This window comes from Arthrobacter sp. UYP6, assembly GCF_040547315.1.
GTDB lineage: Bacteria > Actinomycetota > Actinomycetes > Actinomycetales > Micrococcaceae > Arthrobacter_B.
In genome coordinates this window covers 55,513-113,183 of sequence record NZ_JBEPPM010000003.1, presented here as the reverse complement: position 1 = coordinate 113,183, position 57,671 = coordinate 55,513, and the positions used below count along the sequence as shown (strand labels likewise).

Sequence of the window (57,671 nt, the reverse complement as noted above, 5' to 3'; positions counted from 1 at the left end):
CGAACCTGCTTTGGAGGGCCCCAAGGGCATCACCAGCAAGGCCGCCGAACTGTACTACCTGGCTGCGGCCCGGCTGCCCGAGCCACTGGGCATGGCTCTGCTGCAGCACCCGGTGATTGTCCGCGGGATGAGCATCTTCATGGCCAAGACCCGGGATCCCGGACTTCGTCGCTGGATCCACGGACAGCATGACGCGTATTTCAGCGCCTTCGCCAACCGAGACGTGGTGCTGGACGCCTTCCGAGCCTCGATTTCCGCCACGGTCCGGGACACCGCTGAGCAGCTGGAGATGCCCGTCTTGCTGATTGCTGCGGAACGAGATGACCTCGGGTCTGTGGCCGGGCAGCGGCGGCTGGCTGCGCTGATGCCCGATGCGGAACTGCATATCCTTCCGGGAGTTGGCCACCTGGTCCATTACGAGGCACCTACACAGGCGGCGGAACTAATCTCCGATTTCCTGCGGCGGAGGCACCCATGACACTGCGCATCGCGGTGGACGCCCGGTTCACGCGAACAGATCACCATGACGGGATCAGCCGGTATGGGGCTTCGCTCATTGAGGCCGTATCCAAACACGCCTCTGTGCTGATGCTGATCTCCGACGAACGCCAGCTCGCGCTGCTGCCGGACCTGCCATGGGTGAAGATCAACAGCCCGCTCTCGCCCGCTGAACTCCTGGTGGCCCTTCGCTTGAACCGGCTCGGCGCGGACGTCGTCGTTTCCCCCATGCAGACCATGGGCAGCTGGGGGCGGAGGTACCCGCTGATCCTGACCCTGCATGACCTGATCTACTATTCCAACCCGACGCCGCCGGGCTTCCTGCCGCCGCCCGTGCGGGCTCTGTGGCGGCTGTACCACCTCGCGTACTGGCCGCAGCGGCTTCTGCTGAACCGGGCCGACGTCGTCGCCACCATCAGCGAAACCACACAGTCCCTAATGGCCCGGCACCGGCTCACGCGGCGGCCTGTCCGCATTGTCGGCAATGCGCCGCAGCCGGGGACGACGCGCCGGAATCCCGCTGCGGCACCGGAGAAGAGCCTCATCTACATGGGCTCCTTCATGCCGTATAAGAACGTGGAAACGGTCCTGCGCGGGATGGAGCATCTGCCCGGGTACACCCTGCATCTGCTGAGCCGGGTGCCCCCGGCGCGGCGCAGTGAACTTGAGGCGCTGGTACCCGAGGGCTCCGCCGTCGTATTCCATAACGGCGTCACCGACGACGAATACGAGGAGCTGCTGCGCACGGCCACTGCCCTGGTGACGCTCTCCCGGGCCGAAGGCTACGGGCTGCCCATGATTGAGGCGATGGCCGCGGGCACTCCGGTGGTGGCCAGCGACATTCCAATTTTCCGCGAAGTCTCCGGCGGCGCTGCCCTGCTGGCGGATCCGGACAGCGCGGAGGCGTTTGCGGACGCGGTGCGCACCCTGGATGACCCGCAGCGCTGGCGGAGCGTAGCGGAGGCCGGGCTGCGGCGGGCGGCAGAGTATTCCTGGGAGACCTCAGCCCTGGAACTGATTGATGCGGCTGAAGAGGCCGTACGCAGGTTCAAGAAACGCTGAGGTTCAAGGAACGCTGACCGGCGGGCGGCAGCACAAAGCGGCCCCGGGGACTGATCCCCGGGACCGCTGGGTGTGTGTTTCAGCGGAGATTTGCCGAATTAGGCCTGCAGAGTCACGATCATCTTGCCCTTGTTGGCGCCCTTCATCAGGTCAATGAACGCCTGCGGGGCGTTCTGAAGCCCGTCAACGAAGGTCTCGTCGTAGTTGACTGAACCGTCCCGCAGCCAGCCGGACATCAGGGAGGCGAACTCATCAGCGTACTGGTTGTAACTGCCCACGATGAACCCGCGCAGGGTGATTTCCTTGCCGATGGCCAGTGCGAGATTACGCGGCCCGGTGGGGGCATCGGTGGTGTTGTACTGCGAGATGGCGCCGCACATGGCGATCCGGCCGAACTTGTTCATGGCCGAGATGGCGGCTTCGAGGTGCTCGCCGCCCACGTTGTCGAAGTACACGTCAATGCCGTCCTCGCCGGCGGCCTGCTTCAACTGCTCCTTGACGGGACCGTCGTGGTAGTTGAAGGCCTCATCGAAGCCGAGGTCCAACAGGTGCTGGACCTTCTCGGCGGAACCGGCACTGCCGATGACCTTCTTGGCACCCATGGCCTTGGCGATCTGGCCAACCAGGGAGCCGACGGCGCCGGCGGCACCGGAGACAAAGACGACGTCGCCTTCCTTGAACTGCGCAACCTTGGTCAGGCCGGCGTAAGCCGTGAGGCCGGTCATGCCCAGCACACCCAGGTATGCGGTGGCCGGTGCCACGTCCGTGTCGATGACGCGGGCGCGCTTGCCGTCCAGGACGGCGTAGTCGCGCCAGCCGAGGCCGTGCAGGACCTTGTCTCCGGGCTTGTGCTCCTCGGACCGGGACTCGACAACTTCGCCGATCGCTCCGCCGTCGAGCGGCGCGTCGATCTGGAAGGGAGGCACGTAGGACTTGACGTCATTCATGCGGCCGCGCATGTACGGATCCACTGACATGTACAGGTTGCGGACCAGGACCTGGCCCTGGGCCAGCTCGGGGAGCGCAACCTCGGCCAGGCGGAAGTTTTCCTGTGTGGGCCAGCCCTCGGGGCGGGAAGCGAGCTGGATTTCGCGGCTGGTCTTCGGGGTGTTCGTCATGGACGGTACCTTCCTTTGGGGGGCCTCGCGGCCCGTTCGGGGGTGATCAATCTTGGGGTGAAGTTGTGTCAGCGGTAGGGGGCAAACCGGCGCTGGTACAACAGGTGCTGGTTTCAGAGGTGGCGTCAGCCGGCCGCCGAGCGCAGGGCCCGGGTGACCTTGGCCAGCGTCTCCTGCAGCGTGTGCAGCTCCTGGGGCTCCAGGCCCGCCGCCTCCGCGACGCGCTGCGGCAGGGGCAGCGCCTTTTCCTGCAGGGCACGGCCGTCCTCAGTCAGGTGGACCTCCACGCGGCGCTCGTCCGCGGCGGAGCGGGTACGGCGCAGGAGCCCGGCGCTTTCCAGCCGTTTGAGCAGGGGTGAGAGGGTTCCGGAATCCAGTTCCAGGGCCCGGCCCAGGTCCCGGACGCTGCTGCCGTCCTGCTCCCACAGAACCATCAGCACCAGGTATTGCGGATACGTCAGGCCCAATTCTTCGAGCAGCGGCCGGTACACGGCAGTGGCGGCACGGGAAGCCGAGTACAGCGAAAAGCAGACCTGGCGATGAAGGGCGTCATTCATAGACTCGACACTAGTCCACAATTTAGTTGTGCACAACCAACTTGTAATGACGGGTCTCTGGGTGATTTTTTCTGTTCACCGGGAGCCGATTTAAACTGCAGATAATCCAGCTTCCATCCAGACGGCGTGCAGGAAGGAGTTTGAGGCGCATGGCATTCGGATTCGATCCTCTCCCGGGAACGGACGGATCCGGGCGGCACCACCCAGGGCCCTGGCCCGCCGGGGACACCGGCCCGCCGGGGACACTGGCTTCCCCGGCACCGTTTCACGGCAGGTCCTGCTGGACGGCAGGATCAACACCGCTGGTATCAGCATGCAGTACAACTGCGGAGTGCTCAGCCTTGATCTTCCGGTGGATCCGGAGCACCGCACACGGAAGATTCCGGTCCGGACGCGCTGAGCATACCTTGCTGCCCCGCGCCGGACAGCTACAGAACGTCCATTCCATCCACCCGAATATAGACGGGATCCCCGGTCCGTTTGGCGGACACCGCAGCTTTGGCGGCCCGCATGGCGGCGGTCACCGCCGGAGCGCAGGCGTAGGGGAAGAATAGGAGCGTACGGTAGCGTCCCCCGGAGCCGCCGAGCTGCCCGTCGCGGTGAACGGGTGCGGGGCCGGGCGGGTCTTCCAGGGGCGCCGGTCCCACCACGCGGGTTTCGGACGGCAGATCCAGACGGGGAACAAACGCGGTGAGTGCTTCCCGGGAGCCGGTGAGCTCGGCATAGCGCACGGCCGGGGGCAGGCCCAGCTCCCGGCGCAGTTCCAGTTCTCGTTCCGCGGCACCGGCAGGATCCCAGCGCAGCAGATGGCCCACCATTGAGGCGTCGTCTGCGGTGACCACCACCAACCCCTTTTCTGAGGCGGGCCGGACCAGGGCTGCAGCGCTGAACCAGCGGCGCAGTGTCTCCTCCCCCGCCCGCAGCGACTCGCGCGACAGCATGGCGTTGCCGTCCAGCAGGACCGCCGCCGCATAGCCGCCTGCAGCCACCGGTTCGGCCCCCGGCGTCGCCACCACCAAAGCCGGAGCATCAGGCACCTGCGCCCGCACATGGTCCCCGGCGGAGGAAATAACCGTTACGGAAGGAAAGGCCCGGCCGAGCTCCTCCGCGGTGCGGCCGGCACCGGCGGTCGACCCGCGCAGCTGCGTCCCGCCGCAGTTGCCGCAGCTGAACATCGGTTCGGGGCGGCCGCACCAGCGGCAGGCCGGAATGCCGTTGCGGCTGGCCAGACCCAGCGGCCCGGCGCAGGCCCGGCAGCGTGCCGGTTCCCGGCACTCTTGGCAGGACAGGGCCGGTGAGAAACCGCTGCGGGCCACCTGCACCAGCACCGGGCCGCGGGTCAGCCCGTCCTGGGCCGCCTTCCACGCCGTGTGGGGAATACGTGCGCGGGCCGCCAACGGATCACGTTCCATGGTGAAGGAGTCCGCTGTGCTGACCACGCGCGGGGCCAGCTGGCGCACGGTGCTGCGTTCGGCGGTGATGCTCGCGGCCCAGCCGCTGGCCACCAGCCGCTGGGCCTCGGTGCTGCGCGAGTGTGAGGCCAGCAGCAGCGCAGTGCCTTCGGCCGCGGCGCGCAGCAGCAGGACATCGCGCACATGCTGGTAGGGTGCCCGCTGCTCGGCGTGGAGGTCATCGGCATCATCCCAGAGCACGGCCAGCCCCAGATGGCGCACCGGCGCATAGGCAGCGGAGCGGGTGCCGATCACTACCTGTACGTCGCCGTGCACGACCTGCAGGAAAGCGCGGTACCGGGGGGTCGCGCCGTCGTCGGCGGTCAGGCGTACAAACTTATCCGCACCGATGCGCGCGGTGAGTGCCTCCTGAACCCGGGCCAGATCCTTGGCATCGGGCACTACGACGACGGCGCCGCGTCCGGAGAGCAGCGTTGACTGCACTGCGGCGGCAATTTCTTCCGGCCAGGCTCCCGGGCCATAGCCGCCGAGGGAGGACAGTACGGCGCGCGGGCTGTGTCCGGCGGCCAGATGCGTCAGGAACCGCGGGCCGTGCGGATACCGCGCCCACGGGTTGGGACCGGATCCTTCGGGCCCGACGGGCGTATCTGCGTCGTCGGCGGCCTCGGTCCGGGCCTGCGGGGTGAATTCCTTGTCCACCCGGGCGGCGCGCGGCGGAACCGCCACGCGCAGCACATCATGGACAGTGCCGGAGTAGCGCGCTGCTACGGCCTCGGCGAGCCGCAGGATCTGGGGTGCCAGGACCGGCTGCGGCGACACCACTTTGCCCAGCGGAACCAGGCGGGCCGAGGTGTCCGCTTCCGCCGTGCGTTCAGTGATGAAGCCGGGCAGTTCCTGCCCGCCGAAACGGACCTTGACCCGGGCGCCGGGGACGGCGTCGCGGTCCAGGTCCGCCGGCACCAGATAGTCGAAGGGCCGGTCCAGATGCGGCAGGGGTGAGTCCAGCAGCACCCGCGCTATGGGCAGCTCAGGCGCCGCCGGCTGCGTTCCCAGACTCCGGGCCGGGCCAACGAAGCCGTGCAGCAGCGACAGCTGCCCGTTGTCCCCCGCCGGATCCTGGCGCATTGTGCCTCCGGTTAGGCGTTGAAGTAGCTGCGGAGGTCCTCGACCTTATCCTTGCGCTCCCAGGTGAACTCGGCATCCTCGCGGCCAAAGTGGCCGTTGGCTGCAGTCTTCTGGTAGATCGGGCGCTTCAGATCAAGTGCGTTGATGATGCCCAGCGGGCGCAGGTCAAAGACGTCCTCAATGGCCTCGGCAATGCGGGCCGGGTCCACCGTCTCGGTGCCGAACGTCTCCACATAGATGCCTACGGGGTGCGCCATGCCGATCGCGTAGGCAATCTGGATTTCCGCACGCCGGGCCAGGCCGGCTGCCACCACGTTCTTGGCGACCCAGCGCATGGCGTAGGCAGCGGAGCGGTCCACCTTGGACGGGTCCTTGCCGCTGAAGGCGCCGCCGCCGTGGCGGGCAAAGCCGCCGTAGGTGTCCACGATGATCTTCCGGCCGGTCAGGCCGGCGTCACCCACGGGGCCGCCGATGACGAACGGACCTCCGGGATTCAGGATGTGCTTGACACTGGAGGTGTCCAGTTCGGTCCCGGCCAGCACAGGCTCGATGACATGGAGGGCCAGGTCTGCACGCAGCTGCTCCAGCTCGACGTCGGCGGCGTGCTGGGAGGAAATGACCACGGAGTCCACGGAGACCGGGCGGTCGCCGTCGTATCCGATGGTGACCTGGGTCTTGCCGTCCGGGCGGAGGTAGCCCAGCGTGCCGTCCTTCCGGACAGCGGTGAGGCGCTCGGAGAGCCGGTGTGCCAGCCAAATGGGCGTGGGCATAAAGACCGAGGTTTCATCGGAGGCATAACCGAACATGATGCCCTGGTCACCGGCGCCCTGCGCGTCCAGGGGATCACCGGTTCCGGCACGGTTTTCCACCGAGTTGAAGACCCGGGACGCAATCTCCGGCGACTGCTGGCCGATGGAGACCGAAACGCCGCAGCGCGCGCCGTCAAAGCCGTTGGCCGAGGAATCGTAGCCGATGCCCAGGATGGTGTCACGGACCAGCTGCGGGATCTCCACGTAGCCTTCGGTGGTGACCTCGCCGGCCACGTGCACCAGCCCGGTGGTGACCAGTGTTTCCACTGCCACGCGGGATTCGGGGTCGACCTTGAGCAGGCCGTCCAGGATCGCGTCACTGATCTGGTCACAGATTTTGTCCGGATGACCCTCAGTGACGGATTCCGAGGTGAAGAGGCGCAGCCCGTCGCGGGCAGCCGAAAGTGCTGAAGTATCTGGGAGAGTCACGAGAATTACTCTACTGGTTCCGGGCCGGGTCCCCGAATGGAGATCTGCGGCTGTGGGTCTGTTGCCAAGGTGGCGGGGAAGTCAGCGGACGGAGAGTGCTGCTTCGAACTCCTGCTCGACGCGGGCGATGATCCGCTGCGCAACCTCGGTTTTGGTGCCCGCATAGGTGGGCGGCGGAGCAGACTCTGAATCCTGCGGTGAAAGCAATCTCACTTCAGTGCTGTCCTGGCCGAACACCAGGGAGGTGCCAACCCGGTTCAGCACCAGCAGGTCACAGCCCTTGCGTGCAAGTTTTTGCCGGCCGTATTCCAGGACGTCAGCGCTGCCGTCACCGGTTTCAGCGGCGAAGCCCACAATGAGGGCGGGCCGGGCAGCTTCTCCGCCGGCGGTGCGGTGCTGCACGGCTTCGGCCAGAATATCCGGATTGCGGATCAGGGTGATGACGGGATCTGCGCCGTCATCGCGCTTCTTGATCTTGGTGTCCGAGGTGGTATCCGGACGGAAGTCCGCCACCGCGGCGGCCATGATCAGCACGTCGGAATCGGGAGCGGAAGCGTGCACCGCTTCGCGCAGCTCCAGAGCCGTTTCCACCCGGACAAGTTCAACGCCGTCAGGGGCGGGAATATCCATGTGGGCGGCGATGAAGCGGACGCGCGCACCGGCATCCAGGGCTGCGCGGGCCAGCGCTGCCCCCTGTTTGCCCGAGGACCGGTTGCCCAGGAACCGGACGGGGTCCAGCGGCTCCCGGGTGCCTCCGGCGGTGACCGTAACGGTCCTGCCGGCCAGCGGCCCGGGCAGGGTCTCAGGTTCCTCGGGGCGAATATCCACCGCAGCCATGGCGGCCGCAAAGATGTCTTCCGGATCCGGCAGCCGTCCGGCCCCGGAATCCGTGCCGGTGAGGCGGCCCACTCCGGGTTCCAGCACCAGGATGCCGCGGCTGCGCAGCGTCTGGACGTTGGCACGGGTGGCCGGATGCGCCCACATTTCAGTGTGCATGGCAGGAGCAAAAAGAACAGGCCCGCGTGCCATCAGCAGAGTATTGGTCAGCAGGTCATTGGCCTGTCCTGCAGCCGCACGTGCCAGCAGGTCGGCGGTGGCCGGAGCCACCACAATGAGGTCCGCCTCGTGGCCGAGCCGGACGTGGTTGACCTTTTGAACTTCGTCAAAAACCGAGCTGGAGACCGTATTGCCGGACAGTGCCTCCCAGGTGGCCACCCCGACAAAGCGGAGGGAAGCCTCAGTGGGAATGACCGACACGTTGTTTCCGGCTTCAGTGAAAAGACGCAGCAGCGACGCGGACTTGTAGGCGGCGATACCGCCGCCTACACCTAAAACTATGCGCACCGCTGCTGCTCCTGACCCTGACCGGCTGGCCAGCTGTTACTAGAGGGAACTAGTGAACTACTCGGCGGATTCCACGGGGCGGCTGACCAGCATGCCCTCGTTGATTTCGCGCAGGGCGATGGACAGCGGCTTCTCGTTCAGCTTGGTTTCCACCAGCGGGCCAACATACTCGAACAGGCCCTCGTGCAGCTGCGAGTAGTAGGCGTTGATCTGGCGGGCGCGCTTGGCGCCGTAGATGACCAGCGCGTACTTCGAGTCGGCTACGTTCAGCAGGTCGTCGATCGGCGGGTTGATGATGCCTTCAGACACAGTAGACACAGATTCTCCAAAATTCTTGATACGGGATGTAGCGGTACGTCAGCGCGGGCGCGGACTGATTCCCATGAGTGATACAAGCTCAGCTGCTGCCCGCTGTACGTCATCATTTACCACGGTGTGATCGAACTCGGGCTCGGCAGCAAGCTCCAGTTTAGCTGTTTCCAGCCGTTGCTGCTGCTCTTCGGGTGTTTCGGTGCCGCGTCCTACCAGCCGGCGGACCATTTCATCCCACGACGGCGGGGCCAGGAACACGAAATTTGCCTCCGGCATGGACTTTTTGACCTGCCGTGCACCCTGCAGATCAATCTCCAGGAGCACCGACCGGCCGTCGGCCATGGCTGACTCTACCGTGCTGCGCAGCGTGCCGTAACGGTTGCGGCCGTGGACCACGGCCCACTCCAGCATTTCGCCCTTCTCCACCAGGGAATCGAACTCTTCGGCGGAGACGAAAAAGTAATGCACACCATTCTCTTCGCCCGGTCGCGGCGGGCGCGTGGTGGCCGATACGGACAGCCACACCTCCGGATAGTTGTCCCGGATGAAGGTGGACACCGTGCCCTTGCCAACTGCGGTTGGACCTGCAAGAACTGTCAGCCGCGGTTGCGACACTGAGGACCTCATTTACTCTCGATGTGATTCGGCCCCGACGCTGCGGCCGCAGCGAAAGCGGCCTAGTCGGATTCCAAAAGTTCTATCAGCGCCTTGCGCTGGTGGACGCCCAAACCGCGCACTCGACGGGTCGGGGCAATACCTACGGTAGCCATTATTCCAGCTGCGCGGCGCTCTCCGACGCCAGGCAGCGCCCGGAGGAGGTCAGCCACCTTCAGCCGGCCCACGGCTTCCTCGGAAGACCGGGACAAAATGACCTCTTCCACGGACATCTCCCCGGTCTTGATCTTGGCCTTTATGTCGGCTCGAACGGACCGGGCGGCCGTGGCCTTCTCCCGGGCCCTGGTGCGTTCGTCTTCTGTCAGTGGCTTGAGGTTCAAAAGACCCTCCCGGGCAAGGACTGGCCCGGCACTGCAGCACGTAAACAGCTGCGGTGCTGGGGCGGTGCTGGTGTATGGGGGTACGGACTGAACCTATCCGCAACCTCACCGCAATTGCAACGTGCCGCGCTACCCGACCCGCCAGTCGGGAACCCGACCGGCGGAGCGGGCAGCGGACCCTGACCAACAACACTGCGTTTAGCCTGCCAGCCCCGCCAGGGTTCGGCCGGCGGCCTCACGCAGCGCTGCCGGTGCCGGGCCGGCCTTCAGGATGTCCCGGCTGGAGGTCGCCAGCACAGTGGGAAATGCGGCACCGAAGGTGGCCCGCAGGTCCGCTCCCGTGGCGCCCTGGGCACCGAGGCCCGGGGCCAGGATCGGCGTGTGGGCAGCAGCCAGATGAATGCCCAGCTCGCTGAGCGCGGTCCCCACTGTTGCACCAATCACCAGCCCGGTGGAACCCAGCCGCAGGTTACCGGCGGGCTGCCCGGAAGTCCCGCCTGCACCGGTTCCGGCTGCGGCCGCCCGCCCCAGTTCGCGGCTGTTTTCAGCCGCAGCAGCGTCAACAATCCGTGCCGCCACGGACTGATCCCCGCCCACGTGCTGCACGGAGGCACCTTCCGGATTGGACGTCAGCCCCAGGACGAAGACTCCGCGCCCGGAGGCCTGCGCCAGATCAAGGGCAGGACGCAGCGACTCGAACCCCAGGTAGGGGCTGACTGTGAGGGAATCAGCGGCCAGGGCCGAGCCGTCCCGCAGCCAGGCATCGGCATAGGCCGCCATCGTGGAGCCGATATCCCCGCGCTTGGCGTCGGCAATGCTGAGCACCCCAGCCTCGGCACAGGCGGCCAGCACCCGTTCCAGCGCAGCCAGGCCGGCGGATCCGTGCCGTTCAAAGAGGGCCACCTGCGGCTTCACAGCCGCAGCGCACTCCCCCACCGCTTCCAGGACGGTGAGGGAGAACCGCTCGGCGCCGGCGGCGTCGTCGTTCAGTCCCCAGGCGGCCAGCAGCGCCGGATGCGGATCGATGCCCACGCACAGCTGGCCGCGGGCGTCCATGGCCTGCTGCAGGCGCGCTCCGAAGGAGGGGCGCGCCTGCTCGGCCGTCAGCTCAGATAACGGATCAGGCGCGTGCTCAGACACCCGTGGAGGCCTTGAGCTTGGCGGCATGCTCCTGCAGCGAGGTGACATCCCACTCGTAGGAGCGCATCGCCTCGATGGCTTGTACGGCGGCACCGAACTCGGAGACGGTGGTCACCACCGGACAGCCGATGGAGGTGGCGGCGGCACGGATTTCGTAGCCGTCGCCGCGGGCCTGACCGCCGGACGGAGTGTTAACCACCAGGTTGATTTCCCCGGCGGTGATCAGGTCCGCAACCGTGCCCTCGCCGTTGGGTCCGGTGCCTTCTCCGACCTTGCGCACTGTGGTGGCGGTGATCCCGTTGCGGCGCAGAACCTCGGCCGTACCGCCGGTGGACAGGATCTCGAAGCCAAGATCCACCATCAGCTTCACCGGCATGATGATGGAGCGCTTGTCCCGGTTGGCCACCGAGACAAAGATCTTTCCCTGCGTGGGCAGCGCAGAGTTGGCGGCGGCCTGGGACTTGGCGAAGGCGGTGTCAAAGTACTTGTCGATGCCCATGACCTCACCGGTGGAGCGCATTTCCGGGCCCAGCAGTGAATCCACCACGGTGCCCTCCGGGGTGCGGAACCGGCTGAAGGGCAGCACGGCTTCCTTCACGGCCACCGGCGCTTCCGCCGGCAGCACCGAACCGTCGCCGACGGCGAACAGTTTGCCCGCCGCGCGCAGCTCCGCGATGGACTGCCCGGTGCCGATCAGCGCCGCGGCCTTGGCCAGCTGCACGCCGGTGGCCTTGGAAACGAAGGGCACGGTCCGCGACGCGCGCGGGTTGGCTTCAATCACGTAGAGCACGTCCGAGGCCAGGGCAAACTGAATGTTGATCAGTCCGCGCACTCCCACGCCCGCGGCAATAACCCGGGTGGCCTCCCGGACGCGGTCGACGACGTCGGTGCCCAGGGTGATGGGCGGCAGGACACACGCGGAGTCCCCGGAATGGATACCGGCTTCCTCGATGTGTTCCATGATGCCGCCCACATACAGGTCGGTGCCGTCAAAGAGGGCGTCGACATCGATCTCGATGGCGTCCTCCAGGAACCGGTCCACCAGGACCGGGTGGTCCGGGGTGATTTCCGTGGCGTTGGCGATGTAGCGAGAGAGGTTCGCCTCATCATAGACAATTTCCATGCCGCGGCCGCCCAGGACATAGGACGGACGCACCAGCACGGGGTAGCCGATCTCGTCGGCGATCTTCTTGGCCTCGTCGAAGGACACCGCGGTGCCGTTCTTGGGGGCGATCAGCCCGCCCTCGTCCAGCACGCGTTGGAAGGCGCCGCGGTGCTCGGCCAGGTCAATGGCTTCGGGCGAGGTGCCCAGGATCGGCACGCCGGAGTCGGCCAGCGCCTGCGCCAGCTTCAGCGGGGTCTGCCCGCCGAGCTGGACAAACACGCCCAGGACTCCCCCGGTGCGCTGCTCCGCGGCGATCACCTCCAGGACATCCTCGAGGGTCAGCGGCTCAAAGTAGAGGCGGTCGGAGATGTCGTAGTCGGTGGACACGGTCTCCGGGTTGCAGTTGATCATCACTGTCTCGTAACCCGCTTCGCGCAGGGCCATGGTGGCGTGCACGCAGGAATAGTCAAACTCGATGCCCTGCCCGATCCGGTTGGGACCGGAGCCCAGGATGATGATGGACGGCTTCGCGTGCTCCGCCACCTCGTCCTCCTCGTCGTAGGAGGAGTAGTGGTAGGGCGTGTAGGCGGCGAATTCCGCCGCGCAGGTATCCACCGTCTTGTAGACCGGGCGGATGTTCAGCGCGTGCCGGACCCCGCGGATGACGGCTTCGGGGGTGTTGGTCAGCCCACCGATCTGCTCGTCGGAGAACCCGTGCCGCTTGGCCAGGCGCAGGATTTCTTCGTTGACCGTGCCGGTCCCGCGGATTTCTTCGGCCACCTCGTTGATCAGCACCAGCTGGTCCAGGTACCAGGGGTCGATGCCGGTGGCGGTGTAGAGCTCCTCCACCGTGGCCCCGCCCAGCAGTGCCTGCTGGACCTGCTTGAGCCGGTCCGTGGTGGGCCGCTTGGCGGCTTCGACCAGTGCCGGAACATTGGCAGCGTCCACCGGAGCGAAGGACAGCGAGGCGCCCTTCTGTTCCAGGGACCGCAGGGCCTTCTGCAGGGCCTCGGTGAAGTTGCGGCCAATGGCCATGGCTTCGCCCACGGACTTCATGGTGGTGGTCAGCGTGGGATCCGCGGCCGGGAACTTCTCGAACGCGAAGCGCGGCACCTTCACCACTACGTAGTCCAGGGTGGGTTCGAACGACGCCGGGGTCTTCTGAGTGATGTCGTTCGGAATCTCGTCGAGTGTGTAGCCCAGTGCCAGCTTGGTGGCGATCTTGGCGATCGCGAAGCCGGTGGCCTTGGACGCCAGCGCTGAAGAGCGGGAGACGCGCGGGTTCATTTCGATGACAACCACGCGGCCGGTGTCCGGTTCAACGGCGAACTGGATGTTGCAGCCGCCGGTGTCCACGCCAACTTCGCGGATCACGGCAATCGAGATGTTGCGCAGGTTCTGGTATTCGCGGTCCGTCAGCGTCATGGCCGGGGCCACGGTGATGGAGTCGCCGGTGTGCACGCCCACCGGATCGAAGTTCTCGATGGAGCAGACCACCACCACGTTGTCGTTGCGGTCCCGCATCATTTCCAGTTCGTACTCTTTCCAGCCCAGGATGCTCTCTTCGAGCAGCACCTCGGACGTGGGGCTGTACTGGATGCCGGCGCCGGCGATGCGGCGCAGGTCCTTCTCGTTGTAGGCCAGGCCGGAGCCAAGGCCGCCCATGGTGAAGGAGGGGCGGACCACCATCGGATACCCCAGTACTTCGGCGGCGGCGAAGGCCTCATCCAGGCTGTGCACAATGATGGACTTGGCCGACTCGGCGCCGCAGCGCTCCACCACGCCCTTGAACTTTTCACGGTCCTCGCCGAGTTCAATGGCGGCAATGTTGGCGCCGATCAGCTCCACGTTGTACTTCTCCAGCACGCCGTTCTTGTCCAGCGCAATGGCCGTGTTCAGGGCCGTCTGACCGCCCATGGTGGGCAGGATCGCGTCGGGGCGTTCCTTGGCGATGATCTTTTCCACCACCTCGGGGGTGATGGGTTCCACGTAGGTGGCATCGGCGAACTCTGGGTCCGTCATGATGGTGGCCGGGTTGGAGTTCACCAGGATGACCCGCAGGCCCTCCTCCTTCAGCACGCGCAGCGCCTGGGTGCCGGAATAGTCGAATTCAGCGGCCTGGCCGATCACGATCGGACCGGAGCCGATGACCAGGACGGACTTGAGGTCGGTTCTGCGGGGCATTAGAGGGATTCCTTGATCTTGCTGGCGGTGTTCTTACTGGCGGCGCTCTTGCTGGCGTCCATGAGGTCCACGAAACGGTCGAACAGGTAGGCCGAGTCGTGCGGCCCGGCGGCGGCTTCGGGATGGTACTGAACCGAGAAGGCGGGGATGTCCAGGCAGGCCAGGCCCTCCACCACGTCGTCGTTCAGGGACACATGGCTGACCTCCACCCGGCCGAAGCGGGACTCGGGAGCGGTGACGGGCCCGTCCAGCGGCGCGTCGACGGCGAAGCCGTGGTTCTGGCTGGTGATTTCCACTTTGCCCGTGCGGCGGTCCAGGACGGGCTGGTTGATGCCGCGGTGGCCGTAGCGCAGTTTGTAGGTGCCAAAGCCCAGGGCGCGGCCCAGGATCTGGTTGCCGAAGCAGATGCCGAAGAACGGCAGGCCCGCATCCAGCACCTCGCGCAGCAGGTTCACCTGCACGTCGGCGGTGGCGGGGTCGCCGGGGCCGTTGGACATGAACACGCCGTCCGGGTTCAGGGCCGTGACGTCTTCAAGGGTGGAGGCGGCGGGCAGCACATGCACCCGGACGCCGCGCTCGGCGAAGCGGACCGGAGTCATGGACTTGATCCCCAGGTCCAGGGCTGCCACGGTGAACCGTGGCTCCCCCTCCCAGCCGTGGTCTGCCGGGTCGATGACGTAGGAGGAGTCCACACTGACCTCCTCAGCGAGACGTGCGCCGGCCATGGACTCCTGCGCCAGGACGTCGGCGAGCAGTTCGGCGTCCGGGCGGGCGGCGTCGGCGCCGGAGAAGATGCCGGCCTTCATAGCTCCGCGCTCGCGCAGGTGGCGGGTGATGGCGCGGGTATCCACGCCGGAGATGCCCACAACGCCCTGGGCGCGCAGTTCCTCGTCCAGGGTGGCCTCGGAGCGCCAGTTGGACGGGCGGCGGGCTGCGTCGCGCACAATATAACCGGCCACCCAGATACGCCGGGATTCGGCGTCGTCGGTGTTCACTCCGGTGTTGCCGATGTGCGGGGCAGTCTGCACCACCAGCTGGCGGGCGTACGAGGGATCAGTGATGGTTTCCTGATAGCCGGTCATGCCGGTGGCGAAGACCGCCTCGCCCAGGGCGGTTCCCTGTGCGCCGTAGCTGCGGCCGCGGAAGGTGCGGCCGTCTTCAAGCATCAGGACAGCTGCGGTGGATGCGGAGGTGTTCGGGACGGTCACAGTTGTTCCTCGCTTGTTTCTGCCGGCTCGGCCGGCAGGAGTTCGGTGATTGCTGATACCAGCGGTGTCTTCTCTTCGGGGGTGCGGTTGCGGAAGCCGGTGTCCACGGAGGTGGAGCCCAGCTTCCAGGTGATGATGACCAGACCTTCCTTTTCCACGAATTTTCCGGCCATGCCCCGCTCCAGGCGGACGCTTTCCAGGTCTTCGCGCGGAATCCAGACGTCCGGGGCACCGCTGCGGACCAGCAGCAGGCCTTCATCGAAGACGGCGGCGGTGGCGTTGGACTTCACGCCCAGGCCGTAGACGGCAATCCGGTCCAGCCAGTCACCGGCGGTGGTGGTGCAGACGTACTGGCCCAGCGCCTGGAAGCGGGGTTCTTCCAGTCCGTCGGGCATCGGCGCGGGGCGCGCCACGTTCTGCTGGCGCTGCTGGCGTCCGCGCCAGCTCCAGGCGAAAAGACCCAGGAGCACCAGGATCAGGGCAAGCGTGCCCAGGCCAAATATCACGCGATCCATGCGTACTCCTCTGCGGAAACGGGGTGAGGTGTGTTCAGGGCGGCGTCCAGAACCGTGGGATGGCCGGCGAAGAAGGTCGCCTGCACAATTCCGGGCAGTTCAAGCCCGGCAAACGGTGAGTTGCGCCCCTTTGAAGCCATCTTAGAAGGGTCCACCGTGCGGTGCGCAGACGGGTTCACCAATATGACGTTGGCCGGTTCTCCGGCTGCCAGCGGCCGGCCCTGCGTGCGGACACCGCCAATGGCCGCCGGAGTGATGGACGTCACCCGGGCAAAACCTTCCCAGTCCATCAGCCCGGTCTCGATCATGGCGTGCTGGACCACGGAGAGCGCGGTTTCCAGCCCGGTCATGCCCATGGCTGCCTGCGCCCACTCGCATTCCTTATGTTCGGAGGGGTGCGGGGCGTGGTCGGTGCCCACAATGTCGATGGTTCCGTCGGCCAGGCCGCGGCGCAGCGCCTCAACGTCGGCCGCGGTGCGCAGCGGCGGGTTCACTTTGTACACCGGGTCATAACTGCGGACCAGGTCGTCGGTGAGCAGCAGGTGGTGCGGGGTGGCTTCGGCGCTCACGTTGATGCCGCGTTCCTTGGCCCAGCGGATGATCTCCACCGAACCGGCAGTGGACACATGGCACACGTGCAGCCGGGATCCGGTGTGCCGGGCCAGCAGGACGTCGCGCGCAATGATGGATTCCTCCGCCACCGCGGGCCAGCCGGCCAGCCCCAGCACAGCGCTGACCTCGCCCTCGTTCATCTGGGCGCCCTCGGTCAGGCGCGGCTCCTGCGCGTGCTGGGCGATCACGCCGTCGAACGCCTTCACGTATTCCAGCGCCCGGCGCATCAACATTGGATCCGAAACGCACTTGCCGTCGTCGGAGAAAACGCGCACGCGGGCGCGGGAATCGGCCATGGCGCCGAGCTCGGCCAGGCGTTCGCCCTCCAGGCCAACGGTCACCGCACCCACCGGGCGCACGTCCACCCAGCCGGACCGGCGGCCCAGGCTCCAGACCTGCTCCACCACACCGGCGGTGTCCGCCACGGGGTTGGAGTTGGCCATGGCGTGGACGGAGGTGAATCCGCCCAGCGCGGCGGCGCGGGTACCGGTTTCCACGGTTTCGGCGTCTTCGCGGCCGGGTTCGCGCAGGTGGGTGTGCAGGTCCACCATGCCCGGCAGTGCGATCAGGCCTGCGGCCTCAATAACGACGGCGTCCTGCGGCGCCTGCAGCGCCGTTCCGACGGCGGTGATCAGGCCGCCGCTCATCAGGATGTCGGCGGTTTCCTTGCCGAGCAGGGAGGCGTTGCGGATCAGATAGGTTTTTACGGTGTGGCTGGGGGTGGGCGCCGCGGGGGCGGGGGCAGATCTCACTGTGCGTTCTCCAGGGTGGCGGTGGCAGCGGAGGTGTTCTCGCCGGCCAGCAGTAGGTAAAGGGCGGCCATGCGCACGGACACGCCGTTGCTGACCTGCTCCAGGATGGTGGACCGGGGGGAATCGGCCGCGCGGGAGGAAATCTCCAGGCCGCGGTTCATCGGACCGGGGTGGAGCAGGATGGTGTCGGTGAGGCCGAGGGTATCCAGCCGGCCGAGCCGGACGTCGTCAAAACCCCAGCGCCGTGAGTACTCGCGGACCGAGGGGAAGAACGCGGAGTTCATGCGTTCGCCCTGGACGCGCAGCATCATGACGGCGTCGGGCCGGGTTTCCAGGGCCGCGTCCAGGTCATAGCTGATCTCGCACGGCCAGGATTCGACGCCGAACGGCAGTAGCGTGGGCGGCGCCACCAGCGTCACGGTTGCCCCCAGGGTGCGCAGCAGCCACAGGTCCGAGCGTGCCACGCGGGAGTGGAGCACGTCTCCCACGATCACCACATGCATGCCGGTGAGGTCGGTGCCGGTGGAGGCCGTGCCGTGCAGCCGCGCCCAGTGCCGGCGCATGGTGAACGCGTCCAGCAGCGCCTGGGTGGGATGCTCATGCGTGCCGTCACCGGCATTGAGGACAGCGGCGTCGATCCAGCCTGAGCTCGCCAGCCGCGCGGGGGCGCCGGAGGACCCGTGCCGGATGACAACGGCGTCCGCGCCGATGGCAGCCAGGGTCTGCGCGGTGTCCTTCAGCGATTCGCCTTTGGAGACCGAGGATCCCTTGGCTGAAAAGTTGATCACATCGGCGGAGAGTCGCTTGGCGGCCGCTTCAAAGGAGATGCGGGTACGGGTGGAATCTTCGAAGAAGAGGTTCACCACGGTGCGGCCGCGTAGCACGGGCAGTTTCTTGACCTCGCGCTGGGAGACTGCCGCCATTTGTTCGGCGGTGTCCAGGATGGCCAGTGCATCGGTGCGGCTGAGGTCCCGGGTGGAGAGTAGATGCTTCACAGGGTGCCCTCGATAACCACTTCGTCCGCTGCCGACCCGTCGGTTTCATGCAGCCGGACGCGGACCTTTTCGGTGGAAGCGGTGGGTAGATTCTTACCCACATGGTCCGCACGGATGGGAAGTTCGCGGTGTCCGCGGTCCACCAGGACGGCAAGGCGGACAATCCGGGGGCGGCCCAGATCCGTCAGCGCGTCCAGTGCGGCGCGGATGGTCCTGCCGGAGTAGAGGACATCGTCAACGAGGACCACCACTTTGTCATCGATTCCCGACAGCGGCACTTCGGTGGCGTGCGGAGTGCGGGTAGGTTGCCGGGCCAGGTCGTCACGGAACATGGTGACGTCCAGCTGTCCCACGATGGCGGCGGGATCCACTGATGGATCTGCGGCGGCAATCTTGGCGGCAAGCCGGCGGGCGAGCGGGTAGCCCCGGCGCGGGATCCCCATTAAAACGAGGTCTGCGGAGCCTTTGTTGGCTTCCAGGATCTCATGTGCAATCCGGGTAAGCGCGCGGTCAATGTCAGCTGAAGCCAGAACGGTGCGTGCGGGTGCGGGTGCGCCCGGCGGGTTGGACAAGTCCATATTCTGCCTCCTCCTTCCCCGCCTCACAGGACGGAATTTAAAGGGTGAATGCCTGTTCAAACTACCACAGCAGGTGCGCCGCCTCACCAACTGTGACGTCGTCCCGGTACCGACCCGGCTATCCCCATCACGCCGATTTCCGGCACCGCAGCGCCTTTTCCTTTTAGGGTGGGCCAATGACAGGTGCAACTTTATGAGCGGGCACGGTCCCGGCCACCTTCCGGAGTCGGCCCGGGGTTCGTGGACTCAGTCTGCGGGCGGAGCTCAAGGATCCCGGGAGCCCACGCCTGCGCAGCCGCCGGGCCACGGCCCGGCACCGGTTCAGCCGCTCTGGTCCGCGCAGCCGCAGGGAGCAAAGGGAACGGCCCTTACCGTTCTGCTGATCATCGGGGCCGCGCTGGCACTGCTGCTGGTGGCCTGGTTCCTGTGGTCGCAGCTGGGTAGCGCAGCCTTTGCCCTCTGCGGGGTCCTGGCCCTGGTTCCGCTGGGCATCTGTCTGCTGGGGCTGAAGTGGGTGGACCGGTGGGAGCCGGAACCCCGGTCCGTGCTGTTTTTTGCGTTCCTCTGGGGTGCCGGCATATCGGTGGGCATCACCCTGCTCGCGGGCCCCTACGTGGCCCGGGCCTTCTACGCACTTCTTCCCGGTTTTGCGCCGGAGTTCATCGGCCCGGTCCTGGAGGCACCGATCGTGGAGGAAATTGCCAAGGGTTTGGGCGTGCTGATTCTGGTGTTTGTCCGCCGCAGCTCCTTTGACGGGCCGGTGGACGGTGTGGTGTATGCGGGGACGGTGGCGGCCGGATTCGCCTTCACCGAAAACATCCTGTACTTCGGCTCCGCACTCATTTCCAGCGGCGGTCTGGGCGCTCAGCTGGGCTTCGTCTTTGTGCTTCGGGGGATTTTCTCCCCCTTTGCGCATGTGCTTTTCACCTCAGCCATCGGCCTGGCCCTGGGGTTCGCGGTCCGGCGCGGCGGAACCGCCCGGATCATCGGAGCGTTCTTCCTCGGCCTGGCGGTGGCCATAGGAGGCCATATGTTCTGGAACGGCGGAACAGCGCTGGTCTCGGGCAGCTTCCTGATCTTCTATTTCCTGCTTCAGGTACCGCTGTTTGCGCTGGCCGTCACGGGAGTGATCCTGCTGCGTCGCGGGGAGCAGCGGCTCACCCGGAAGCGGTTGGACGAATATGCGGCCGCGGGCTGGTTCACGCCGCAGGAAGTGCTGATGCTCTCCACCCGCGCAGGCAGGCACCAGGCGCTGGCCTGGGCCTCAGCCTTCGGAGCACGCCGGACCATGAAGACCTTCATTGCGGACGCCACCCGGCTGGCCCTGACGCGCCAGCAAATCGCGGTCGGACGGAACCTGCCCACCAATCAGGCCACCGAACACGCGCTCCTGCAGGATCTCATCCGCACCCGCACGGTAATGCTGGCGCGCTCCTTGGGGCGGCCCTAGGCGGGCAGCAAAAAACCCGCCCGGCTCACCATGAGTGGCCGCGGCGGGTTTCAGTGCTGAAACCTGCGCTGCAAACAGGTCCCCAGCGCGCTGGTCAACCTGAGGACTCGCTTTTGCCCTAGGGTCAGGCCAGCAGGGAAGGCTTCAGCTGGTGAAGCCGGCCCAGCAATCCGTTAACGAAGGACGGCGACTCGTCCGTGGACAGGGTCTTGGCGAGTTCAACAGCTTCGCTGATGGCCACCTTGTCCGGGATGTCGTCGTTGTACAGCAGCTCCCAGGTGCCGATCCGCAGGATGATGCGGTCCACTGACGGCATCCGTTCCAGCGGCCAGCCCTGTGAATAGGTGCTCAGGAACTCGTCGATGGTTTCCTGCATGGAAACCACACCCTCCACCAGGTCCATGGTGTAGGGGTTGATCGTCTGATCGGTCTGTTCCCTGCGGGCCTTGATCATGTCAAAGGCTGATGCTGAACGCTGCTCAGCTTCAAACAGAACTTCCAGTGCCCGGGTCCGGGCCTTTGTGCGTGCACTCACTCGTTAACGCGTCCCAAATAATCGCCGTTGCGGGTATCTACCTTTACCTTGGTGCCCTGTTCGAGGAACAGCGGAACCTGGATTTCATAGCCGGTCTCCACGGTGGCGGGCTTGGTGCCGCCGGTGGAGCGGTCGCCCTGCAGGCCCGGCTCGGTATACGTGATTTCCAGTACCACCGACGGGGGCAGCTCGATGTACAGCGGGGAGCCCTCGTGGATGGCAATCGTCACCATCATGGATTCGAGCATGAAGTTGGCGTTCTCGCCCACGATCGTCCCCGGCACGGTCAGCTGGTCGTAGTCCGAGGTGTCCATGAAGACGTAGTCGTCGCCGTCCTGGTACAGGTACTGGTAATCGCGGCGGTCAACGCTGGCAGTTTCGATCTTGATGCCGGCATTGAAAGTCTTGTCGACCACCTTGCCCGAACGCACGTTGCGCATCTTGGTACGGACAAACGCACCACCCTTGCCCGGCTTCACGTGCTGGAACTCGATGATGCTCCAAAGGTTGCCTTCAAGCTTCAGCACGGTGCCGTTCTTGATGTCGTTGGTCGTCGCCACAGTTTCTCTTTCGTTGATTCGCCGAGTTTCGTTTTAAGTCCGTCGACCATTCTACCTGCTCCGGGAGCCTACAGGCTGAGGCGGATGCCGCCCTGCGGCTCGGAAGCGATCTCCTGGTAGGCCGCAAACAGCAGTGACGTGTCCGGAACCTCAAGGATGGAGGGCTTCGCCAAACCGTCCAGGACCACAAAGCGCAGCAGGTCGCCGCGGGATTTTTTATCCCGGCGCATCCCGTCCAGCAGGGCCGACCAGCGGTCCTTCCGGTAGCTGACGGGCAGTCCGAGGGACTCCAGGATCTCCTTGTGGCGGTCCGCGGTGGCGTCATCGAGCCGTCCCACCATGCGGCCCAGCTCAGCGGCGAAGACCAGTCCCACGGACACCGCGGCACCGTGGCGCCACTGGTACCGTTCGGCCAGTTCAATGGAGTGGCCCAGGGTGTGCCCGTAGTTCAGGAACTCGCGGCGCCCCGCTTCGCGCAGGTCTGCGGAAACAACCTCGGCTTTGACGGCAATGGAGCGTTCCACGAGTTCGCGCACCACGTCGGAAGCGCCGTCGCCCACTGCTGCCGGGTTGGATTCGATGAGGTCCAGGATGGCGGGATCGGCGATGAAGCCGCACTTGACCACCTCGGCCATGCCGCTGAGCAGTTCGTTCTTGGGCAGGGTTGCCAGGGCGTCCAGATCGGCAAGAACCCCGGCCGGCGGGTGGAAGGACCCCACCAGATTCTTGCCCTCGGCCGTGTTGATGGCCGTCTTGCCGCCCACGGCGGCGTCCACCATACCCAGCAGCGAGGTGGGAATATGCACCACCTTGATCCCGCGCAGCCACGTGGCGGCCACGAAGCCTGCCAGGTCGGTGACGGCCCCGCCGCCCACTGCCACAATGGCGTCGGAGCGGGTGAAGTCGTTCTGGCCCAGGACCTGCCAGCAGAACGAGGCCACCTGGATGTGCTTGCCTTCTTCGGCGTCGGGGATTTCCGCTGTCACCGCGGTAAGGCCGGCGGCTGCCAGTTCATCGCGGACCGTGTCACCGGTGGCGCGCAGGGCCCGGGGGTGGATCACCAGGACGCGGTGCACCCGCTCCCCCAGCATGGCCGGAAGGCGGTCCAGCAGCCCGTTGCCGATGACGACGTCGTAATTGCTTGCGGGGCTTTCGCCGGTCACCGGGATAACGGTGGGATCGGAGGCCATGGAATTATGCTCCTTCATTGAGGAAAGGTGTCAGCCGGTCGATGACGGCCGGGACGGTGAGTCCCCTGGTGTCGATGGTGATGTCTGCCAGGGATTCGTAGACGGGGCGGCGGGCTTTGGCCAGCTCTTCCCACCGGCGCGCGGGGTCGCCGGCGAGCATGGGGCGGTTTCCGGAACGGATGATGCGGGGCAGGACGGTCTCCAGGTCCGTGTCCAGGAAAACCACCGTGGCACGGCGCAGCAGCTGCTGAGTGCCGGTGTCCAGGACCGCGCCTCCGCCCAGCGAGATGACGCCGGGAACTTTTTCCGCCAGCGCGGAGGCCACGGTGCGGGCTTCGACCTCGCGGAACCCGCATTCTCCACGGGCCGCGAAAATTTCCGGAATCGGCCCGTGGTGCTGGGCCACCAGCTGGTCCGTGTCGGTGAACCTGAGCCGCCGCCGGGCAGCCAGTTCACGTCCAACCACCGATTTGCCGGCCGCCATGAAACCAATCAGGACAATATGGGCAGCGGGTCCCACGCGGCCGCCAAGATCACACCGGTCCGGACGCTCAGGGCTGCCGGACATTGGTGCCAGCCGACTCGAGGGCGGTGGGGATGTTCTCCAGGTAGGTGCGCAGGTTCCGTGCAGTTTCCGCCACCGAGTCCCCGCCGAACTTCTCCGTCACCGCTTCAGCCAGCACCAGGGCCACCATGGCTTCGGCCACCACGCCGGCGGCCGGAACGGCGCAGACGTCGGAACGCTGGTGGTGGGCCCGGGCGGGCTCGCCGGTGCTCACGTCAACGGTCTGCAGGGCATGCGGAACGGTGGCGATGGGCTTCATGGCGGCGCGGACGCGCAGCACCTCGCCGATGCTCATACCACCTTCAATGCCGCCGGCCCGGTTGCTGGAACGGACCACCCGGCCCTCGGCATCCTGCAGGATCTCATCATGGGCGGCGGACCCGCGGCGCGCTGCCGTGAGGAAGCCGTCACCGATTTCCACGCCCTTGATGGCCTGAATTCCCATCAGGGCCCCGGCAATCCGGGCGTCCAGCCGGCGGTCCCAGTGCACATAGCTGCCCAGCCCCGGCGGCAGGCCATACGCCACGACTTCCACCACACCGCCCAGGGTTTCGCCGTCCTTATGGGCGGCGTCCACCTCGGCCACCATGGCTGCAGATGTCTCGGGGTCGAAGCAGCGCAGCGGATCGGCGTCCAAGACTGCAACGTCAGCAGGGCCGGGCAGAGCGGAGCCCTCGGGGCTGCCCACACCCGCAATGCTCACGGTGTGCGAGAGAAGCTCAATGCCGAGGGACTTCAGGAAGGAGGAAGCCACAGCTCCCAGCGCCACCCGGGCAGCGGTTTCCCGGGCACTGGCTCGCTCCAGAACGGGGCGTGCTTCATCGAAACCGTACTTCTGCATGCCGGTGAAGTCAGCGTGGCCGGGGCGGGGCCGGGTCAGCGGCGCGTTGCGGGCCTGCTCAGCCAGAAGCGCAGGGTCCACGGGGTCAGGGGACATGACCTGCTGCCACTTGGGCCATTCAGTGTTGCCCACTTCAATGGCCACCGGCCCGCCCTGGGTCAGGCCGTGCCGGACTCCGCCCAGAATCCGCACCGCGTCCTGCTCAAATTTCATCCGGGCGCCGCGGCCGTAGCCCAGCCGGCGGCGTGCCAGCGCCTCCTGAATCAGGGAGGTGTTCACTTCGACGCCAGCAGGGACGCCCTCAACTATTCCTACCAGTGCAGGCCCATGGGACTCACCGGCGGTCAACCAACGCAACATGGTTTCAATACTGCCATGTCCGGTGTGCGGGTTCAGCGCCGCGGTGCTCCGAGTGCGTCACACATCACGTTTGTGACGGCCAGCTCGTCGCGGAACTTCTCCCCTGCGAAGAGACGGACCTGTTCCACCGCCTGATAAATCAGCATCTCCTGGCCCGGGACGATTCGCCCGCCGCGATCGGCCCAGACGCGGGCAATGCGGCTGGGCCAGGGATCGTAGGCGACATCCAGGAGGACGGTGCCGGAGAGGTCCGGCGCACCCGACGTCACGGTATCGGCGAGGGAATCGGCAGCGCGCGGCGGCAGGGTGGAGATGACGACGTCGGCGGCCTGGCATGCTGTCGCCGCTTCTTCCCAGGAGCGCAGCGATAGCGGTGTTTCCGTCCGACTGCCGGCTGCCTGCACGGCTATAGTGCCGTCTGCCGCTGCCGGAAACCGGCGGGCATAGACATCAACGGTGGCTGCGCCGAGCGCTCCCGCCGCAGCCACGGCTGCGCAGGCCGTTCCTCCGGATCCCAGGATGGCGATCCGTGGTGCCGGCCGCGACCCGGCGTGCCGGAGCGCGTTCACGATTCCTGCCACGTCGGTGTTGTGTCCGGTAAGGACCACGCCGTTATCCGTGTAGTCGAAGGTCACGGTGTTGAGCACCCGCAGCGCCGCGGCCATGGACGTCAGCCGGTCCATGGCAGGCAGCAGGGCCGCTTTCAGGGGCATCGTCACCGACAGGCCGGCCCAGCGCGGTTCCGCAGCATCGGGCTCCCGGAGAGTGGCCGCGAAGGCAGCGGCCCTGTCTTCGGGAACGTCCACCGCATCATACGTGCAGCGAAAGCCAAGGAACTCGTAGGCGGCGCGGTGCAGGAGCGGAGATTTGGAGTGGCCGATCGGATGCCCCAGGACGGCTGCCCGCCTGGCGAATTCCGTCAACTACCCGCACCTGCCCGGTTTCTGGGTGCCGCACCATTCCTGGTACTGGGCCACGTACTTGGCGTGCTCGGCAAGCGTAGACGAGAACTCGGTCTGGCCGGTGTCCAGGTTGACGGTCACCCAGTAGTAGAACGGCACGTCGGCCGGGTTGGCTGCAGCCTGGATGGCCTCTGTGCTCGGTGAACCGATCGGTCCCACCGGCAGCCCCGGATTGGCGTACGTGTTGTACGGGTTGGACTTGTCAGCCTTCTCTTCGGGCGTCAGATCGTAGCTCTTGCGGCCTAGGCCGTACGTGACCGTCGCGTCGGACTGGATCAGCCCCGAGGTTTCCACGTTGTCTGCGCGCAGCCGGTTCTGGATTGCTCCGGCAACCTTGGCGTAGTCGGCTTCCCCGGCCTCGGCCTGGATGATGCTGGCCTTGGTAAGGATCCGGTACTGCTCGGCGGGATCGGTGATGCCCGCTTCTTCCAGCGTCGCAAAGGAGCCGTCAACCATCTCCGTGAGGATCGAGTTTGCGTCCTGGTCCAGGGGGAAACGGTATTCGCCCGGGTGCAGGTATCCCTCCAGGGAAACGGCTGCCGCTGGCAGACCAAAGGCCTGCGGGTCTTTGGCGAGGGCATCAAACTCGGTGATGGGAATACCGGTGGAGGCGCTGAGGATCTCGAATACTTCGCCCTGACGCAGGTCACGGGCCACAGCGGCATAGTGCACGGCTGCCCCCTGCTCGCCCAGCAGCGCCTCAAGGGCCGATGAGGAGGACATCTGCTGTTTCATCTCGTAGGAGCCCGGCTGGATTTCCCGGCCGTCAGACTCCGTCTGGAAGGCGTTCACGAATTCCTTGGAGGTGGCAACAATATCCGCGGTTTCCAATTTGTTGCCGATCACCAGTGGGCCGTCGCCCTCAGCAACGGTGAAACTCACGCTGCCGGTACCGGCACCTTCATAGTCCTTGATGTCGTTCATGCCCAGCAGGTCCCGCAGGAACAGTGTCAGGCCGAAGACCACACCGGCAAAAAACACCAGGACAACCAGCATCACAATGGTGCGGCGCCGCCGTCGGCGCTGCTTTTCACGTGACGGGCGGCGGCTCCGGCGTGTCTCGGTTTCTTCAAACAAACCGGCCACGGGGGCGGCTGTCTCCGGCTCGTAGCCCGCATCATGGTGTGCGGTCGGTTCGTACTCCGGTTCCGTTCCCATGGCTGGATAGTCCGGATATCTGTGGCTCACAGCGCAGACCCGTTTCCGCGCTTGTTGTCCTGGGAAATAGTTGGCTCCTGTGTCGGGGCCGGCAGGGCGCCTGTCTGGCGCTGCTGCCGGCAAGTTGTGACCGGCTCCCCCACGTCGCGTCCAAGGGAACGCTGCATGTCAATAGCGTGCTGCAGAATTGCCACAGCCGCTGCCTGATCCACCACTCTACGGTGATCTTTGCTGTTCAAGCCAGCCTCATGAAGAGATCGATGTGCAGATACCGTGGTGAGGCGCTCATCCACCAGGGAAACGGGAATGCGATTTCCGCTGCGTTCCAGCTCGGACAGCAGCACGTCAGCGTAGTCCCGTGCCATCTGGGTGGAGGCAGTTTCCGTGCCCTTCATACTGCGGGGCAGACCGACAAAAACCTGCACGGCACCTCGGTCTGCCGCCTCGCGGACAAGAACCCGAATATCGCTGTTCTTTTTTGGGTCCCTTTTCAAGGTCTTCACGGGCATCGCCAGCATGCCGTCCGGGTCGCTGACGGCCAGCCCCACACGGACCTGGCCGACATCTACCCCCAGCTTAACCCCGCGGGGGTAGACCTGATGTTCCAATACTCAGCCCCGGTTGGCTACTGCGGCCGTCACGGCAGTAAGTGCTTCACCGAGTTTGGCGGCGTCCGAGCCGCCGCCCTGGGCCACGTCGTCCTTACCGCCGCCGCCGCCGCCGAGGACTCCGGCAGCAACCTTGACCAGTGCGCCGGCCTTTACTCCGGCGGCGCGGGCCTCCTCGTTGGTGGCAACAATCACCACGGGGCGGGAGTTGGCGACGCCCGCAACGGCAACAACCGCAGCGCCGCTGCCGAGGCGGGAACGAAGGTCCAGCGCCAGGGTGCGGAGGTCGTCCGCTCCGGCGCCGGTACCGGCGTTGTGCGCCAGGACCCGGACACCGTCCACGTCCACGGCCTTGGAGACCAGTGCGGCGGCGGAGGCAGCCAGCTGCTCCCGGCGCAGACGCTCAAGTTCCTTTTCGGTGGCCTTCAACTTGGCCAGGGTGGCTGCCAGGCGGTCGGGCAGCTGCACGGAGGGAACCTTGAGCATTTCGGAAAGCTCATTCACCAGGGCGCGTTCGGCAGCCAGGTGACGGAACGCATCCATGCCCACAAACGCCTCAACGCGGCGGTTGCCGGATCCCACGGACTGCTCGCCCAACAGGGTGAGGCTGCCGATGCGGGAGGTGGACTCCACATGCGTGCCGCCGCAGAGTTCACGGGACCAGTCACCGTTCATCTCCACCACGCGCACGGTATCCCCGTAGGCTTCGCCGAACAGGGCCATGGCACCCAGGGCCTTGGCATCGGCCAGGGACATGATCTTGGTCTCGACCTGGTAATTGCTGCGGATCGCAAGGTTGGACACCTCTTCGATCTCCGACTTCGCGGCATCGGAGAGGCCTTCACCCCAGGAGAAGTCAAAGCGTAGGTAACCGGCCTTGTTGAAGGAACCGCGCTGCAGTGCCTCCGGACCGAGGATCTGGTGCAGGGCGGCGTGCACAATGTGCGTACCGGAGTGCGCCTGCTCTGCTTCGTGGCGGCGCTGGGCGTCGACGGCGGCCAGTACGTTGGCGCCTTCGGCAATTTCGCCCTCACGGACAATGGCCTTGTGGACGCTCAGGCCCTTGACCGGGCGCTGGACGTCCTGCACTTCCAGGACAAAGCCGTCGCCGGTGATCAGGCCGGTATCGGCAGCCTGGCCGCCGGCTTCGGCGTAGAACGGGGTTTCGTTGAGCACCAGGGAGATTTCGGTGCCCTGGCCGGCGTACGCAACCCGTGAGCCGCCGGAGATGATGCCGCGGACGGAGGATTCACTGGTCAGCTCGTCATAGCCGGTGAACACGGTCTGTCCGGCGGCGAGGAGTTCGTTGAACACCGAGACGTCGTCGTGGCCGTGCTTCTTGCCGCGGGCGTCTGCCTGGGCGCGCTGGCGCTGTTCGAGCATGAGGGAGCGGAAGCCGGCCTCATCAACCTTCAAGCCCGCTTCCTCGGCCATTTCCAGCGTGAGGTCAATGGGGAAGCCGTACGTGTCGTGCAGGGTGAAGGCGTCCTCGCCGGACAGCGGCTTGTTGGCGGCCTGGGACATCTTGACCGCTTCCTCAAGGCGCTCGGTGCCGGAGGCAATGGTGCGCAGGAACGCCTTTTCCTCGGCATAGGCAATGCGGCTGATGCGCGCAAAGTCGGTTTCCACCTCGGGGTAGACGCCCTTCATGGCGTCCCGGGAGACGGGCAGCAGTTCGGGCAAAACGGCAGTCTCCACGCCCAGCAGGCGCATGCTGCGCACCGCACGGCGGATCAGGCGGCGCAGCACGTAGCCGCGGCCCTCATTGGACGGGCTCACACCGTCGGAGATCAGCATCAGGGCGGACCGGACGTGGTCCGCGACCACGCGCATCTTGACGTCATCCGCGTGGTGCGGATCCGAGGGGTCCTCGGCGGAGGTGTAGGTCTTGCCGGAGAGTTCGGCTGCCCTGTCCAGGACGGGGCGGACCTGGTCGGTCTCGTACATGTTCTCCACGCCCTGGAGGATCATTGCCAGGCGCTCCAGTCCCAGACCGGTGTCAATGTTCTTCTGCGGCAGTTCGCCGGCAACATCGAAGTCGGTCTTGGACCGGACGGCGGAGAGCTGGTACTGCATGAAGACCAGGTTCCAGATCTCGATGTAGCGGGTCTCGTCGACGGCGGGGCCGCCTTCGCGCCCATAGGCCGGTCCGCGGTCGTAATAGATTTCGGAGCAGGGGCCGCCCGGGCCGGCCTGGCCGGTGTTCCAGTAGTTGTCGGCCTTGCCGGTGCCGATGATGCGTTCGTTGGGGATACCAATCTTGTCCCGCCAGATGGCGCGGGCTTCGTCGTCGCGCTCATCGCCGTCTTCGTAGACGGTAACCCAGAGGCGTTCGGGGTCCAGGCCAAAGCCGCCCTGTTCCACGTCCGAGGTCAACAGCTCCCACGCAAACGTGATGGCGTCTTCCTTGAAGTAATCGCCAAAGGAGAAGTTGCCGGCCATCTGGAAGAACGTGCCGTGCCGCGCTGTTTTGCCCACCTCCTCGATGTCCGCGGTGCGGATGCACTTCTGCACACTCGTGGCCCGGCTGTAGGGGGCCTTCTCACGGGCGGTCAGGTACGGAATAAAGGGCACCATGCCGGCCACGGTGAACAGCAGCGACGGATCATTGGTGACGAGCGACGCGGAGGGAACCACCGTGTGGCCCCTTTTGCTGAAGAAATCCAGCCAGCGGCGTGCAATCTCGTGGGACTTCATGGTGCTTTTTACCCTTCCGGTAATTCAGGCGTGCGCAGCTTTCGCTGCGGGCAGGTAGTGCCAGGTATGCGGGCCAGTTGTGGCGGTCAGCGGCGTACGGCGGCCATGGTGTCGGCAACCGTGTCGCCGGTCTCCATGCCCAGGGCGGTGCGCAGGTCACCTTCGCGTTCGGTCATGCCTTCACGGAACGCGTTGGCAAAGTCCTGCAGGGCATCGGCTGCGGTGCCGACGGCCCGGTTGAGTCCGGCCGGACCCAGGGTGTTCTTGGCGTCCGAAAGACGCCGGACGGCGATGACCCCGATGGTGACACCGATGGACATCCAAAAGACTCGCTTGATCATTCTCTTCGCTCCTGTGCTGGTGGCGGATTTAGCGGCTGCGGCGGCCGCGGCTCTTGCCGCGTGAGGAAAGGGCCGAACGGACGCCGTAGCTGAAAGCTGAAACCTTGATCAGCGGCGATCCGACTGTGGCAGCCACCAGGGAGGACAGTGCGGAAATGTTGGCTGTGGCATCCGAGACGTTGGACGAAATACCGTCCACCTTCTGCAGCTGCAGGTTGGTGGTGGACACGGTGGTGGTGACTTCCTCCAGCAGCGGAGTGGTTTCGTCGCTGATGGTGCGGATCGCGCCGCGCAGCTCATCAAACACCTTGCCCAGCTTCCAGATCGGGACGGCCAGCAGCACCACCAGCACCGCAAACACACCGGCAGCAATCAGACCGGCAATATCTCCACCCGACATGGTTCTCCTCTTGGGTTGAAAACTAAGACTTTCCGCTATGTACCTTACCTACAACAGGCCAACAGCACTTACTTCTTCCCGCCCGGGGCGCGGGAGCGCGGCCGGTCGCGGGGCACTTAACCGAACAGCCCGCGGCACGGGGCCGCGGGCTGTCCTGAAAAATCGAGAAAACTCGAAATTAGCGTGCGTAGTATTCCACGACGAGCTGCTCTTCGCAGGTCACGGGAACTTCCGAGCGCTTCGGGCGGCGCACGAGGCGTGCCTGCAGCTTGTCCAGGGAAACATCCAGGTAACCCGGAACGGCGGGCAGGACGTCGCGGTGGGCGCCGGCAGCGGCAACCTGGAACGGCGTCATGGTCTCGCTGCGCTGGTGCACATGGATGAGCTGGCCTTCGGAAACGCGGAACGACGGGCGGTCCACGCGGGCGCCGTCAACCATGATGTGACGGTGCACAACAAGCTGACGGGCCTGGGCGATCGTGCGGGCAAAGCCGGCGCGCAGCACGAGGGCGTCAAGACGCATCTCGAGCAGCTCGATCAGGTTTTCACCGGTCAGACCGGCGGTGCGGCGGGCTTCTTCGAAGACACGGGTCATCTGTGCTTCGCGGATGCCGTACTGGGCGCGCAGACGCTGCTTTTCACGCAGGCGTACCGCGTAGTCGCTGTCCTGCTTGCGACGTGCGCGGCCGTGCTCACCCGGGGGGTAAGGACGACGCTCGAAGTACTTGGCTGCCTTGGGGGTCAAAGCAATGCCGAGGGCGCGCGAAGCGCGGGCCTGACGGCGTGCACGTGTGTTGTTAGCCACGTTCACCTTTCACTGTTTTGGCGGTTTGGCCACCGCAGCCCAGGCTTGCGCCGGGATACCGTGATGACTGATACGTAAGTACTGGCCTCCATGAGGGAGAGCTCCGGCCAACCGCTGCCTTCTGCTACAGACACGGCACCGGGCACAACTTACGCCCATGAAGGCGGAAGGGGGGTCCGGCGTCGCACTTGCCAGTCAACCATCAATCCTAGCACGCAGGCCGGGGCCCTACTTTCCCCGGATGATTCCGCGCAGCCGCTCCAGCCGCGCCGCAATGTCGCGCTCCACCCCGTTGGCCGTTGGCTCGTAGTAGTTCCGGCCCACCAGGTCATCCGGCGGATACTGCTGTTTGGCCACGCCGTGCGGTTTGTCGTGGGAATAGACGTAGCCCTTGCCGTGCCCAAGCTGCTTCGCGCCGGGATAGTGCGCGTCCCGCAGATGCGCAGGAATCCCCTGTCCGCGCCCGGCACGCACATCGGCGATGGCAGCGTTGATGCCGTTGTAGGCCGCATTGGATTTCGGGGCGGTGGCAATGTGTACCACGGCCTCGGCCAGGATGATCCGACCTTCGGGCATGCCGATCATCTGCACAGCTTGGGCCGCTGCCACAGCGGTTTGCAGCGCGGTGGGATCGGCCATGCCCACGTCTTCGGCGGCGGAAATCATGAGCCGCCGGGAGATGAACCGCGGGTCCTCCCCCGCTTCAAGCATCTTGGCCAGGTAATGCAGGGCGGCGTCCACATCGGAGCCGCGCAGGGATTTGATGAAGGCGCTGGTCACGTCATAGTGCTGGTCGCCGGCGCGGTCATAGCGCAGTGCCGCCACGTCCAGGGCCATCTCTGCGTCGCTGAGGGTCACCTCGGGGATGTCCTCCCCGGCGGTGTGTTCGGAGTACGCGACGCCGGCGGCAGCTTCCAGCGCGGTCAGGCCGCGCCGGGCGTCCCCGGCGGCAAGGCGCACCAGGTGCTCCAGGGCCTCGTCGCTGAGCCGGACCCGGCCTGCCAGACCCCGTTCATCCTCCACAGCGCGCTGCAGCAGTGCTGCAATGTCCTCTTCGGTGAGCGGCTTCAGCGTCAGCAGCAGGGACCGTGAGAGCAGCGGCGAGACCACTGAGAAGGAGGGATTTTCCGTGGTGGCGGCCACCAGTACCACCCAGCGGTTTTCCACGCCGGGCAGCAGCGCGTCCTGCTGGGCCTTGTTGAAGCGATGGATCTCATCCAGGAACAGCACCGTGGTAATGCGGTGCAGGTCGCGGTTGGTCAGCGCCTCTTCCATCACCCGGCGTACGTCCTTGACACCGGCGGTGATGGCGGAGAGCTCCACGAACTTCCGGCCGGAACCGCGGGCCACTACGTGGGCCAGCGTGGTTTTTCCGGTGCCGGGAGGGCCCCACAGCATGACCGATGACGGCCCGGCCGGTCCGCGGTCATCGGCGGACTCAGCCAGGGTGCGCAGCGGGGATCCGGGTCCGAGCAGGTGTTGCTGGCCCACGACCTCATCCAGCGACCGCGGCCGCATCCGCACCGCCAGCGGGCTGCGCGGGCGCTTCCTGCCGTCGTCGTCGCCACGGGTACCAAACCCGCCGCCGTCGTTGTCGTCGCGGGTGCCGGTGTCGTCGTCGTCGCTGTCACTGTCGCTGCTGAACAAATCACTCACTCCCCAAGGCTACTCGTGCCGTAGCGTTGAGAAGGCCCGGCGACTGCCGGCGCTCTGCCCAGCCGAATCAGCAGTCCCGCCAGGAGAATCGCACAATGCCCGTCACCCGCTCCACCTTTGTATCCGCCGACCGGCTGCCGGGCTGGCTGGAACGGTTCGCTGCCGGCAACGGCGACCTGACGCTGACTCCGGAGCACGGCGGTCTGCACCTCTTAGCGGCGAACGGCGCCGAAGCTGACCTGCTGGCGCCGTGGCCGGACGACGGCCGGCCGGGGCGCGGAGCCGACGACGTCGAGCGCCTGGTCTCGCTGGCCGCCCAGTCCCGTACGCTGGGCATCGTACTGCTGCGCCGCGGCGGTTTTGCCGTGGGGGTGGCCCGTGACGGCGTGCTGCTCGCCTCCAAGGCCGGCCGGTATGTCCAGTCCCGGACGGCCGAGCAGGCGGCACGGATTTTCGCCGAACATCCGCCCGAGTACCTGGTTTTTGGCGGCGACCGGCCCCTGCTCGAGCTGCTGGCCCGAGAACGGGTTTTCCACCCCTGGAGCGGCCTGGCCCGGCTGCGTTTCCTGGACGTTCAGGATCCCAAATCCGCGGCGCTGGCCAAGGCCGCGAGGAATGCGGCGTCGGTCTTCATCCGGATCTCGGTCCCTTAGGCGGGGGCCGTCACCGCCCGGAGAGCCTGCGAACAATGTCCGCTGCCGGCTGCTCCGCTGCCAACCGGTAGCACGTGCCGGCCCACAGGCTAACACCCTCCGGGTCCCCCGCCGCTGCTGCGGCGGCGCGCAGCGGAGCCGTGATCTGGTTGACGTACGGATAGGCGTCCGGCGCATCCGGATAGGCACGCATGAAAGCGTTGGTCAGCCCGCGCGCCGGACGGCCGGAGAAGGCCCGGGTCAGTGACGTTTCGGAGAACCGTCCGCCCTGCGCTGCTTCCAGCAGGGCAGCACGGTGCACCGGGCTGGTGCCCGCTTCTCTGCTGAGCAGCAGCAGGGTCCCCACCTGAACGGCGGCGGCACCGGCAGCCGCTGCTGCGGCGGCGTCCGCCGGTGCGGTGATGCCTCCGGCAGCGATCAGTGGCAGGTCGCAGGCCTGCCCGATCCCGCGGAGGAGCCGGTCCAGGGAAACCTCGCCGGGAACCTTGGCGCTGTCCAGCGTTCCGCGGTGACCTCCCGCCTCGGGGCCCTGGACACACAGCACCCGGGCGCCGGCGTCGGCCGCGGCCAGGGCTTCGGCACTGTCGGTGACAGTCACGATGACGCAGATGTCCCGCCCGGCGAGTTCCGCCAGCATCTCCGGGGCCGGCAGTCCGAAGGTGAAGGACACCACCGGCACCCGTTCCTGCAGGACCAGTTCCAGTTTGGCGGGCCAGCCGTCGTCGTCGTCGGGGTCAGGCAGTCCGGGTTCCGCTGCGGTTCCCGCTGCGGTTCCCGTTGCCAGAAGGTTCCGGAAGGCCAGTGCCGCAGCCAGCTTTTCGGCGGCGGTGGTGCCGGTTGTGGCGCGGTAGGTGTTGGCGTGGTCCGGAACAAAAAGGTTCACGCCAAACGGCGCTTTGGTGAGCCTTCGAGTCCGGGCGATTTCCGCTGCCACGGCGGCGGAGCTTTTGTAGCCGGCGGCCAGGAATCCCAGTCCGCCGGTGTTGCTGACCGCCGCGGCGAGTTCGGGCGTGGACGGCCCGCCTGCCATGGGTGCGCCGACCACGGGCACGGAAAGCGACTGCAGGCTGAACATGGTGCGCCTAGAGCGTGACGGTGCCGTCGATGGAGGTGACGGTGGACCCGCCCACCCAGATCTTGCCGTCGCGGGTGAACACGCGGACCCGACCGGACCGCTGCACCGCGGTTCCCTGGGTGACCACATAGCGCTCCGGTGCCAGGGAGGCGCCGATCAGCCATTGGGCGAGGCCGGCATTGAGGCTGCCGGTCACCGGATCCTCGGTGATGCCCAGGCCGGGAACAAAGGCCCGGACCTCAAAGTCTGTTTCGGCATTCTGCGGCTGGGCGCCCATGACGCCCACGCGCAGGTTGCCCATGATGGTGGGATCCGGTTTCAGCGCCAGCACCGCAGCGGCGTCCGGCAGCAGGAGCCCGAGCCAGCCGGGTCCGTTGTCGATCCAGTTGGAGGCGAGGATCTGCGTGCGGTCCAGGTTCAGCGCCCGCAGCGCCTGGTCCAGGACCTCCTCCTCCAAGGGGCCCGAGCGCAGCAGCGGCGGCGCGGCAAAGGCGGCAATGCCCGCGTTGGCGTGCAGCGTGACGAGGCCGATCCCGCATTCCTGCACGACGACGTCGGGATAGCGGCGCTTGTTGCCGGCCTCCAGCCACGCGTGGCAGGTACCCAATGTCGGGTGCCCGGCGAACGGTATTTCTCCGCCGGGGGTGAAGATCCGCACCCGGTAGTCGGCGCCGTCACTGGTGGGAGGCAGCACGAACGTGGTTTCGGACAAATTTGTCCACCGCGCGAAGGACGCCATATCGGAATCCGAAAGTCCCTCGGCTTCCAGCACCACTGCGAGGGGATTCCCCAAATACGGCTCGCTGCCAAAAACGTCCACCTGTTTAAACCACCGCTGCTTCATGCCCAAACTCTATCCCTTAGCTATGGGGAGTTTTATGAAGCTGAGTTTTACGAAGTAAGGCAGGGGTTTGCAGGCCTGGACCCATGCCGCCTACCTTGGAAGAAGAATCAAGAGTTCCAGCCACGGGCCCTGGCCGGCTGGACGGCAACCCTCTCGCCGTAGCGGGGTGCTCCAGGTGACGATTCGGCCGCCCGGAGAAATTTCCCGGCCGCGGCAAGTACCGCGTTTGTGCCGACCCTGTTTTTGTCATCGGCCCGGCGCTTAAGGCAGAGGAAACTCAGCATGGCTCTTGTTACCGATCTTCAGCCCGCGGCCCTGCGCCGCGCCTATTCGCGTTTCCCCTCCGGTATTGCGGCGTTGTGCGCTGTGGTGGACGGGCAGCCGCAGGGAATTGTTGCCTCATCCTTTACCGTGGGCGTTTCCATGGACCCTCCCCTGGTGATGTTCGCCGTGCAAAACACCTCCCGCACCTGGCCGGTGCTGCGGCCGGCGGCCCGGATCGGAGTGTCGATCCTGGGCTCCGAACACGAAGGGATCTGCAAACAGATTGCGTCCAAGTCCGGGGACCGTTTTGCGGGCCTGAACCTGCACACCGACGAATCGGGTTCTCTTTTCCTGGACCGGGCAGCCCTGTGGCTCGAGTGCTCAGTGGAGAACGAGGTGCCCGCCGGGGACCACAGCGTTGTGCTGCTCCGCGTCCACGGTCATGCCTCGCATGACGATGCCCACGAGCCGCTGGTGTTCCACGGTTCGGCGTTCCGACACCTCAGCGTCGCGGAGTTTGCCTGACATACTCGGCTCATGACCGTCACCTTCGAATGCACCACGCGGACCGACATGCCCCGGGGGCAGTTGTTCGACCTTGCCAGGAGCATCGATGCTCATCAGGACTCCATGGCCGCTTCCCGTGAGAAAGCTGTCCGCGGAGTAACCTCGGGGCTTATTTGCCTGGGCGAAGAGGTTACGTGGCGTGCCTGGCACTTCGGCCTGCCGCTGCGGATGACCAGCCGGATCACGCAGATGCAGGCACCGGAACATTTCACCGATGAGCAGGTGCGGGGCCCCTTCCGGTTTTTCCGCCATGTCCATGAGTTTCATTCCGATGCCGCCGGGACCACAATGGTGGACCGCATTGAATTCACGGCCCCGCTCGGCGTCCTCGGCCGGGTCGCCGAGAAGCTCGTGCTGTCCCGCTATCTGCAGCGGCTCATCCAAACGCGCAACCGGCACCTCGTCGGTGCCTCTCTCTCCGGCGCGTATTCCGACGAATAGCTCCCGGCTCAGATCTCCTCCGCCAATCCCCCCATCCCTCACCCCTCACCCCCGCCCCCCGAAATGGCAGAAGGTGCACGTCCCAGCGCTGGGACGTGCACCTTCTGTCATTTCGGGGTAGGGACGTTAGGCGTCCAGACCGAGGCTGAACAGCGTGGCGAGGCTGGCCGCGTTCAGCGCCGCCATACCCGGGTTCGCCGAGGACGGAAGCCCCGTCCAGACCTGATTGGCACCCGAGTTTTTCGGATACATGCCCGCGATTCCCCGGTCACGGTAGAAGTCGAGGTAGCTCGACGTCGCGCTCTTGATGTGGCCGTCGGCCTCGCGGAGCCAAACCTGCGAACCATCAGCCGGCGAGCAGGCTGCAGCCCTTACCGGAGTGCCGGGAACCAGGCACAGATCGGGGCGTTTTTCGCTGTGAATCGCACCGCGTACGTCCATGAACCAGCGCTGGTCCGCGGTGTCGGCACACACCGTCTTGGTGGTGGGGACGGTGACCTCGAGGTTGCCGCCCAGCACCAGGCAGTGGCCGTTATACACCTGCGTCCGGCCTCCGCCGGGAAGCACCCGGGTGGGGCTCTCCACAAATCCGGCCGCGGCCAGCAGCGTCCGAAGCTCCGCCGCGGGCACCGGATCCTTTGCCGTGAGCTTGTCCTTGTTGGCCGCGATGAAGGAATCAATGGAGTAGGCGGTGAAATCCAGACTGAAGAGCATGGCGAGGCTGCCCGGCTTCAGCAGGGCCATACCGGGGTTCGAGGCGATCGAGAGGCCGGTCCAGATCTGGTTTGCTCCTGTCCCCCGCCCGTACATGCCCGCGATGCCCTGGGCGCGGTGGTAGTCGAGGTAGCTCCATGTCGCACTCTTGATGTGCCCGTCGGCCTCGGGCAGCCACACCTGTGAGCCGGCGGTCATAGAGCACGTGGCGACAGTCACCGGGGTGCCGGGGACGAGACACAGGTCGGGGCGTGCCTCGCTGTGAAGTGCGCCGCGCGCATCTCTGAACCAGCGTTGGGAGGGGGTGTCGGCACACAACGTCTTGTCACCGGGAACGGTGACACCCAGGTCGTCGCCTAGGACGAGGCAATGGCCGCCGTCGACCAGCAGCCGGCCACCGCGGGGCAGGATCTGCGTAGGTCCTTCAACCAGGCCCAGCGAGGTCATGAGCGTTGCGAGCTCGGCCGTGGCAACCGCATCCTTGGCCGTGAGCTTGTCCTGGTTGAGCTGAATGAATTCGTCAACCGAGGCGGAGGCCGCGGTTGCCGCCTGCACCTTGTCGGCGGTTTCCCGGGCTGCCGTGCTGAGCCCGCTGAGGTTGTCCTTCCAGCTCTCCAGGAGCACCGTGCCGGCCGTGTCCAGGACCGGCACGGCATCGTCCGCGACTGCCTGCAGCTTGGCTTCGAGTTCGGGCAGTTCGACGGCTCGCAGCGCCTCGTAGCCGGCCTCCTGGCCGATTTCGACGGCGGGGCGGAGGGGTTCGAGATCGGCGGCGATGGTTATCGAGTTGCCGAGTTTCGTCGTCGTGCCGTCCGTGCGGCAGAAGATCGACGCGCCAGTCGGTTTGTCCGCATCGGCGAGGTTGACGTTGAACTGCTTGACGCCATCGGAAGCGGCCAGCGCAGTCGCCTCGACACTGCCGTCCTGGAAGGTGATGTCCATCCAGCAGCGGCGGGCCGCGTCCGTCGCCGTAGTGTTCTCCTGCGGCAGGTCAAAAACGTTGCCGTAGTTGCTGCGGAAGGCGGGATAGAGCACTGTCTGTTCCGGAACCGCCGGGTTGTAGCCTCCGAGGAGGGTGAAAACAGGAACACCGACCTGTGCGGGCCTGGGCGCCGAGAAGGCGGGGTTTTTGGCTTTCGCGTCGACATACGCGCCGGCAGCGGCATCCCAGTCACGGTAACCGCTGGGATACGCAGTGTCGGGCACCAGGGTGCGGAGGGACCGCTGGGTGATCTCAGTGCTGAACCCGGTGAGATGGGTGTAGCGCGACAGGCTGCTGGAGTTGCTGCCGCCCGACATCGCGTCGCGGTGGTAGTTGTAGAGACCCTTGTAGTTCTGGGTGAAGTTGCCGGCGCTCAGATTGAAGCCCGCTGCGGTGAAGGCGGTGTTCGACGAGAGGTTGGACCGCATCCGGTCACGGTAGGCAATGTAGCCCCATCCGCTCTCGCTGTGGTGACTCGCATTGATAACCCGGGCGTCGCCCTGCTTTGACGTGTCCACCCCGGGGTAATGCCCCAGACCATAGGAGTGGCCGAGTTCGTGGCTGAGCTCGTTGCCGACCGAGTCGTACAGGGTGGCCATGCCGTTTCCGCCGCTGAGGCCGTGGGAGTGCACGCCGTTGGCATAGCTGCCGGCCGAGTGGTGGATGATTCGCTGGTTGAAGGTTCCCGGTTGCCGCTGATCCATCGGCCCGCTGGTGGTGCCGAAGTTGGCGAGGTTGATGCCGGTGCTTACCTGCGCCTTGCCAACATTTTCCCGCAGGTCGCCCGAGTAGACGTCGCCGTTGACGGCGCTCTTGTCCTCGTAGATCACTCCGGACGACACAATCACTTTGTCGAGGCGCACCGGCTCGTAGATCGCCATCGTGAGCTTGGAGACCGGGATGGTCTGGAAGTAGTCAGCACCGGATTTCTCCGGCTGGTTGAACATGTAGTGGCCCTCGGACTTCGGGGCGTCGGTGAGCATGCCCAGTTGGACGGAGTTGATGATCAGCTCCGCGGGCGCCGCGAATTCGATATTCCCGGCGGCGAGCACTCCACTGCCCGCGTCAGCCGAAAAGGTCAGCTCCAGGCCCGGCTGCATCCAGTTCCATGGCAGTTCGGAGGTCCAGGCGGTGGTGGAGTAGGCGACGTCGGCCCTGTTACCGGTGATGTCCATATCAGAGCGGGGAATGGCAGCCGGTGGCGCAAGGTCCAGCGTTCCGCGGGTCTCCCCCTTCACCGTGGCGGTGACGCTTGCACTGGTGGCGGCGGAAAGCGGCGAGAAGAGAACGAGTGCTGCCCGGTCCGTCACGAGAGACGGCATTTTCGCCGCGGCATTGCCGCTCGCGTTGATCGTATGGCTCTGGGCAAACTCCACCTGACCGGCAAGGTTGCCGGTGAGGTCGTTGCGAAGCGGGCGGTCGGCGCCCGTTGCCGTGGTGTCGTGGAAACCCGCAAGGTCAAGCGGAATCACGGCGGACCCGGCCGGTGCCCGCAGGGGCACGGGGACGCCGGAACGGATGTTGGCCGCCGCGGACGACGGGATGGAGCCGCCGGCCAGACCGAGGATAAGGGCTGCTCCGATGGACATTGCGGCAAGCCCGGGTGAATGCGGGCGTTTGCGGCGGGGGGATTGTTGGCGGTGGGGGGATTTGTGCTGCATTCTGGTTCCTCGTCGGCCCGCGTTGAATCGACGATCTGACAGATAGTCAGGTGCGGGCAAAAGTCACTCGTCGTCGCAAACATTACTTGCATTGATCTGACCGACCCTTATATGACGTAATTCTTTCCGCCCGTGAGGGCATACGCCGATTATGCTCCACAGCTGTGGGATTTAGGGTTGGAAATGCAAGTACATGCAAACCAATGACTACCTTTCTTTATCAAACCTTTACATCCCGCGCGAAAGGCACTAACGTCTTGCGGATTACTTCGGAAGGAAGTAGCCGAAATGATGAGACCGAGCAATGTCCACGATCCTTCAGGCACCGTCCGACCCGCTGGGACGCATGGCGGTTTTTGGATGCGCCGGGCAGTGGTTCTGCCCGCAATAGCCCTGGCACTGGTGCTCGCAGGATGCAGCTCCCAGGACCAGCCCGGTTCTGCCGCCCGCAGCGACTCCCCTTCACCGGCTCCGGAGAATTCGGCGCCTGCGGCCGGGACGAACGCACCCTCAAGCGGTGCTCCCGACAAAGCGGACCTTTTTCGCGCCGAAGACCCGGTAAGCGTGGAAACCTATTTCGAAACGGAACCACAGCTCCGACCGGAAAACGGGAGCGTCCTGCTTGAGGAATCCGCCGCCGGGCCCAGTACGTTCGAGTTGCCCGCCATGGAGCCAGGAACAACGTTCAAGACCTTCCTCACCTGCAGAGGCATTTAAAGTCCAATTCCTGGATGCCGAAGGTAAGCTCGTAACATCCACCGGCGGGGACCGCTGCAATAGCCCGAACCTGGCATCTTATGAATATCCGGTGAGGGCCGGGAGTATTCCTGCGACCGTGACCGTGAGCGATGTGAATTCCGCTGACTATTGGCTCGTGGTCTACAACATTACCAAACCTGAATAATCATCCCGCGTTGGATCAATAACCTGTCTGGCGATTGAACGATGAAAATCATTCCAAAAACTCTGATAGTTCTCCCCTGGATGCCGGGGCTGAATACCAGATCCAGGCGGGAGGCTGTCCTTCTGGCTGGGTCCCCGTTGGCAGTCAAGCACCAGTGTGGAGGTCAACGGTTGCACTACGGCCGAGGCCGGCGCTGTTTTCGCCAAGCCTTTCAGCCACTCTGGGGGTCGCCGTGAGTGCATCATCCAGCACCACCACACAGCAGGGATACTCCTGCCAGGTGCCCGTCGAACAGGCCCAGGGCCGGCTCGAAATGGGCGCCATGGGGTATCAGCTCGGCTGGCAGCGGGGACACCACAACCCGCCGTGCATCTGAGTGCAGGATGCCAGCGGAAGCACCCTGAGCACGAGCAGCACCACCGCTTTCAGCCACAGTTAGCTCCGGCTGCCCTGACCGGAACAACAAGCTCGAAGAACAAGAAAGTGCCCGGCAAGAACGGCCGGGCACTTCTCATGTCACTGGACTCTTGGGTCGGAAGACCTTAGGCGTCATCCTTCTTGGCTTCGGACTTCCTGGCCTCAGGCTTCTTGGCCTCCGCCTTGAAGTCCACGCCGGCTTCCTTGCGCTGCTGGGCCGTGATCGGCGCCGGAGCCTGGGTCAGCGGGTCGTAGCCGCCGCCGGACTTCGGGAACGCAATAACGTCGCGGATGGAATCGGAGCCGGCCAGCAGGGCCACCACACGGTCCCAGCCGAAGGCGATGCCGCCGTGGGGCGGTGCGCCGTACTTGAATCCCTCGAGCAGGAAGCCAAACTTCTCCTGCGCGTCCTCCTGGGAAAGGCCCATGACCTTGAAGACACGTTCCTGCACATCGCGCTGGTGGATACGGATGGAACCGCCGCCAATTTCGTTGCCGTTGCAGACAATGTCGTAGGCGTAGGCCACAGCCGACTCGGGGTCGGTGTCGAAGGTATCCATGAATTCGGGCTTCGGGGATGTGAAGGCGTGATGCACTGCGGTCCAGGCACCGCCGCCCACGGCTACGTCTCCGGCGGCAACAGCTGCGGAAGCCGGCTCGAACATGGGAGCGTCAACCACCCAGACGAAGGCCCAGTCGTTCGGGTCGATCAGGCCGGTGCGGTGACCGATCTCCACACGGGCCGCACCGAGCAGTGCGCGGGATGCCGCCTTCTCCCCTGCACCGAAGAAGATGCAGTCGCCGGGCTTGGCGCCAACTGTCTCGGCAAGATTTTCACGCTCAAAGTCGGTGAGGTTCTTGGCAACCGGGCCGGTCAGCGTGCCGTCCTCCTGGACCAGCACGTAGGCCAGGCCCTTGGCGCCGCGCTGCTTGGCCCATTCCTGCCAGGCATCCAGCGTGCGGCGGGGCTGCGAGGCACCGCCGGGCATGACGACGGCACCCACGTAGGGGGCCTGGAACACACGGAAGGTGGTGTCCTTGAAGAAGTCGGTCAGCTCCGTCAGCTCCAGACCAAAGCGCAGATCCGGCTTGTCCGAGCCGAAGCGCGCCATGGCGTCCGCGTAGGTCATGCGCGGGATCGGCGTGGTGATGTCGACGTCGATCAGCTTCCACAGGGCCTTAACCACGGCCTCACCAAGCGCGATGATGTCATCTTCTTCGACAAAGCTGGCTTCGATGTCCAGCTGGGTGAACTCCGGCTGGCGGTCCGCACGGAAATCTTCATCGCGGTAGCAGCGGGCAATCTGGTAGTACTTCTCAAAGCCGCCCACCTGGAGCAGCTGCTTGAAGAGCTGCGGGGACTGCGGCAGGGCGTACCAGGATCCCGGTGCCAGCCGTGCGGGTACCACAAAGTCGCGGGCACCCTCGGGGGTGGAACGCGTCAGCGTGGGGGTTTCGATTTCCACGAAACCTTCGTCGTGCAGCAGATTGCGGGCCACCCGGTTGGCTTCGGAGCGCAGGCGCATGTTTTTGGCCGGGGTTGGACGGCGCAGGTCCAGGTAGCGGTGCTTCAGGCGGGCCTCTTCACCGACTTCCACATGCTCATCAATCTGGAACGGCAGCGGATCGGAGGTGTTCAGGACAACAACCTTGTCCGCGATAACTTCCACCTCACCGGTGGCCAGCGAGGGGTTCTCGTTGCCCTCGGGCCGCTTCTGCACAGTGCCGGTGATCTGCAGCACATATTCGTTGCGCAGGCCGTGGAAGACATCTTCTTCCCGCACTACTACCTGAGCCACTCCGGAGGCGTCACGGAGGTCAAGGAAGGCAACCCCGCCATGGTCCCGGCGTCGGGCCACCCAGCCAGCGAGAGTGACGGTCTGTCCAATATGCTCGGCCCTGAGGGAACCAAGGGCATGAGTGCGCAGCACAGCAGTCCTTTCAAGATTGCTTGCGGAAAACACTGTTCCCGCTCATTGTGAATACAAGGTCTCATCATGAGTTTACCGGTGTTCACATCCTTTCCCAGCCAAGGGCACCGCCGCGCAGCCCGGTGCGGGGCGCGGCACCGCCCCGGCCCAACCGATCGGAGGGGCGCGTGTCCGGCAGCTCCGCAGGGAAACTTCCGCTGGGCGGTTTTGACGCCACTACCGTGGGAATCGGATGCATGGTTGGCGGCGGGATTTTTGTGGTCCTGCCGCCGGTTGCGGGCGCAGCCGGCTTCGAAATTGCCGGATCCCTGACCCTCGCTGCTCTGGTGGCCTACTGCTCGGCCGCATCGATCTTCCTGCTCAGCGCCGGCCTGCGCACCAGCGGCCACGCGAATGTTGGCGGCACTGCGCGTTCGGCAGCCAAGATCCTGCTGGGGCCCTACATGGGTTTCTTCACCGGCTGGACCATGGTGTGCGCGCTGGTCACCTCCGCCGCCGTCCTGGCACTGACCTTTGGACTCTATGTACTGCCCGGGCAGGCCCGGGCAGCTGCCGCCGGGGCGGCAGTGGCCGCGACTGCCCTGAACCTGTTTGGCCTACAGCGCAGTGCCTGGGTGATCCGTTTTGTTTTGGCCTTCGTGATCGGGGTGCTGGGTTTCGGCGTGGTGGTGGCTTTCAACGAAGCCGGTGGACCTCCTCCACCACCGGGTGTTTTGGAGGACTCGCGCTCCACCACCGGTTTGCTGCAGGGTGCCGGGTTCGCCTTTTTTGCCTTCGCGGGCTATGCCCGGCTGGCTGCCGGCGGCTTTCATGTCCGGGCACCGGACCGCAACCTCCCCCGCGCCATTCCGGCCGCCATCCTCGTTGCCCTGGGCCTGTATCTGCTGGTGGGGCAATCCCTGCTCAGCTGGTTTCACGGACCGGCGGGGTTGGCCGCGTCGCTGGCACCCCTGCGCGAGCCGGTGGCAGCGGTGGGGCTGGGCATCGGCACCGGGGCGGTGGTCATTGCCGCCGGCACTGCCAGCCTGTCCGGGCTGTGGATGCTGATCGAGGGAAGTGCGCGTACTGCCGGCGCGATGGCCGACGACGGCGACCTCCCCCGAATCTTTGCCCGCACCACCCGCAACCGGCGCGTTCCCTGGCCGGCGGTAGCGGCGGCAGGTGCCGCCGTCGTCGTCCTGGTTCTGACCGCCAGCCCGGGAACACTGCTGGCCCTGGCCTGCTTTGCCCTGCTGCTGCACGCGGCGATCACCAACCTGTGCGGCTACGCGCTGGAACAGCGCCGGTGGTACACACCGCGGGCCGTGAATTTGGTCGGTCTTGCCGGAGCCCTGATCACGGCACTGAGCCTGCCGCCGCTGGCGATCCTGCTGATGATGATTGTGTTGGTGTTCGGGCTGGTGGTGCGACTGACGTTCCGCAGGGGCAGTTCCCCGCCGGATGACGGGTCGGCCGCCCCTCCCTGAAAGGCCCGCAGCACGAGCGGCCTACCCCTGGGCCGCCCGCCAGCTGCTGACCATCTCCAGCAGCTCTGCCTGGCGCGCCGGCGGCGCAAAGGAGGCCTCCACCGAGTTGACAGCCAGTGTGGCCAGCTGGTCAGTGCTCAGGGCGAAGGTGTCCCGCAGCAGGCGGAAGTTATCATCCACGTAGCCGCCAAAATAAGCCGGATCATCGGAGTTCACCGACACATTGAGGCCGCGGGCAAGCATCTGCGGCAACGGATGCTCGGCCAAGGTGTCCACCGAACGCAGCCGGACGTTGGACAGCGGGCAGATGGTCAGCGGAATCCGTTCCCGCACCAGGCGGTCCACCAGGACGGAATCGTCCAGGCAGCGGATCCCGTGGTCAATCCGGTCCACCAGCAGCAGGTCCAGGGCCTGTTCAATATAGTGCGAGGGACCCTCTTCTCCGGCATGGGCAACACATTTCAGTCCGGCGTCGCGCGCCATGCGGTAGAGCTCCACGAAGCCTTCGGGCGGATTACCGACCTCTGCGGAGTCCAGACCAATTCCCACGATCGGGGCGCGGGACGCGATCAGCTGAGCCAGGACCGCTTCGGCTTCGGCAGCCGGACGGTCCCGCAGGAACGCGGCAATCAGCTCGGTGGAGACCCCGAACTCCTCCAGGCTGGTGGCCAGGACACCGGCAACCCCGTTCATGCAGACCTGAAGCGGAATCCCGCGGAGCAGGTGGGCCTGCGGATCAACCATCATCTCCACGTGGCGCACTCCGGCGGCTGCGGCCCGGCGCAGGTAGGCGCGGGTCATATCCGCGAAGTCCGCCTCCGTCCGCAGCACCTCCATGTTGGCGTAGTACAGGTCCAGGAAGGACTGCAGATCGGTGAACTCGTATCGGCTGCGCAGTTCCTGGAGATTGGCATAGGGAAGCTGGATTCCGTTCCGGGCCGCCAGCTCAAAGATCAGCTCCGGTTCCAGGGTCCCTTCAATGTGTAGGTGAAGTTCAGCGCAGGGCAGCGCGGGGCCAGGTGCAGTGGACATGCTTTAATCCTAATTCCCGCCGCCGGGCTTTAGCGCCGGCTTTCGAGCTCAGCGCTGTCCAGGATGGCCGCCAGGCCGGCATGGAAGGCCGTCAACGAATCGAGCCGCTGTAAGGCGGCATGGTGCTTTTCCAGGAGCGGATAACCGGAGAGCCGCACAAAAACCCCCGGGCTCAGCCAGGGATCATGACCTTCCGAATCCGGCAGCCGCTGGATCTCTGCTGAGATTCCGGTGCCCAGTGCAAGGGTGTAACTTTCCAAGGCGGCGTAATAATGCACCACCCTGTCCTCCGGCAGGCCCGCCTCGGTAAGACACTGCAGGACGAATTCGATGGCCTGCAGCTCCCCCGGACCATACGTGTCAATGGCAAAGGATTCGCTGCCTAGCGCCGGATGCTGGATAAACGCGTTGAGGAGTTCAGCCACATAGGACTCCAGGCGCGGCCGCCAGGCCAGCTCTGATCCGGCACTGGCCACCCGCTCCAGGGACAACAGGAAGAGCCGGTCAAGGGCCGCCCGGACAATGGCGTCGCGGTTCCGGAAATGCCGGTAGACGGCAGTGGCGTCTGCGTCGAGTTCCAGTCCAAGCTTGCGCACTGTCAGCCGCTCGCCGGGCTCCTGCCGCGCCAAGCGGAGGACGGCCTCAACAATATTCTCGGGGTCCAGCCTGCTGCGGCGGTCCGGTGTTTGGGTTGGCTGTTCCATGTATCGGCTCTTTCCATCCTGTCCCGGGTCACATAACACGGTACATGATCGAAACCGCCTGCGACTTGGATCAACACTCATATCAGCAGTGATGTCAACATCGTTGATTAAATGTGAGCCAGGCCATAGTGTGTGTCAGGCAACGCAAGATTCCAACGAAAGGACCACCAGGTGCACGCGGAGATTCTCCTCGAAAATGGATGGGTATATACCGGCAACGACTCCGGACCCAGCCAGTCGAACCTGGCCATAGCAGGCGGACGCATCATCGCGGTAGGAACCAGTGATGAACTAGCGGGCACCATCGCCAGCAGCACCCGCCGAGTGGACCTTCAGGGTCAACTGGTGGTTCCCGGTTTCCAGGACGCACACATCCACCCGATTTTTGCGGGCATCGAGATGCTGCAGTGCGACCTCACCGAGGCCGAATCCGCAGAAGAGGCGCTTCAGACGGTTGCCCGGTACGCGGAAGCACACCCGGAGGAGCCGTGGATTCTGGGGGCCGGCTGGTCCATGGATCTTTTCCCCGGCGGAACGCCGCTTCGCCAACAGCTTGATGCCGTGGTCTCCGACCGCCCGGTGTTCCTCAAGAACCGGGACCATCACGGGGCCTGGGCCAACACCGCAGCGTTCACAGCCGCCGGCATCACCGCGGACACTCCGGATCCCCAGGGCGGGCGCTTTGAGCGCGAAGCCGACGGCACCCCGGCCGGCACAGTCCACGAAGGCGCATCAGACCTTTTCAACCACGTTGTGCCCGCCGTGGGCTACGACCTCGCCTATCAAGGCCTGCTCGCGGCCCAGAAGCTCCTACTGGCACAGGGCATCACCGCTTGGCAGGATGCCTGGGTGCCCATTCCGGAAGGCGAGCACGCAGACAACCTCAAGGTCTACATGGATGCGGCCCAGGCAGGGGATTTGTTGGTCCGTGTCGCAGCCTGCCACTGGTGGGACCGCTCATCCGGCCCCGGCCAGCTGGAGGGGATCCTGGAACGGCGCTCCGCCGTCGAGCATGCCGCGGATCCGCTGCGTCTGCGTGCCAACACCGTCAAGGTCATGGTGGACGGGGTTGCTGAAAACTTCACGGCAGCCATGCACCACGTCTATCTGGACCATCATGGCCATCCCACCGAAAATCGAGGGATCGAGTTCTTCGATCCCGCACAAATGCGCGACTTCGTCACGGCCATCGACGCAGCCGGAATGCAGGTCCACTTCCACGCCCTGGGTGACCGGGCGGTCACGGATGCGCTGGACGCCCTGGACGCTGCCCGCAGCACCAACGGCACCACCGGTAACCGCCACCATCTGGCCCATCTCCAAGTGGTCAGGTCCGAAGATATGCAGCGTTTCGCCGAGCTGGAAGCCGCGGCAAACATCCAGGCACTGTGGGCATGCCATGAGGAGCAAATGGACACCCTGACCCTGCCCTTCCTGGAGCCGGGAGCCGAAGAGCGCCACTATCCCTTCGGTGAACTTGCCGCGGCGGGTGCGCGGCTGGTGGGCGGCAGTGACTGGCCCGTCTCCACTGCGGATCCGGTTGCAGCCATCCATGTGGCAGTTAACCGCGGCACCCCGGGATCCGATCTGGCGCCGCTGGGCCCGGATTCCCAGAAGCTCACTGTGAAGCAGATGCTGGATGCCTACACGCAGGGAAGCGCCTGGATCAATCAGCTGGAAACGCAGACCGGAACCCTGGAGACCGGGAAACTGGCGGATCTGGCCATCCTGGACACCAATATCTTTGAGCTGGCTCCCGAGGACCTCCACCGCGCAACCGTCACCCAAACCTGGATTGGCGGCGAATGTGTGTACCAGCGCCCGGCCTCCGAACATTCAGCAGACCGAGCAGCCGCGGTGGTCAAGTGAAAGTCCCGCTGATGAAAAACCCGCCGGCACGGCTGCCACGCACCGCGCCCCCACGCGTCACGGCGGCCGGAGCTGCGGCTGCCGTGATCGCCCTGCTGCTCACCGGCTGCTCCGGGACCGGCCAGGAAGCTGAGACCGGACCCGACGGAGAAAAGTTCACGCTGAGCGACTCCAGCCCTGCAGCGGGGTCGGAGATTGATAACTTCAACTGGGCCATGTACGCGGAGCCCTTTTCCCTCGACTATGCCTACGCCTTCGACTACCCGGACAACACGGTCCTTTCCAACGTCTGCGAATCCCTGTTCCGTTGGAACGCGGATCTCACCACGTCTCCCGGGCTGGCTACCGGCGTGGAAAATCCCGATCCGCTGACCTGGATCTACACCATCCGCGAAGGCGTGAAGTTCCACGACGGCACCGAGATGACCGCCGACGACGTCGTCGCTTCCCTCTCGCGCCATGTGAGCCCGGAGGTGGGGTCCTTCTGGGCCTCCTCCTACCAGAACGTGGAATCGATCGAGAAGACCGGAGACTTTGAGGTCACCGTCACCATGGCCCGCCCCGACTATGCGTTCAATTCCTCGCTGGTGGGCTCTCCGGGCGTGATCGAATCAGCCGCGACGCTGGAGGAATCAGGCCCGGACTACGGGAATTCCACCACGGGCGTGAATTGCACCGGCCCCTTCCAGTTCAAAAGCTGGGAAGCGGGAGAAAGCATCACCCTGGACCGGTTCGATGACTACTGGGACCAGGATCTGTTGGCCAAGTCCGCGCAGGTCACCTTTAAGATCCTTCCGGATGCCAACGCCCGCACCAACGCGTTCCAGACCGGGGAGCTCGACGGCGGCTTTATGATCCCCTCCAACGCAATCGACATCCTCAAAGCCAATGACGACGCCGGGACCATGTATTTCGGAACGGACAGCTCAGTCCAGTCCATGGTCTTCACGGATCTGGAGGGCACCTTCAAGGACGTCCGGGTCCGCCAGGCACTCATGATGGCACTCAACCGCACCGCCCTGGTGGATGCGGCGGAACAGGGCTACGCCACCACCACCGATGCCCTGACCACCCGCAACGTATGGAACGAGGCCGCGCCGGAGACCGTCGATGCGGCCTTCGACAGCCTGCCGGCGACGCCCTACGACCTGGAGGCAGCAAAGCAGCTGGTCCGGGACGCCGGTGCCGAGGGCAGCAAATTCGTGTTCGCAACCGCTTCACTGAACGCTGCCTTCGATATCACGGCCAGGGCCATAGCCTCCGCCGCGAAGGAAATCGGCCTGGATCCGGAGATCCAGACCATGTCCAACGATAAGTACACAACGCTGTTCTCCGATCCTCAGGCCCGCGATGGCGTGGACCTGCTGGTCACCTCCTGGTACCTCTCCTCCAATGAGCCGCTGGAAATGTACAGCGTCCTGCGGACCGGTGACTTCAGCAACTACGGCGGCTGGAGCAACCCGGAGTTTGACGACCTGGTCAATGCAGCGTTCGGCGTCGAGGATCCCAATGAGCGGGCGAAGCTCACCGCCGAGGCAGCAAAGCTGGCCGGTGAGGAAGTTGTCTGGGGTCCGCTCTACGAGACCGTCACCACCATGTGGCTGGGCAACCGGATCACCGGTGCGGACCCTTCCATCAACTACATGTATTTCCCGTGGGCAGCGAAGATAGGGGGGCACTAAGATGGCCACTGCTGAACAGGTTCCACAGATCGTCAGCACGCCGGGGCCCATCCCGGCGCACAAGCCCAAGGGACGGGCGCGGGGAGCCGTTGTCTACGTGCTCCAAAAACTCCTGGTCCTGGCGGGCACACTGTTCATCGCCTCCCTGGCCGTGTTCTTCTCCCGTTTCCTGGTGCCCGGGGATCCGGCCCGGTTCCTGCTCAGGGGCCGCAGCCCCAAGCCTGAAGCGCTGGCGGAGATTACCCGCCAGTTTGGGCTGGATAAACCCGCCTGGGAGCAGTACCTGAACTGGCTCACGGGCATCCTCCACGGAGACTGGGGGCGGTCCCTGACCTACCGCCAGGATGTCTCGGAAGTACTGCTGAGCAGGCTTCCCACCACCCTGCAGCTGGTGGCCCTGGCCGCCGTCTTCATCACCGTCCTGGGCCTGCTGGCCGGCATCATGGCCAGCCTGAACAAGGGTTTCGGTGACCGCTTCATCCTCGTGACCCTCACCGCAGCCGGTGCCGTTCCGCCCTTCGTAGCCGCGATTGCCCTGGTGGCACTGTTCTCGGTGGGCCTGGGCTGGTTCCCCTCCTTTGGCAGCGGCGACGCCGGGTGGCAGCGGATCCGGCACCTTGCCCTCCCCGCCCTGGCCCTGGGCATCACCTATATCGCCATGGTCGCCCGGGTCACCCGATCGTCCATGAATGACCAGCTGGTCCGAGAGCATGTGGAAGTGGCCACCAGCCGCGGCCTCAGCCGGGCGTCGGTAGTGGGCAGGCATGTGCTGCGCAATGCTCTTGGCCCCATCCTCACCGTCAGCGGTGTGCTGGTGGCCGGACTCCTGGTCTCCAGCGCCATCATTGAGCGGACTTTCGGCCTGGCCGGCATCGGACAGCTGCTGGTGCAGTCGATCGACCGGCTGGACTTCGCCGTGGTCCAGGCCATCGTGATGGTGGTCGTGGCAGCGTTTGTCCTTGTCAACACCTTGGTGGACCTGATCCAGCCTCTAATCGATCCGCGCATTGCCGCCGGAACGGAGTCCCGATGACCCTCACGCTTAGACTCCCAAAGACCGGCGTCCTCCGGTACGGGCAGTTCCTCTCCCCCCTGGGCTGGGCCGCCACGGCCTTCGCTGCCCTGGTAGTGCTGAGCGCAGTGTTCGCTCCAGTCCTGGCACCCTTCGATCCGGACTACGTGGACCTGAACAACGTGCTGGCGGGCCCGGGAGTTGAGCATCTTCTGGGCACCGATGCGCTGGGCCGCGACCTGCTCAGCCGCCTGATGCACGGCGGCCGGACGTCCCTGCTGGGACCCACGCTCGTGATGCTGGGATCCACCGTTCTGGGCCTGCTCCTGGGCCTGGCCGCCGGCTGGTCGCAGGGATGGCCGGGCCGGCTGCTCAGCCGGTTCTTCGACCTGCTGTTCGCCTTCCCTGCCCTGCTGCTGGCCATGCTCGCCATTGCACTGTTCGGCAAGGGGCTCACCGCCCCCATCCTGGCCATGACCATTGCCTACGTTCCCTACGTGGCACGCCTCACCCAGTCGCTGGTGGCCGCTGAGCGCGGCCGCCCCTATGTGCAGGCCTACCAGGTGCTCGGCTTTAGGACACCGTGGGTGGTCCTGGGCCGGGTGCTGCCCAATCTCCTGCCCATCGTGGGCGCCCAGTCCACCCTCAACTTCGGCTATGTACTGGCTGACCTTGCCGCCCTGTCCTTCATTGGACTGGGCATCCAGCCGCCCACCAGCGACTGGGGCGCCATGATCGAGGAGTCCCGCGGCGCGCTGCTGGGCGGGGACGTGCTCCCTGCTTTCTGGCCCGCCCTCGTGGTGGTCCTGGTGGTAGTCGCCGTGAACATCATTGGCGAGGAACTTTCAGACCGCATCGGAGGGAAGCTCGCATGAGCCGGCTTTTGCAGATCACAGACTTCACTTTGGGCTTCGCGGACAAACCGCCGCTGCTGGATGACATCTCACTGCACGTGGACGACGGCGAAGCCGTTGCCCTGGTGGGCGAGTCAGGTTCCGGGAAATCCCTGACCATCAGGGCAGCCCTGGGACTCCTTCCGGAGCGCGCACAAGCCACCGGCACAGTTTCGGTGCTGGGACTGGACACGTTGACGGCCGGCAAGAAGCGCCTGATGGAATTGCGCCGGCGGGACGCCTCCATGATCTTCCAGGACCCCCGCGCCGGGATCAACCCGGTCCGGACGGTGGGCGATTTCCTGGGCGAGACCCTGCGGTTTCAGGGAATCTCCCGGACTGAGGCCACCGAGCGGTCCATTAAAGCCCTGGAACAGGTTGGCCTCCGGCGGGCCAAGGAACTCCTCGGCCAGCACCCGCACCAGCTCTCCGGCGGCATGCTGCAGCGCGTCATGATTGCCGCGGCCATGCTGAACTCGCCAAAACTGCTGCTCTGCGACGAGCCCACCACCGCCCTGGATGTCACCACCCAGGCCGGAATCGTGGAATTGCTCCGCGAGCAGCAGCAGGCACGGGGCATGGGCATGCTCTTCATCACCCATGACCTGAACCTTGCCGCGAGCCTTTGCGAACGCGTGTACGTACTGCAGCACGGGCGGGTAGTGGAGCATGGCGCCACGCAGGCAGTCTTCCTCACCCCGCAGCAGGACTACACGCGCCAGCTGGTCAGCGCCACACCCGTCATTGAGCTGGAGAAGGTCCCCGAACCCAATGCTGCCCAGGGACAACGGATGCTCCTGGAAGTCTCGGGCCTGACCAAACGCTATGAACTCGCCCGCGGCGAAATCCTTACCGCATTGGACGACGCCGGTTTCAGCCTTCCCGAAGGCGGCTCGCTTGGCGTCGTTGGCGAGTCGGGGTCCGGCAAGTCCACCCTCGCCCGGATTGTGGTGGCCCTGGAATCGGCCACTGAGGGTGAGCTCACGCTGGGCGGGAATGCCCGTCCCCGGCGCCGGCTTGCCGCCGGTGAGCGCAAGGTGCTGGCCAAGGACGTACAGATCGTTTTCCAGGATCCGTACCTTTCCCTGGACCCGCGCATTGCGGTGGACAAGGCCGTGGCCGATGTCTTCCGCCTGCACCAGGGCCAGGGGCGCAAAGAGGCCCTGGCCAGCTCGCGTGAGCTGCTGGGACGCGTGGGTATCGCCGTCGAACGCTGCGGCGCACTCCCCCGGGCGCTGTCCGGCGGCCAGCGCCAGCGCGTTGCCCTGGCGAAGGCCCTGGCCGCCCGGCCCCGGCTGCTCGTCCTGGACGAAGCAACCAGCGCCCTGGACGTTTCCGTCCAGGCGCAGGTGCTGGAGCTGGTGGAAGAACTCCGGGACCAGTTTGGCCTCACCATCTTGTTCGTCACCCACGACCTGGCCGTTGTGTCCCGTCTCTGCTCCAACATCCTGGTGATGCACCAGGGACAAATCGTGGAACAGGGTCCCACCGCCCGCATCCTTGCCGACCCGGCCGAGGAATACACCAGGAACCTCATAGGGTCCCGTCCGCGCCCGCTGTGGGAGCCGGCGGCGGTCAGCGCCTGATCCGCACAGCACCTGCCCCCCACAGCACCAAGACTCCAGCACCCCCTTACTTCAGGAGAACCCCGTGAAATCCACCGTTTTCGAACGGAACGTCCCCTCGTCCGCCGCGGTCACCAAAGCGTTGGAGGGCTCCGTCAACCGGCCGTTCTGGATTGACGAACTGCAGGAGAGGGCACCCCGTTACCCCGAGCTCAACGGCAGCGCCAGCGCTGATCTGGTGATCGTGGGCGGCGGCTATACCGGGCTGTGGACGGCCCTGCGTGCCAAGGAACGGAACCCGAAACGGACCATTATCCTGCTCGAAGCCAAGCGTGTGGCCTGGGCTGCCTCCGGGCGCAACGGCGGCTTCTGCGAGGCCAGCCTGACCCACGGTTCCGAGAACGGAAAAAACCGCTGGCCGGACGAGGTGGACACCTTGGAGCGGCTCGGACTGGAAAACCTGGAACGGATGCAGGAAGCCGTGCAGAACTACGGCATGGACTGCGACTGGGAACGCAGCGGTGAGCTCAACGTAGCCGTGGAACCGCACCAGGTGGCCTGGCTGAAAGAGGACGACGCCGAAGGCAGCGTCTTCCTTGACCAGGACGCCGTGCGTGCCCAGGTGAATTCGCCCACCTATTTGGCCGGGCGCTGGTACCAGGATTCAGTGGCCATGGTCCACCCCTACAAGTTGGCGCTGGAGCTGGCGAGGGTGGCTGCGGAACTGGGCGTGGAGATCCACGAGGAAACCCGGGTCACGGACCTCAAGGACTCCCCCGACGGCGTGACGCTGCTGACCGATCACGGGCAGGTGCAGGCGAAGCAGGTGGTTCTCGGCACCAATGCCTTCCCGTCCCTGCTGCGCCGCAACAAACTCATGACCGCAACGGTGTATGACTACGCGCTGATGACTGAGCCGCTCACCGCGCAGCAGCTGGAGTCGATCGGCTGGAGCAGCCGGCAGGGGATTGGTGACATGGCAAACCAGTTCCACTACTACCGGCTGAGCAAGGACAACCGGATCCTGTTCGGCGGCTACGACGCGCTCTATTTCCCCGGCGGCCGGGTGGATCCCCAGCACGAAAACCAGCCCGAAACCTGGGAAAAGCTCGCCTCCCATTTCCTCACCACCTTCCCTCAGCTTGAAGGGGTGAAGTTCAGCCACAAGTGGGCCGGTCCCATTGATTCCAGCACGCAGTTCTGTGCGTTCTTCGGAACAGCGCGCAAGGGACGGGTGGCCTATGCCGCCGGCTTCACCGGTTTGGGAGTGGGAGCCACGGCCTTTGCGGCCGATGTGCTGTTGGACCTGCTCTCCGGGCAGAACACGGAGCGGACCGGCGTGGAGATGGTCCGGAAGCGCCCGCTGCCCTTCCCGCCCGAGCCGCTGGCATCCGTGGGAATCAACATCACCAGGTGGTCCATGGACCGCGCCGACCATAACCAGGGCAAAAGGAACCTGATCCTCAAAACGCTCGACGCCGTAGGCCTGGGCTTCGATTCCTAGCCCCTTCTAGCGGTGCCGCTCCCGGGGCGGAACGAACACGCCGGGCTTTGCCGGGGCCGCTACCTGCGCCGGGCGCTCAAACATGCCGTACACCGGACCGGCGACCAGCCAGATACCGGCCACCAGCCCGGCCCGCTTGATCCAGTCCCAGAGGACTGCCGCTTCGCCGGGAGCTGCCAGGAACTGGATCATGGCCAGCAGCACGGCAACCGCAATGGTGAGCGCAATCAGGACCCGCCCGTATTCGATCCAGAGGCCCCGGCGGTAAGGTGCTGTGCCCTTGACGGGCTTCATGGGCGCCGGGCCTCCGGCGAACCGGTGGGCAAACCGCACATCGGCCCACCGGATCAGGGAATGGCCGAACGCCACGCTGAAGCCCAGATAGAAGGCGGCCAGGCCGTGGACAGTGTCCGCGGTTCCTCCGCGGGCAAGATCCGCACCGGCCGCTGTCAACAGCACTACATCCAGCACCGGGACCGAGGCCAGCAGTGCCAGTCCCAGGCGCTTTCGATGCAGCAGATAGCGGGCGCCCAGCCCGGCGGCCAGCAGCACCCAGAAGCCGATCTCGCAGCCGATGATGAGGTATACCAAAACGTCCATGTCCTCAGCTAAGCCCGCCTGCCCTGCTGCCGTCGTCGGCAGTTGGTGCCACCTCCGCCGTTCCGTTGTCATCCCTTCGGAGGAGGAGGTTCCCCTGCCGCGGGTGCGCGGCATGTTTTGGTCGCTACTCTTGATGCATGCCCGCACCCAACCACCGCTATTCCCTGGACGGAGTCTGGGAATCCGGTGTTGCCTCGGCCGTTGGATATTTCGCGGCCGGCAGCGTCCTGATGCTGATCGGCGTCAACGGTGCGGACCTGGTGCCGCCGATTCCCGGCGCGCCGGACTGGGCCTGGGCCCCGCTGCTGCTGCTCGGATGCGCCGGTCTGGTGTTCCGGCGCCGGAGCGTGCCGGTGATGCTGGCAGTCACCGGCACCGCCACCGTGGGAAGTCTGCTGCTCGGCGGCGGGATCATCACCTACCTGCTGCTCTTTGAACTTTTCTATTCGGGCATTCTTTTTGGCTCGCCGCGCCTGAGCCGGGCCGTCCAGAACGCAGCCGTTGCCGGCATCGTTATCCTTCCCCTGGCCGTGGGACTGACCTACCGGAGCTGGGCTGACGCTCTGTTCGGGCTGCTTCAGGCCGTCCTGATCTGCCTCATTCCGCTCTGGTGGGCAGGATCAGTCCGGCGGCAGAGCGAGCGTGCGGAGGCGGAGCGGCAGCGCGCGGAGACTGAGCGGCTCCGGGCCGAACACACGGAGGAGCTGGCCGAGCTGAACCTGCGGATGGCCGTGACCGCGGAACGCGGCGCCATGGCCCGCGAACTCCACGATGCCATCGCCGGGCATCTCTCCGCCGTGGCGCTGCAGTCCGCTGCCGCTCTTGCCGCCGGCAATCCGGACTTGGACCGCCGCGTACTGGCACAGGTGCGTGCCGAGAGTGTGCAGGCCCTGCAGGAAATGCGCTCGATGATCGGCCTGCTGGAGTCCGACGGCGGACCGGAGACACCGTCCGTTGACACGGCTGCCGGCGGGATGGAGCAGCTGGAGGCGCTGGCCGCCTCCGCACGGCTGGCCGGGAATCCGGTGGACCTTGCGGTGGAACCCGAGATAGAGGTACCGGCCCTGGTGGGCAGCAGTGCCTACCGGATTGTGCAGGAATCCCTGACCAATGCGGTTCGGCATGCGCCCGGCACTCTCATCACCGTCCGCGTCCGGCAGCTGGAAGGTTCAGTGGATCTGCGGATCAGCAACGAGCTCCCTGCAGCGCCAGCGGCGGGACCCCCGGCGGGATCCCCCGCGGGTCTTCCCGCCGGGGCATCCCGGGGGAACGGCACCGGGCTGCGGAACATGTTCCTCCGCGCCGGACAGCTGCACGGCAGCTTCAGCGCAGGTGTCACCGAAGAAGTCACCGAGCCGGACGGTCCGGGCACACGTCAATGGGTGGTGCAGGCCCTCCTGCCCGCGGGACGCGCCCCGCTTCAGCCGCCCGCCCAGATCCAGATCCAGGAGATCCCTTGAGTACCGGAACCGGCAGCCTGCGTGTCCTGCTCGCAGATGACCACTCTGCCATCCGTGCCGGGCTGCGGATGATCCTGGAGTCCGTCGGGGGTTTCTCCGTGGTGGGTGAAGCGGCCGACGGCGCCACCGCCGTCCGCATGGCACGCGCCCTGCGCCCCGACGTGGTGCTCATGGATCTGCGGATGCCCGGGACCGACGGCATTGCCGCAACAGCCCGGATCACCGGGGAGAAGCTTTCCGCCGTGCTGGTGCTGACCACCTTTGATGTTGACGACTACATTTATGCCGCTCTGCGCGCCGGAGCTGCCGGTTTCCTCCTGAAGTCGGTGGAACCAGAGGAGCTGGTCCGCGCGGTCCGGAGCGTGGCCGACGGCGACAGCGTCCTCTCCCCCGAGGTCACCGCCACGTTGATCTCAGCGTTCGTGCGCTCCAGCGGGCCCGCTCCCCGCGGACCCGGAGCGATCCCGGCAGGACCTGGACTCGTCCCGGCAGGACCTGCCGGGACTAACCCCGCCGCACTGCCGGAATCCGCACCCGGGCAGCCCGCCGACCC

51 protein-coding genes and 1 riboswitch (2 of these 52 only partly in view) are annotated in these 57,671 nt (G+C 65.8%); of the genes, 16 read left to right on the top strand and 35 right to left on the bottom strand.

Annotated elements, in window-relative coordinates:
- Both ABIB35_RS03575 and ABIB35_RS03570 read left to right on the top strand, forming a co-directional pair.
- Positions 1-478: the 3' portion of an alpha/beta fold hydrolase gene (locus ABIB35_RS03575; RefSeq protein ID WP_354178962.1), read on the top strand. It extends 452 nt beyond the left edge of the window; the window shows 478 of its 930 coding nt (coding positions 453-930); the start codon falls outside the window, past its left edge; its stop codon occupies positions 476-478.
- A 2-nt stretch (positions 479-480) separates the two neighbouring features.
- Complete coding sequence (locus tag ABIB35_RS03570; protein WP_354179209.1) at positions 481-1,560, top strand: glycosyltransferase family 4 protein; 1,080 nt, start codon at positions 481-483, stop codon at positions 1,558-1,560.
- A gap of 98 nt (positions 1,561-1,658) precedes the next feature.
- Here the strand turns inward: ABIB35_RS03570 and ABIB35_RS03565 are convergent, their stop codons facing one another.
- From ABIB35_RS03565 to pyrR, 15 genes are all read right to left on the bottom strand, one after another.
- Positions 1,659-2,678 carry an NADP-dependent oxidoreductase gene (locus ABIB35_RS03565; protein WP_354178960.1) on the bottom strand — a complete coding sequence of 340 codons (1,020 nt, stop codon included), beginning with the start codon at positions 2,676-2,678 and terminating at the stop codon, positions 1,659-1,661.
- Positions 2,679-2,803: 125 nt separating this feature from the next.
- Positions 2,804-3,235: a MarR family winged helix-turn-helix transcriptional regulator gene (locus tag ABIB35_RS03560; RefSeq protein WP_354178959.1), complete on the bottom strand. Its 432-nt coding sequence runs from the start codon at positions 3,233-3,235 to the stop codon at positions 2,804-2,806.
- Between the two features lie 428 nt (positions 3,236-3,663).
- Positions 3,664-5,772, bottom strand: coding sequence for a primosomal protein N' (locus ABIB35_RS03555; RefSeq protein ID WP_354178958.1), 2,109 nt, complete (start codon positions 5,770-5,772; stop codon positions 3,664-3,666).
- Between the two features lie 11 nt (positions 5,773-5,783).
- Complete coding sequence (metK, locus tag ABIB35_RS03550) at positions 5,784-7,010, bottom strand: methionine adenosyltransferase (RefSeq protein WP_354178957.1); 1,227 nt, start codon at positions 7,008-7,010, stop codon at positions 5,784-5,786.
- 81 nt (positions 7,011-7,091) lie between these two features.
- Positions 7,092-8,354, bottom strand: a complete 1,263-nt coding sequence (gene coaBC, locus ABIB35_RS03545) for a bifunctional phosphopantothenoylcysteine decarboxylase/phosphopantothenate--cysteine ligase CoaBC (RefSeq protein WP_354178955.1) — start codon at positions 8,352-8,354, stop codon at positions 7,092-7,094.
- Positions 8,355-8,411: 57 nt separating this feature from the next.
- Positions 8,412-8,672: a DNA-directed RNA polymerase subunit omega gene (gene rpoZ, locus ABIB35_RS03540; protein ID WP_152217989.1), complete on the bottom strand. Its 261-nt coding sequence runs from the start codon at positions 8,670-8,672 to the stop codon at positions 8,412-8,414.
- A 39-nt stretch (positions 8,673-8,711) separates the two neighbouring features.
- Entirely contained in the window at positions 8,712-9,293 is a 582-nt protein-coding gene (gene gmk / locus ABIB35_RS03535) for a guanylate kinase (protein ID WP_354178952.1), read from the bottom strand.
- A 50-nt stretch (positions 9,294-9,343) separates the two neighbouring features.
- Positions 9,344-9,661 (bottom strand): integration host factor, actinobacterial type, encoded by a 318-nt coding sequence (gene mihF, locus ABIB35_RS03530; protein WP_354178951.1) that lies wholly within the window; start codon positions 9,659-9,661, stop codon positions 9,344-9,346.
- A gap of 198 nt (positions 9,662-9,859) precedes the next feature.
- Positions 9,860-10,801 (bottom strand): orotidine-5'-phosphate decarboxylase, encoded by a 942-nt coding sequence (gene pyrF / locus ABIB35_RS03525; protein WP_354178949.1) that lies wholly within the window; start codon positions 10,799-10,801, stop codon positions 9,860-9,862.
- The gene (carB, locus tag ABIB35_RS03520; RefSeq protein ID WP_354178948.1) at positions 10,794-14,090 is read right to left on the bottom strand and encodes a carbamoyl-phosphate synthase large subunit; all 3,297 of its coding nucleotides are present in this window, start codon (positions 14,088-14,090) and stop codon (positions 10,794-10,796) included. The genes pyrF and carB overlap by 8 nt, the downstream gene beginning before the upstream one ends.
- Positions 14,090-15,256, bottom strand: a complete 1,167-nt coding sequence (gene carA, locus ABIB35_RS03515) for a glutamine-hydrolyzing carbamoyl-phosphate synthase small subunit (RefSeq protein ID WP_354179207.1) — start codon at positions 15,254-15,256, stop codon at positions 14,090-14,092. Before carA ends, carB begins: the two co-directional genes overlap by 1 nt.
- Before the next feature lie 38 nt (positions 15,257-15,294).
- Positions 15,295-15,813 (bottom strand): PH-like domain-containing protein, encoded by a 519-nt coding sequence (locus tag ABIB35_RS03510; protein WP_354178945.1) that lies wholly within the window; start codon positions 15,811-15,813, stop codon positions 15,295-15,297.
- Positions 15,801-17,177 carry a dihydroorotase gene (locus ABIB35_RS03505; RefSeq protein WP_354178942.1) on the bottom strand — a complete coding sequence of 459 codons (1,377 nt, stop codon included), beginning with the start codon at positions 17,175-17,177 and terminating at the stop codon, positions 15,801-15,803. Before ABIB35_RS03505 ends, ABIB35_RS03510 begins: the two co-directional genes overlap by 13 nt.
- The gene (locus tag ABIB35_RS03500) at positions 17,174-18,172 is read right to left on the bottom strand and encodes an aspartate carbamoyltransferase catalytic subunit (protein ID WP_354178940.1); all 999 of its coding nucleotides are present in this window, start codon (positions 18,170-18,172) and stop codon (positions 17,174-17,176) included. The genes ABIB35_RS03505 and ABIB35_RS03500 overlap by 4 nt, the downstream gene beginning before the upstream one ends.
- The gene (gene pyrR, locus ABIB35_RS03495; protein WP_354178939.1) at positions 18,169-18,750 is read right to left on the bottom strand and encodes a bifunctional pyr operon transcriptional regulator/uracil phosphoribosyltransferase PyrR; all 582 of its coding nucleotides are present in this window, start codon (positions 18,748-18,750) and stop codon (positions 18,169-18,171) included. The genes ABIB35_RS03500 and pyrR overlap by 4 nt, the downstream gene beginning before the upstream one ends.
- Before the next feature lie 193 nt (positions 18,751-18,943).
- Between pyrR and ABIB35_RS03490 the strand changes: the two genes are divergently transcribed.
- Positions 18,944-20,200, top strand: a complete 1,257-nt coding sequence (locus tag ABIB35_RS03490) for a PrsW family intramembrane metalloprotease (protein WP_354178938.1) — start codon at positions 18,944-18,946, stop codon at positions 20,198-20,200.
- 124 nt (positions 20,201-20,324) lie between these two features.
- Here the strand turns inward: ABIB35_RS03490 and nusB are convergent, their stop codons facing one another.
- The 13 genes from nusB to ABIB35_RS03425 all read right to left on the bottom strand — a co-directional run bounded on the left by nusB (position 20,325) and on the right by ABIB35_RS03425 (position 32,878).
- Positions 20,325-20,735 (bottom strand): transcription antitermination factor NusB, encoded by a 411-nt coding sequence (nusB, locus tag ABIB35_RS03485; protein WP_354178937.1) that lies wholly within the window; start codon positions 20,733-20,735, stop codon positions 20,325-20,327.
- Positions 20,732-21,295, bottom strand: a complete 564-nt coding sequence (gene efp / locus ABIB35_RS03480; protein WP_268911462.1) for an elongation factor P — start codon at positions 21,293-21,295, stop codon at positions 20,732-20,734. The genes nusB and efp overlap by 4 nt, the downstream gene beginning before the upstream one ends.
- 68 nt (positions 21,296-21,363) lie before the next feature.
- Complete coding sequence (aroB, locus tag ABIB35_RS03475; RefSeq protein WP_354178936.1) at positions 21,364-22,485, bottom strand: 3-dehydroquinate synthase; 1,122 nt, start codon at positions 22,483-22,485, stop codon at positions 21,364-21,366.
- Between the two features lie 4 nt (positions 22,486-22,489).
- Positions 22,490-23,053: a shikimate kinase gene (locus tag ABIB35_RS03470; protein WP_354178935.1), complete on the bottom strand. Its 564-nt coding sequence runs from the start codon at positions 23,051-23,053 to the stop codon at positions 22,490-22,492.
- Positions 23,037-24,251 (bottom strand): chorismate synthase, encoded by a 1,215-nt coding sequence (gene aroC, locus ABIB35_RS03465; protein ID WP_354178933.1) that lies wholly within the window; start codon positions 24,249-24,251, stop codon positions 23,037-23,039. Before aroC ends, ABIB35_RS03470 begins: the two co-directional genes overlap by 17 nt.
- Before the next feature lie 32 nt (positions 24,252-24,283).
- The gene (locus tag ABIB35_RS03460) at positions 24,284-25,174 is read right to left on the bottom strand and encodes a shikimate dehydrogenase family protein (RefSeq protein ID WP_354178932.1); all 891 of its coding nucleotides are present in this window, start codon (positions 25,172-25,174) and stop codon (positions 24,284-24,286) included.
- Entirely contained in the window at positions 25,175-26,371 is a 1,197-nt protein-coding gene (gene mltG, locus ABIB35_RS03455; RefSeq protein ID WP_354178931.1) for an endolytic transglycosylase MltG, read from the bottom strand.
- A 26-nt stretch (positions 26,372-26,397) separates the two neighbouring features.
- Complete coding sequence (ruvX, locus tag ABIB35_RS03450) at positions 26,398-26,979, bottom strand: Holliday junction resolvase RuvX (protein ID WP_354178929.1); 582 nt, start codon at positions 26,977-26,979, stop codon at positions 26,398-26,400.
- A 3-nt stretch (positions 26,980-26,982) separates the two neighbouring features.
- Entirely contained in the window at positions 26,983-29,676 is a 2,694-nt protein-coding gene (gene alaS, locus ABIB35_RS03445; protein ID WP_354178928.1) for an alanine--tRNA ligase, read from the bottom strand.
- A gap of 86 nt (positions 29,677-29,762) precedes the next feature.
- Complete coding sequence (locus ABIB35_RS03440; RefSeq protein ID WP_502915717.1) at positions 29,763-30,017, bottom strand: hypothetical protein; 255 nt, start codon at positions 30,015-30,017, stop codon at positions 29,763-29,765.
- Between the two features lie 28 nt (positions 30,018-30,045).
- Positions 30,046-30,417, bottom strand: coding sequence for a DUF948 domain-containing protein (locus ABIB35_RS03435; RefSeq protein ID WP_354178926.1), 372 nt, complete (start codon positions 30,415-30,417; stop codon positions 30,046-30,048).
- 178 nt (positions 30,418-30,595) lie between these two features.
- Positions 30,596-31,222, bottom strand: a complete 627-nt coding sequence (gene rpsD / locus ABIB35_RS03430; RefSeq protein WP_104054795.1) for a 30S ribosomal protein S4 — start codon at positions 31,220-31,222, stop codon at positions 30,596-30,598.
- Positions 31,223-31,450: 228 nt separating this feature from the next.
- Positions 31,451-32,878 carry a replication-associated recombination protein A gene (locus tag ABIB35_RS03425; RefSeq protein WP_354178924.1) on the bottom strand — a complete coding sequence of 476 codons (1,428 nt, stop codon included), beginning with the start codon at positions 32,876-32,878 and terminating at the stop codon, positions 31,451-31,453.
- A 95-nt stretch (positions 32,879-32,973) separates the two neighbouring features.
- Between ABIB35_RS03425 and ABIB35_RS03420 the strand changes: the two genes are divergently transcribed.
- Positions 32,974-33,531: a Vms1/Ankzf1 family peptidyl-tRNA hydrolase gene (locus ABIB35_RS03420; protein WP_354178922.1), complete on the top strand. Its 558-nt coding sequence runs from the start codon at positions 32,974-32,976 to the stop codon at positions 33,529-33,531.
- Between the two features lie 10 nt (positions 33,532-33,541).
- Here ABIB35_RS03420 and ABIB35_RS03415 read toward each other — a convergent pair whose 3' ends face one another.
- The gene (locus tag ABIB35_RS03415; protein WP_354178921.1) at positions 33,542-34,606 is read right to left on the bottom strand and encodes a nitronate monooxygenase; all 1,065 of its coding nucleotides are present in this window, start codon (positions 34,604-34,606) and stop codon (positions 33,542-33,544) included.
- A 7-nt stretch (positions 34,607-34,613) separates the two neighbouring features.
- A complete protein-coding gene (locus ABIB35_RS03410; protein WP_354178919.1) occupies positions 34,614-35,450 on the bottom strand; it encodes a PhzF family phenazine biosynthesis protein in 837 nt (278 codons plus the stop codon).
- Positions 35,451-35,555: 105 nt separating this feature from the next.
- Positions 35,556-35,676, top strand: a riboswitch (SAM riboswitch).
- Between the two features lie 56 nt (positions 35,677-35,732).
- Between ABIB35_RS03410 and ABIB35_RS03405 the strand changes: the two genes are divergently transcribed.
- Both ABIB35_RS03405 and ABIB35_RS03400 read left to right on the top strand, forming a co-directional pair.
- A complete protein-coding gene (locus ABIB35_RS03405) occupies positions 35,733-36,239 on the top strand; it encodes a flavin reductase family protein (RefSeq protein ID WP_354178917.1) in 507 nt (168 codons plus the stop codon).
- Between the two features lie 12 nt (positions 36,240-36,251).
- Positions 36,252-36,722 (top strand): SRPBCC family protein, encoded by a 471-nt coding sequence (locus tag ABIB35_RS03400; RefSeq protein WP_354178916.1) that lies wholly within the window; start codon positions 36,252-36,254, stop codon positions 36,720-36,722.
- Between the two features lie 126 nt (positions 36,723-36,848).
- Here ABIB35_RS03400 and ABIB35_RS03395 read toward each other — a convergent pair whose 3' ends face one another.
- On the bottom strand, positions 36,849-40,079 hold the full coding sequence (locus tag ABIB35_RS03395; protein WP_354178914.1) for a M66 family metalloprotease: 3,231 nt from the start codon (positions 40,077-40,079) through the stop codon (positions 36,849-36,851).
- 1,136 nt (positions 40,080-41,215) lie between these two features.
- Here ABIB35_RS03395 and ABIB35_RS03390 point away from each other — a divergent pair.
- Positions 41,216-41,359, top strand: coding sequence for a hypothetical protein (locus tag ABIB35_RS03390; protein WP_354178912.1), 144 nt, complete (start codon positions 41,216-41,218; stop codon positions 41,357-41,359).
- 166 nt (positions 41,360-41,525) lie between these two features.
- Here ABIB35_RS03390 and aspS read toward each other — a convergent pair whose 3' ends face one another.
- The gene (gene aspS, locus ABIB35_RS03385; protein ID WP_354178910.1) at positions 41,526-43,331 is read right to left on the bottom strand and encodes an aspartate--tRNA ligase; all 1,806 of its coding nucleotides are present in this window, start codon (positions 43,329-43,331) and stop codon (positions 41,526-41,528) included.
- A 167-nt stretch (positions 43,332-43,498) separates the two neighbouring features.
- Here aspS and ABIB35_RS03380 point away from each other — a divergent pair, with 167 nt between their 5' ends.
- A complete protein-coding gene (locus ABIB35_RS03380) occupies positions 43,499-44,797 on the top strand; it encodes an APC family permease (protein WP_354178908.1) in 1,299 nt (432 codons plus the stop codon).
- 21 nt (positions 44,798-44,818) lie between these two features.
- On the opposite strand, the gene ABIB35_RS03375 is transcribed toward ABIB35_RS03380, so the two are convergent.
- Together ABIB35_RS03375 and ABIB35_RS03370 are read right to left on the bottom strand one after the other, a co-directional pair.
- Positions 44,819-45,829, bottom strand: a complete 1,011-nt coding sequence (locus ABIB35_RS03375) for an adenosine deaminase (RefSeq protein WP_354178906.1) — start codon at positions 45,827-45,829, stop codon at positions 44,819-44,821.
- 29 nt (positions 45,830-45,858) lie between these two features.
- Positions 45,859-46,533: a TetR/AcrR family transcriptional regulator gene (locus ABIB35_RS03370; RefSeq protein ID WP_354178904.1), complete on the bottom strand. Its 675-nt coding sequence runs from the start codon at positions 46,531-46,533 to the stop codon at positions 45,859-45,861.
- A 171-nt stretch (positions 46,534-46,704) separates the two neighbouring features.
- Here ABIB35_RS03370 and ABIB35_RS03365 point away from each other — a divergent pair, with 171 nt between their 5' ends.
- The 6 genes from ABIB35_RS03365 to ABIB35_RS03340 all read left to right on the top strand — a co-directional run bounded on the left by ABIB35_RS03365 (position 46,705) and on the right by ABIB35_RS03340 (position 55,058).
- Complete coding sequence (locus tag ABIB35_RS03365) at positions 46,705-48,402, top strand: amidohydrolase (protein WP_354178903.1); 1,698 nt, start codon at positions 46,705-46,707, stop codon at positions 48,400-48,402.
- 11 nt (positions 48,403-48,413) lie between these two features.
- Positions 48,414-50,084 carry an ABC transporter substrate-binding protein gene (locus ABIB35_RS03360; protein ID WP_354178901.1) on the top strand — a complete coding sequence of 557 codons (1,671 nt, stop codon included), beginning with the start codon at positions 48,414-48,416 and terminating at the stop codon, positions 50,082-50,084.
- A 1-nt stretch (position 50,085) separates the two neighbouring features.
- On the top strand, positions 50,086-51,117 hold the full coding sequence (locus tag ABIB35_RS03355) for an ABC transporter permease (protein WP_354178899.1): 1,032 nt from the start codon (positions 50,086-50,088) through the stop codon (positions 51,115-51,117).
- Entirely contained in the window at positions 51,114-51,971 is an 858-nt protein-coding gene (locus tag ABIB35_RS03350) for an ABC transporter permease (protein ID WP_354178897.1), read from the top strand. The genes ABIB35_RS03355 and ABIB35_RS03350 overlap by 4 nt, the downstream gene beginning before the upstream one ends.
- Entirely contained in the window at positions 51,968-53,575 is a 1,608-nt protein-coding gene (gene nikE / locus ABIB35_RS03345) for a nickel ABC transporter ATP-binding protein NikE (RefSeq protein WP_354178896.1), read from the top strand. The genes ABIB35_RS03350 and nikE overlap by 4 nt, the downstream gene beginning before the upstream one ends.
- 64 nt (positions 53,576-53,639) lie before the next feature.
- The gene (locus tag ABIB35_RS03340; RefSeq protein WP_354178894.1) at positions 53,640-55,058 is read left to right on the top strand and encodes an NAD(P)/FAD-dependent oxidoreductase; all 1,419 of its coding nucleotides are present in this window, start codon (positions 53,640-53,642) and stop codon (positions 55,056-55,058) included.
- Between the two features lie 6 nt (positions 55,059-55,064).
- On the opposite strand, the gene ABIB35_RS03335 is transcribed toward ABIB35_RS03340, so the two are convergent.
- Positions 55,065-55,658, bottom strand: coding sequence for a hypothetical protein (locus ABIB35_RS03335; protein WP_354178892.1), 594 nt, complete (start codon positions 55,656-55,658; stop codon positions 55,065-55,067).
- Between the two features lie 137 nt (positions 55,659-55,795).
- Between ABIB35_RS03335 and ABIB35_RS03330 the strand changes: the two genes are divergently transcribed.
- Complete coding sequence (locus ABIB35_RS03330) at positions 55,796-57,118, top strand: sensor histidine kinase (RefSeq protein WP_354178891.1); 1,323 nt, start codon at positions 55,796-55,798, stop codon at positions 57,116-57,118.
- Positions 57,115-57,671, top strand: the 5' portion of a protein-coding gene (locus ABIB35_RS03325) for a response regulator (RefSeq protein ID WP_354178889.1). The gene runs 205 nt beyond the window's last position; 557 of the gene's 762 nt are visible here — the first part of the coding sequence; its start codon is at positions 57,115-57,117; its stop codon lies off the right edge, out of view. Before ABIB35_RS03330 ends, ABIB35_RS03325 begins: the two co-directional genes overlap by 4 nt.

Excerpts from the sequence above, each read along its gene's own strand:
- ABIB35_RS03565 (WP_354178960.1), bottom strand. The coding sequence starts at position 2,678 with ATGACGAACACCCCGAAGACCAGCCGCGAAATCCAGCTCGCTTCCCGC.
- ABIB35_RS03560 (WP_354178959.1), bottom strand. The coding sequence starts at position 3,235 with ATGAATGACGCCCTTCATCGCCAGGTCTGCTTTTCGCTGTACTCGGCT.
- ABIB35_RS03555 (WP_354178958.1), bottom strand. The coding sequence starts at position 5,772 with ATGCGCCAGGATCCGGCGGGGGACAACGGGCAGCTGTCGCTGCTGCAC.
- gmk (WP_354178952.1), bottom strand. The coding sequence starts at position 9,293 with ATGAGGTCCTCAGTGTCGCAACCGCGGCTGACAGTTCTTGCAGGTCCA.
- carB (WP_354178948.1), bottom strand. The coding sequence starts at position 14,090 with ATGCCCCGCAGAACCGACCTCAAGTCCGTCCTGGTCATCGGCTCCGGT.
- carA (WP_354179207.1), bottom strand. The coding sequence starts at position 15,256 with ATGCTTGAAGACGGCCGCACCTTCCGCGGCCGCAGCTACGGCGCACAG.
- ABIB35_RS03510 (WP_354178945.1), bottom strand. The coding sequence starts at position 15,813 with ATGGATCGCGTGATATTTGGCCTGGGCACGCTTGCCCTGATCCTGGTG.
- pyrR (WP_354178939.1), bottom strand. The coding sequence starts at position 18,750 with ATGGACTTGTCCAACCCGCCGGGCGCACCCGCACCCGCACGCACCGTT.
- ABIB35_RS03490 (WP_354178938.1), top strand. The coding sequence starts at position 18,944 with ATGAGCGGGCACGGTCCCGGCCACCTTCCGGAGTCGGCCCGGGGTTCG.
- aroB (WP_354178936.1), bottom strand. The coding sequence starts at position 22,485 with ATGGCCTCCGATCCCACCGTTATCCCGGTGACCGGCGAAAGCCCCGCA.
- ABIB35_RS03470 (WP_354178935.1), bottom strand. The coding sequence starts at position 23,053 with ATGTCCGGCAGCCCTGAGCGTCCGGACCGGTGTGATCTTGGCGGCCGC.
- aroC (WP_354178933.1), bottom strand. The coding sequence starts at position 24,251 with ATGTTGCGTTGGTTGACCGCCGGTGAGTCCCATGGGCCTGCACTGGTA.
- mltG (WP_354178931.1), bottom strand. The coding sequence starts at position 26,371 with ATGGGAACGGAACCGGAGTACGAACCGACCGCACACCATGATGCGGGC.
- alaS (WP_354178928.1), bottom strand. The coding sequence starts at position 29,676 with ATGAAGTCCCACGAGATTGCACGCCGCTGGCTGGATTTCTTCAGCAAA.
- ABIB35_RS03440 (WP_502915717.1), bottom strand. The coding sequence starts at position 30,017 with ATGATCAAGCGAGTCTTTTGGATGTCCATCGGTGTCACCATCGGGGTC.
- ABIB35_RS03435 (WP_354178926.1), bottom strand. The coding sequence starts at position 30,417 with ATGTCGGGTGGAGATATTGCCGGTCTGATTGCTGCCGGTGTGTTTGCG.
- ABIB35_RS03420 (WP_354178922.1), top strand. The coding sequence starts at position 32,974 with ATGCCCGTCACCCGCTCCACCTTTGTATCCGCCGACCGGCTGCCGGGC.
- ABIB35_RS03415 (WP_354178921.1), bottom strand. The coding sequence starts at position 34,606 with ATGTTCAGCCTGCAGTCGCTTTCCGTGCCCGTGGTCGGCGCACCCATG.
- ABIB35_RS03410 (WP_354178919.1), bottom strand. The coding sequence starts at position 35,450 with ATGAAGCAGCGGTGGTTTAAACAGGTGGACGTTTTTGGCAGCGAGCCG.
- ABIB35_RS03405 (WP_354178917.1), top strand. The coding sequence starts at position 35,733 with ATGGCTCTTGTTACCGATCTTCAGCCCGCGGCCCTGCGCCGCGCCTAT.
- ABIB35_RS03400 (WP_354178916.1), top strand. The coding sequence starts at position 36,252 with ATGACCGTCACCTTCGAATGCACCACGCGGACCGACATGCCCCGGGGG.
- ABIB35_RS03395 (WP_354178914.1), bottom strand. The coding sequence starts at position 40,079 with ATGCAGCACAAATCCCCCCACCGCCAACAATCCCCCCGCCGCAAACGC.
- ABIB35_RS03375 (WP_354178906.1), bottom strand. The coding sequence starts at position 45,829 with ATGTCCACTGCACCTGGCCCCGCGCTGCCCTGCGCTGAACTTCACCTA.
- ABIB35_RS03370 (WP_354178904.1), bottom strand. The coding sequence starts at position 46,533 with ATGGAACAGCCAACCCAAACACCGGACCGCCGCAGCAGGCTGGACCCC.
- ABIB35_RS03360 (WP_354178901.1), top strand. The coding sequence starts at position 48,414 with ATGAAAAACCCGCCGGCACGGCTGCCACGCACCGCGCCCCCACGCGTC.
- ABIB35_RS03355 (WP_354178899.1), top strand. The coding sequence starts at position 50,086 with ATGGCCACTGCTGAACAGGTTCCACAGATCGTCAGCACGCCGGGGCCC.
- ABIB35_RS03350 (WP_354178897.1), top strand. The coding sequence starts at position 51,114 with ATGACCCTCACGCTTAGACTCCCAAAGACCGGCGTCCTCCGGTACGGG.
- nikE (WP_354178896.1), top strand. The coding sequence starts at position 51,968 with ATGAGCCGGCTTTTGCAGATCACAGACTTCACTTTGGGCTTCGCGGAC.
- ABIB35_RS03335 (WP_354178892.1), bottom strand. The coding sequence starts at position 55,658 with ATGGACGTTTTGGTATACCTCATCATCGGCTGCGAGATCGGCTTCTGG.
- ABIB35_RS03330 (WP_354178891.1), top strand. The coding sequence starts at position 55,796 with ATGCCCGCACCCAACCACCGCTATTCCCTGGACGGAGTCTGGGAATCC.